The sequence below is a fragment of the Bacteroidota bacterium genome (assembly GCA_018698135.1).
Classification (GTDB): domain Bacteria; phylum Bacteroidota; class Bacteroidia; order CAILMK01; family JAAYUY01; genus JABINZ01.
In genome coordinates this window covers 1-43,034 of record JABINZ010000114.1, presented here as the reverse complement: position 1 = coordinate 43,034, position 43,034 = coordinate 1, and the positions used below count along the sequence as shown (strand labels likewise).

General features: G+C 33.9%; 42 protein-coding genes and 2 pseudogenes. 18 read left to right on the top strand and 26 right to left on the bottom strand.

Going from position 1 to position 43,034, the window contains the following annotated elements; all coding sequences use genetic code 11:
- Positions 1-215 precede the first annotated feature (215 nt).
- Genes HOG71_07375 through HOG71_07365 form a run of 3 tightly spaced genes read left to right on the top strand, consistent with a single transcriptional unit; the run spans position 216 to position 2,511 of the window.
- Complete coding sequence (locus HOG71_07375) at positions 216-977, top strand: dihydroorotate dehydrogenase electron transfer subunit (GenBank protein MBT5990658.1); 762 nt, start codon at positions 216-218, stop codon at positions 975-977.
- Complete coding sequence (locus HOG71_07370; protein ID MBT5990657.1) at positions 971-1,882, top strand: dihydroorotate dehydrogenase; 912 nt, start codon at positions 971-973, stop codon at positions 1,880-1,882. Before HOG71_07375 ends, HOG71_07370 begins: the two co-directional genes overlap by 7 nt.
- Before the next feature lie 17 nt (positions 1,883-1,899).
- Positions 1,900-2,511: a hypothetical protein gene (locus HOG71_07365; protein MBT5990656.1), complete on the top strand. Its 612-nt coding sequence runs from the start codon at positions 1,900-1,902 to the stop codon at positions 2,509-2,511.
- Here the strand turns inward: HOG71_07365 and HOG71_07360 are convergent.
- Positions 2,508-3,155, bottom strand: coding sequence for a hypothetical protein (locus HOG71_07360; GenBank protein MBT5990655.1), 648 nt, complete (start codon positions 3,153-3,155; stop codon positions 2,508-2,510). The genes HOG71_07365 and HOG71_07360 overlap by 4 nt on opposite strands.
- A 136-nt stretch (positions 3,156-3,291) precedes the next feature.
- Between HOG71_07360 and HOG71_07355 the strand changes: the two genes are divergently transcribed.
- Both HOG71_07355 and HOG71_07350 read left to right on the top strand, forming a co-directional pair.
- A complete protein-coding gene (locus HOG71_07355) occupies positions 3,292-4,095 on the top strand; it encodes a hypothetical protein (GenBank protein ID MBT5990654.1) in 804 nt (267 codons plus the stop codon).
- A gap of 559 nt (positions 4,096-4,654) precedes the next feature.
- On the top strand, positions 4,655-6,571 hold the full coding sequence (locus HOG71_07350; GenBank protein ID MBT5990653.1) for a tetratricopeptide repeat-containing sensor histidine kinase: 1,917 nt from the start codon (positions 4,655-4,657) through the stop codon (positions 6,569-6,571).
- Positions 6,572-6,682: 111 nt separating this feature from the next.
- On the opposite strand, the gene HOG71_07345 is transcribed toward HOG71_07350, so the two are convergent.
- Positions 6,683-7,300, bottom strand: a complete 618-nt coding sequence (locus HOG71_07345; protein MBT5990652.1) for an outer membrane beta-barrel protein — start codon at positions 7,298-7,300, stop codon at positions 6,683-6,685.
- Positions 7,301-7,478: 178 nt separating this feature from the next.
- Between HOG71_07345 and HOG71_07340 the strand changes: the two genes are divergently transcribed.
- Together HOG71_07340 and HOG71_07335 are read left to right on the top strand one after the other, a co-directional pair.
- Positions 7,479-8,135, top strand: coding sequence for a DUF4468 domain-containing protein (locus HOG71_07340; GenBank protein ID MBT5990651.1), 657 nt, complete (start codon positions 7,479-7,481; stop codon positions 8,133-8,135).
- 61 nt (positions 8,136-8,196) lie between these two features.
- A complete protein-coding gene (locus tag HOG71_07335) occupies positions 8,197-10,125 on the top strand; it encodes a tetratricopeptide repeat-containing sensor histidine kinase (GenBank protein ID MBT5990650.1) in 1,929 nt (642 codons plus the stop codon).
- 12 nt (positions 10,126-10,137) lie between these two features.
- On the opposite strand, the gene HOG71_07330 is transcribed toward HOG71_07335, so the two are convergent.
- Both HOG71_07330 and HOG71_07325 read right to left on the bottom strand, forming a co-directional pair.
- Positions 10,138-10,590 (bottom strand): T9SS type A sorting domain-containing protein, encoded by a 453-nt coding sequence (locus tag HOG71_07330; protein ID MBT5990649.1) that lies wholly within the window; start codon positions 10,588-10,590, stop codon positions 10,138-10,140.
- A gap of 180 nt (positions 10,591-10,770) precedes the next feature.
- Positions 10,771-11,910 (bottom strand): hypothetical protein, encoded by a 1,140-nt coding sequence (locus tag HOG71_07325; protein ID MBT5990648.1) that lies wholly within the window; start codon positions 11,908-11,910, stop codon positions 10,771-10,773.
- Between the two features lie 253 nt (positions 11,911-12,163).
- Between HOG71_07325 and HOG71_07320 the strand changes: the two genes are divergently transcribed.
- Positions 12,164-13,183, top strand: coding sequence for a helix-turn-helix transcriptional regulator (locus tag HOG71_07320; protein ID MBT5990647.1), 1,020 nt, complete (start codon positions 12,164-12,166; stop codon positions 13,181-13,183).
- A 1-nt stretch (position 13,184) separates the two neighbouring features.
- Here HOG71_07320 and HOG71_07315 read toward each other — a convergent pair whose 3' ends face one another.
- Together HOG71_07315 and HOG71_07310 are read right to left on the bottom strand one after the other, a co-directional pair.
- Positions 13,185-13,598: a hypothetical protein gene (locus HOG71_07315; GenBank protein ID MBT5990646.1), complete on the bottom strand. Its 414-nt coding sequence runs from the start codon at positions 13,596-13,598 to the stop codon at positions 13,185-13,187.
- A 10-nt stretch (positions 13,599-13,608) separates the two neighbouring features.
- Positions 13,609-14,244 carry a Zn-dependent protease gene (locus tag HOG71_07310; protein MBT5990645.1) on the bottom strand — a complete coding sequence of 212 codons (636 nt, stop codon included), beginning with the start codon at positions 14,242-14,244 and terminating at the stop codon, positions 13,609-13,611.
- Positions 14,245-14,343: 99 nt separating this feature from the next.
- Between HOG71_07310 and HOG71_07305 the strand changes: the two genes are divergently transcribed.
- From HOG71_07305 to HOG71_07295, 3 genes are all read left to right on the top strand, one after another.
- The gene (locus HOG71_07305; protein MBT5990644.1) at positions 14,344-15,534 is read left to right on the top strand and encodes an aspartate aminotransferase family protein; all 1,191 of its coding nucleotides are present in this window, start codon (positions 14,344-14,346) and stop codon (positions 15,532-15,534) included.
- A 128-nt stretch (positions 15,535-15,662) separates the two neighbouring features.
- A complete protein-coding gene (locus tag HOG71_07300) occupies positions 15,663-16,745 on the top strand; it encodes a hypothetical protein (GenBank protein MBT5990643.1) in 1,083 nt (360 codons plus the stop codon).
- A 77-nt stretch (positions 16,746-16,822) separates the two neighbouring features.
- On the top strand, positions 16,823-19,129 hold the full coding sequence (locus HOG71_07295) for a T9SS type A sorting domain-containing protein (protein MBT5990642.1): 2,307 nt from the start codon (positions 16,823-16,825) through the stop codon (positions 19,127-19,129).
- 182 nt (positions 19,130-19,311) lie between these two features.
- Here the strand turns inward: HOG71_07295 and HOG71_07290 are convergent.
- The 9 genes and pseudogenes from HOG71_07290 to HOG71_07250 form a co-directional block, all read right to left on the bottom strand.
- A pseudogene (locus tag HOG71_07290) lies at positions 19,312-19,712 on the bottom strand (DUF2200 domain-containing protein).
- A gap of 3 nt (positions 19,713-19,715) precedes the next feature.
- Positions 19,716-20,159 carry an ATPase gene (locus tag HOG71_07285; protein ID MBT5990641.1) on the bottom strand — a complete coding sequence of 148 codons (444 nt, stop codon included), beginning with the start codon at positions 20,157-20,159 and terminating at the stop codon, positions 19,716-19,718.
- Between the two features lie 208 nt (positions 20,160-20,367).
- A complete protein-coding gene (locus tag HOG71_07280; GenBank protein MBT5990640.1) occupies positions 20,368-20,691 on the bottom strand; it encodes a DUF86 domain-containing protein in 324 nt (107 codons plus the stop codon).
- 26 nt (positions 20,692-20,717) lie between these two features.
- Complete coding sequence (locus HOG71_07275; protein MBT5990639.1) at positions 20,718-21,008, bottom strand: nucleotidyltransferase family protein; 291 nt, start codon at positions 21,006-21,008, stop codon at positions 20,718-20,720.
- Between the two features lie 554 nt (positions 21,009-21,562).
- A complete protein-coding gene (locus tag HOG71_07270) occupies positions 21,563-21,877 on the bottom strand; it encodes a type II toxin-antitoxin system RelE/ParE family toxin (protein MBT5990638.1) in 315 nt (104 codons plus the stop codon).
- Complete coding sequence (locus HOG71_07265) at positions 21,874-22,092, bottom strand: hypothetical protein (protein MBT5990637.1); 219 nt, start codon at positions 22,090-22,092, stop codon at positions 21,874-21,876. The genes HOG71_07270 and HOG71_07265 overlap by 4 nt, the downstream gene beginning before the upstream one ends.
- A 295-nt stretch (positions 22,093-22,387) precedes the next feature.
- On the bottom strand, positions 22,388-22,831 hold the full coding sequence (locus HOG71_07260) for a hypothetical protein (protein ID MBT5990636.1): 444 nt from the start codon (positions 22,829-22,831) through the stop codon (positions 22,388-22,390).
- Positions 22,832-23,063: 232 nt separating this feature from the next.
- Positions 23,064-23,612 carry a hypothetical protein gene (locus tag HOG71_07255; GenBank protein MBT5990635.1) on the bottom strand — a complete coding sequence of 183 codons (549 nt, stop codon included), beginning with the start codon at positions 23,610-23,612 and terminating at the stop codon, positions 23,064-23,066.
- Positions 23,613-23,773: 161 nt separating this feature from the next.
- The gene (locus HOG71_07250; GenBank protein ID MBT5990634.1) at positions 23,774-24,466 is read right to left on the bottom strand and encodes a hypothetical protein; all 693 of its coding nucleotides are present in this window, start codon (positions 24,464-24,466) and stop codon (positions 23,774-23,776) included.
- Positions 24,467-24,612: 146 nt separating this feature from the next.
- Between HOG71_07250 and HOG71_07245 the strand changes: the two genes are divergently transcribed.
- Complete coding sequence (locus tag HOG71_07245; protein ID MBT5990633.1) at positions 24,613-26,070, top strand: sodium:solute symporter; 1,458 nt, start codon at positions 24,613-24,615, stop codon at positions 26,068-26,070.
- Positions 26,063-26,359, top strand: a complete 297-nt coding sequence (locus HOG71_07240; GenBank protein MBT5990632.1) for a hypothetical protein — start codon at positions 26,063-26,065, stop codon at positions 26,357-26,359. The genes HOG71_07245 and HOG71_07240 overlap by 8 nt, the downstream gene beginning before the upstream one ends.
- A 6-nt stretch (positions 26,360-26,365) precedes the next feature.
- Here the strand turns inward: HOG71_07240 and HOG71_07235 are convergent, their stop codons facing one another.
- The 11 genes from HOG71_07235 to HOG71_07185 all read right to left on the bottom strand — a co-directional run bounded on the left by HOG71_07235 (position 26,366) and on the right by HOG71_07185 (position 39,466).
- Positions 26,366-31,333 (bottom strand): PKD domain-containing protein, encoded by a 4,968-nt coding sequence (locus HOG71_07235; GenBank protein MBT5990631.1) that lies wholly within the window; start codon positions 31,331-31,333, stop codon positions 26,366-26,368.
- A gap of 115 nt (positions 31,334-31,448) precedes the next feature.
- Positions 31,449-32,528 carry an anhydro-N-acetylmuramic acid kinase gene (locus HOG71_07230; GenBank protein ID MBT5990630.1) on the bottom strand — a complete coding sequence of 360 codons (1,080 nt, stop codon included), beginning with the start codon at positions 32,526-32,528 and terminating at the stop codon, positions 31,449-31,451.
- Between the two features lie 2 nt (positions 32,529-32,530).
- On the bottom strand, positions 32,531-33,040 hold the full coding sequence (locus HOG71_07225) for a hypothetical protein (GenBank protein ID MBT5990629.1): 510 nt from the start codon (positions 33,038-33,040) through the stop codon (positions 32,531-32,533).
- Positions 33,041-33,060: 20 nt separating this feature from the next.
- Positions 33,061-34,248, bottom strand: coding sequence for an aminotransferase class V-fold PLP-dependent enzyme (locus HOG71_07220; GenBank protein MBT5990628.1), 1,188 nt, complete (start codon positions 34,246-34,248; stop codon positions 33,061-33,063).
- A 118-nt stretch (positions 34,249-34,366) separates the two neighbouring features.
- On the bottom strand, positions 34,367-35,326 hold the full coding sequence (locus tag HOG71_07215; protein MBT5990627.1) for a hypothetical protein: 960 nt from the start codon (positions 35,324-35,326) through the stop codon (positions 34,367-34,369).
- 10 nt (positions 35,327-35,336) lie between these two features.
- The gene (gene trpS / locus HOG71_07210; protein MBT5990626.1) at positions 35,337-36,341 is read right to left on the bottom strand and encodes a tryptophan--tRNA ligase; all 1,005 of its coding nucleotides are present in this window, start codon (positions 36,339-36,341) and stop codon (positions 35,337-35,339) included.
- A gap of 18 nt (positions 36,342-36,359) precedes the next feature.
- Entirely contained in the window at positions 36,360-36,815 is a 456-nt protein-coding gene (locus HOG71_07205; GenBank protein ID MBT5990625.1) for a hypothetical protein, read from the bottom strand.
- Between the two features lie 49 nt (positions 36,816-36,864).
- Positions 36,865-37,644: a hypothetical protein gene (locus tag HOG71_07200; protein MBT5990624.1), complete on the bottom strand. Its 780-nt coding sequence runs from the start codon at positions 37,642-37,644 to the stop codon at positions 36,865-36,867.
- Between the two features lie 83 nt (positions 37,645-37,727).
- Complete coding sequence (locus tag HOG71_07195; GenBank protein MBT5990623.1) at positions 37,728-38,204, bottom strand: methylated-DNA--[protein]-cysteine S-methyltransferase; 477 nt, start codon at positions 38,202-38,204, stop codon at positions 37,728-37,730.
- Between the two features lie 56 nt (positions 38,205-38,260).
- On the bottom strand, positions 38,261-38,923 hold the full coding sequence (locus tag HOG71_07190) for a hypothetical protein (protein MBT5990622.1): 663 nt from the start codon (positions 38,921-38,923) through the stop codon (positions 38,261-38,263).
- 6 nt (positions 38,924-38,929) lie between these two features.
- Positions 38,930-39,466, bottom strand: a complete 537-nt coding sequence (locus tag HOG71_07185) for a flavodoxin family protein (GenBank protein ID MBT5990621.1) — start codon at positions 39,464-39,466, stop codon at positions 38,930-38,932.
- 345 nt (positions 39,467-39,811) lie between these two features.
- Between HOG71_07185 and HOG71_07180 the strand changes: the two genes are divergently transcribed.
- From HOG71_07180 to HOG71_07160, 5 genes and pseudogenes are all read left to right on the top strand, one after another.
- A complete protein-coding gene (locus HOG71_07180; GenBank protein MBT5990620.1) occupies positions 39,812-40,408 on the top strand; it encodes a hypothetical protein in 597 nt (198 codons plus the stop codon).
- A 320-nt stretch (positions 40,409-40,728) separates the two neighbouring features.
- Positions 40,729-40,884, top strand: coding sequence for a hypothetical protein (locus HOG71_07175; protein MBT5990619.1), 156 nt, complete (start codon positions 40,729-40,731; stop codon positions 40,882-40,884).
- Positions 40,885-41,073: 189 nt separating this feature from the next.
- Positions 41,074-41,921 (top strand): annotated as a pseudogene (locus tag HOG71_07170) (hypothetical protein).
- Positions 41,922-41,968: 47 nt separating this feature from the next.
- Entirely contained in the window at positions 41,969-42,361 is a 393-nt protein-coding gene (locus HOG71_07165; GenBank protein MBT5990618.1) for a hypothetical protein, read from the top strand.
- A 240-nt stretch (positions 42,362-42,601) separates the two neighbouring features.
- Positions 42,602-43,034, top strand: a 433-nt coding sequence (locus HOG71_07160) for a hypothetical protein (protein MBT5990617.1), incomplete at its 3' end; no start/stop codon positions are given.

Here is a 43,034-nt window from a genome sequence, read left to right as displayed (position 1 = left end):
GAAATATCATAAAAACACCCACCTATTCTGTGAAAAAAAGAAAAAATTGGATGGAATCAAGAAAAAAACACAAAAAAAACGGATAAAATTTTAAACATTAAAGAATAATTGGTTTTGCAACGGTCTTAAATTTACAAAAATCAGACCTTATCATCATTAAATAATCTTCTCTCATTCATCAATTTATTTAACTTCGCATGAGAAAATAATAGTTCATGAAAAAAAGGGTTGAGGAATTAACAATCATTGACAAAAAGGCTTTACACAGCGATTATATATTTTGGGAAATTCAATCAAATACTGAATTTGCATACATCGTTCCAGGTCAGTTCATCAATGTACATGTAAAGGATAGTCCAACTACTTTTGTACGCAGACCTTTCTCCATTCACACAGTTGATTATGAAAAAAACTCCATACAATTTATGATGAAAGTTGTTGGAGATGGCACCAAAGCATTGTCGAACATGAAAGTTGGCGACAAAATGGATGTTTTATTTCCTCTTGGAAATGGCTTTACAATTTCAGATGAAGATAATGCATTGCTTGTTGGCGGAGGATATGGAATAGCACCACTCTACCACATTGCACAAGAGCTTATTTCAAAAGATAAAAAACCACATTTCCTGTTTGGAGCACGCACAGAACATGATTTTATTCTGCTTGATAAATTTAAGGATTTAGCGGAACTCTCTATTACCACGGAAGACGGAAGCCTTGGTTACAAAGGAAGAGTTACTGATCATCCTATTTGGAAAGAAAGATTTGGCAAAATATATACATGCGGGCCAGAACCCATGATGGAAGCTGTAGCCCATATTGCCGAAGAAAAAGACATTAATTGCGAAGCTTCACTTGATCAGACTATGGGATGTGGAATTGGTGTTTGTTTGACTTGTGTAAAGAAAACCACAAAAGGAAATGAAGCCACATGTTTGCATGGCCCTGTATTTAATACAAAAGATATCGTATGGTAAATTTATCAGTTGACATAGGAGGATTGATCATCAAAAACCCAGTGATGACTGCAAGTGGAACTTGTGGAAATGGAGAAGAATTGGTCGATTTCATGAATATTTCAGATTTGGGTGCACTTGTAGTGAAAGGAACTACACTGGAAGCAAGGCAAGGAAATGAGTATCCACGTATGGCTGAAACAGCCAGTGGCATGCTGAATACAATTGGCCTTCAAAATAAAGGCGCCCGCTATTTTCATGACGAACTCTACCCAAGAATTGAACATTTGAATGATAATATCATTGTAAATGTTTCAGGTTCAAAAATCGAAGATTATGTAACAGTAGCCGAAATGTTATCTGACCTCCCAAACTGCACAGCTATTGAAGTCAATATTTCTTGCCCAAATGTTAAAGAAGGAGGTCTGGCTTTTGGGACTTCCTGCCCTGCAGCTGCCACAGTAACTCAAGAAGTTCGCAAAGTATGGAAACGTCATATGATGGTTAAATTATCGCCCAATGTAACTAGCATTGCAGATATTGCCAAAGCTGTTGAAGATGAAGGTGCTGATTCTGTTTCCTTGGTAAATACTTTTTTAGCCATGGCCATTGATGCAAAAACCAGAAAGCCTGTTTTGTCAACAATTACAGGAGGGCTTTCTGGGCCAGCCATTAAACCCATTGCACTCCGTATGGTTTGGCAAGTTTATAATGCGATTAAAATTCCGGTGATTGGAATGGGGGGTATTATGAATGCAACCGATGCTGTTGAGTTTATGCTCGCAGGTTCAACAGCCATACAGGTAGGAACGGCTACTTTTATTGATCCGGCTACTTGCACAAAAGTGATAGCCGGAATTGAAGAATATTGTATTGAGCAAGGGGTAAAAGATGTGAAGGAACTGATTGGCGGGATGATATCATAAGTTAAAGCTAATGTAAATTGAAAACTATATTATTTATTCTCCTTTTGAACTTTTCGCTGGCATCATTGTCATTTGGCCAAATCGGATTTAAAACAAATGCAGATAGCAATGATGCAAAATATTTATTCATAGCAGAAAATTACTTCGAAAAAGATTCATTTGCTTTAGCCTTATTCGGAAATAAAATTGAAAACTCAGGTCATCGTCAATTTGATGGATTTTTAGAAATCATTGAAAAGTATCCCACCAGTAATTCCGCAAACATTTCTCAATTTTACGCAGGTATCTGTTTTTTAAATTTACAAAAGTTCAATAAAGCTATTACCCACTTGAGACAATTTAATGCAAAAGACTCATTGTCTACAGCTCTTAAACTTGGATTAATTGGAGATTCCTATTCCGAACTCGGTCAATATTCAGATGCTCTAATAAACTACTTGAAGGCACTTGATAACCTGAACGGATCCAAACTCACGCCTATTTATTTATTGAAAGCAGCATTGATTTACAATAAAATTGATGATACTAAAAATGCTCTTAAACTACTAAAGTCAATCAAAATGAATCATCCTTATTCAAATGAGGCTCAAAATGTAGATTTATTTATTGAACAAATTAGTTCGTATTAGTAAAACTTGTCTCTATTGTCTTCAATAACAGAACTTCCTTTACATATTTCAACAATATATTGATATACAAAATATTTAAGGGCTTGCTTTTCCTTATATTGGACTATTTTCTTAGCACTTTCATCTAATTGAGTTGAATAAAGGCTTTGTAATAATAATGATTGCAACTTATCGCTTTCGGCTTCTCTTGCTATTTCATTTTCAAAATCTAACCAAATTGGCTTTATTCCAGGATAATCGTTAATATTACTTAAAAAGTCAAGAAGCATATTTTGATCAAATTCATTCGTTTCCGGCCTAGTAAAAAAAGAAATAACTGCAGGATGTATATTTTGTCCAGTTATTTGATCCATCAGGTCTTCATTTGAGACATACAAGCCAAATACCTTTGTTTGCTTTGCGGTAAAATACTGATGAACAATACGGTTCCAAAACTCATTATTCAGTTGTTTTAGAGTCTTTTCATCAATACTTTTAAGGCCCATGTTATGCATATACGTTTCTGCCTGTGCATTTAATCTTGTGTTATAATCCTGATAGGTTATTTGCATTGTATCAATAATCCCTACAATTTCAGTATCAACTTGAGCAAAGGCTGACAGCTTACTTAAAAATATGATTGAAAAAAATAAGAGATATTTCATCCTATTATTATCTTTAGATTAATTTGGAGCATACACAATTATCCTTAAATTTAAGAAATATGTATTTTCTAAATACATTATAATACGAATATACTTTTTTATTTATTCTTACGTTTTTATATCAAATATCGTGACCATGAAAAATATTTACTATTTCATATTTTCTTCCTTATTTCTTTTATTCTCATGTCAAGTTTCAACAGATAAAAACCTGGAAACCCTAAAACAAAAGGTCGAAGAAAATACGGATTCAACAATCACTCTGAAAGACAAAATTCTGATTGAAAATTTCAATTTGCGATTTGGACATGTTACACAAAGTAAAACATCAGATTATTGGATTATACCCATGATACTTGAAGAAAAGTATTTTGAAAAAGGGATGGATCGGTATGATTACGCAAACTACGTTTTCTATAATCCAAAAACAAAAAAGAAACATTTACTGCTAAAGGATAGTATCGACTTAATTAGTAATTTCAGACTCATTGATTTCGAAGATTTATTTAGTCATGACCGAGAACATGAAATGACAAGAAAAGGGGAAATCATTTTATTTGAATTAGTAGAATGGAAAACCAATGCACAAATTGAAGAAATAATGGGTATTAGTAAAGAGGAAGCAAAAAAAAGACGTTTTGACCTGAGAGACAGATATTATAAATATTGTCCAAAAGTGCTTTTTATGTGTGATGTAGATGGGCAAAATATCATTCAATTAACTGCCAGTCAATCCAGACTTGAATCCTATAGTAGGATGGACAATAGCTATATTTTATTAGTTAATATTAGGGAAGATGATGATAAATCAGGTTTAATCACATCTAAAGAAAATAACAAACATTTAATTGTTGATATGGCCAATCCCAAACTGGCAATTCCCTTATTTGACAAATCATTTGAAGATTCAATTAAAACACTTGTTCTTCAGACAAAATAAACCACTATGGATTGAAAATTTATAGGTTCGGATTATGAATGAAATTCATTTGCAAAACACCAAAAAACAATCAAAAAATATCAAAAATAACCAAACAGTGTTGAAATCTAGGGAGATTTTGAAGTTTGGTTTGCGTATATCCTTTATTATCCCACAAACATATTTACTGTAATACCATTTAAATTTAGGTCACAGAATTCGTAGAATTTTCACTTGCCTCCTACAAACAAATCTGTAAATCTGTGGCAATTTTTACATCATAGGTACAATAGCGGATATTCAATTTGAGCTAATAAATTTTGTTATTATTTGTGATTTGATGATTGGAATTTATGATTTCTATCATAGATATTTATAGAAACCAATTAGCTGCAATGAATTGCAGGGTTTTAACCAGTAACCAGAGAACAGAATCAGTATCCATCCTATATCTCACTTCAATATTGGTCATTAATTCATGATATGTAACATGATCTTGTCATCAGCTAAATTTTAAAACAATGACTAACTTTGTTAACTAATAATAAACACCCCAATAGTGTCAATTCCAAATCGGAGCATGCGAATAATTTTTTCAGTTATCATCTTGATGACTTCAAGTATATTCTCTTTTTCTCAAAATACAAACCGAGAGATCGACAGTTTAAGTAAAGTTCTTACTGATAAATCACTGAGTAGAAAAGATGAAGCAAAGACTCTTAAACGACTAAGCACCCGCTATTGGTCAACTGATATCGAGAAATCGATTGAATTGGCTTTAGAAAGCATGAAAATAGCAGAAGAACTCAACGATGATACTTTAATCGCTTTTGTTTCTTTGTCCTATGCAAACACTTTGCTTGTGAAAGGAGATATTCATGCATCCTTGCCTATTTTTTTTAAAACCCTGACCTTATTGAAGAAAACCAGTCATGATAAAATTGTTGTGAGATGCTATCATTCAATTGGAGAAGCTTATCGGGCAATAGCGGATTATGAAAATTCAATTAAATATTTACAAGAAGGATATTACTTGGCCCGCAAGATTCAGTATTTATCGGAAGTAAAAACGATTTTGCATAGATTTAGCGCTGTTTACTACGAACTGGAAAATCATAAAAAAGCTATAGCTTATGCTGATTCCTCTTTGAATATGTTGCCAAAAAATAATTCGGATAAGTTTATTTCGAATATTTATAATTTGAAAGGCGCCTGTTACAAACAATTAGGAGAATATGATTCTGCTATAACTTATCTGCGAAAATCACTTAAAATAGGGCTTAAAATAAACGACTACATGGATCTTCCTATGGTCTATAATAATATGTCAATGATTTTTCAGGAAAGTCAAGATTATGATAGTGCCATATACTATGCTCACAAAAGTTTAAAACTATCAAAAAAAATTGGCCTATTAGCTTATCAGGAAATTGCCTACTTACATATTTTTGAGTCATATGCAGCCTTGAAAAAATTTGATTCTGCATATGTAAATCACACGCATTATACTGGTATCAGGTGGCAAATTCATAAGGAGGAGAACACAAAAGATCTTGCTGAAATGAAATCAAAGTATGAGCTTGACAAAAAAGAGCAGGAAAACGCCAAACTTCTTGTTAAAAACACTTTACAACAACAAAAAATTGTCAAGCAACGATTCCTTATTGCTCTAATCATTTTGATCATTTTCATTGTGATGGTAATTCCAATATTAATCAATAAAAGCAGAATCCGGCTAAGAAAAGCAAATGAGTTGCTAACTACTCAAAATCAAGAAATTGAACAGAAAAGCAAACAGTTATCGGAAGTAAATAAAACAAAGGATAAAATTCTTTCAATCATTGCCCATGATATGAAGAATCCCTTTCAATCGATTATTGGATTCTCACGGCTTCTATCAGATGATATCAAAGAATCCAACTATACAAATATTCAAGAATTTGCTAGTTTTATTTCTGATGGAACTCAAAAATTAGATGTCCTATTAAGCAATTTGCTTAACTGGTCTCAGGTGCAAGTTGGTAGCCTTAAAGTGAGAAACGAAAAAGTATCATTGAGTCATTTATCAGAGGAAATTAGAAATCTATTTCAAACAGCTATTAAAGAAAAGAATATTGATTTCTCCAGTAATATCAAGGACGATCATTTTGCTTTTTGCGATCTGAACTCGATCTCAGCAGTCATTAGAAATCTGATTTCAAATGCCATTAAATTCACGCCAATGCAAGGGATTATTCAGATTAGAACTCAGCAAACTAATCAAGAATTAGAAATTGTAGTGACTGATAATGGTGTTGGTATGGATAAAGCCAACCTGGATGCATTATTCAGCATGGATAAAACTATTTCGGCCGGAACCAATAATGAGAAAGGCAGTGGATTTGGCCTTATATTATGTAAAGAATTAGTGGAATTGAATGGCGGTCGAATAGTAGCAGAAAGTGAACTTGGAAAAGGCTCAACTTTTAGGATTTATTTACCAGCTTATTCAAGCTAGATAAAAACTGAACAGTGAAATTTCTCTAGCAGTTGTATCCAAAAGTTCTACGAGACAAATATAGCGCTCATATTGGCCAAATCAAGACAAAGAATTTGACAGCAAATTTTGTTAGAACTTAAAGGTAGCTCCAAAAGTTGCTAATGCCGATCCAATTCCTATTTCAGCAGCTATGCCTGCTTTTTCAGTAATAAAATACCTGGCACCAATTGCCAATCGAATAGAAACAGGTAGTATAGCCGTTGCATTTTGCCCATTATAATACGGATCATCTATGTCAAAAACATATTGTGTATGTTTATAGCCAGCACCTGCAACAGCATAAAAATCAAAATCATCATAAGTTGAAAAATGATAATTCAATCGAGGTGTAATTCTCATTCGTGTTACCGATAGTTTATAATTTAAATAACCACCTGGGGTGAAAAAATCTTCTTCACTCCATGCTATTGAATTTGATGCATAGATAAGATCAAGACCTAAACCTATTTGGTCAGTTAGCATATATTCACCCCTTGCACCTATTGGCCCAATTACATGCAATCCGATGTCAATCGTATTAAAATTTGTATAAAAAGATGTCAGGATACCTGACCAAAGATTGGGCCCACCATAAAAAACATCTACCACAAAATCTCCTTTATGCAAGGCTTGGGCTTTGACTTTATATGATGACATTGAAATTGTAAAGATGATGATAAGAAATGATAGAGATAAAGTATTTTTCATAATTCAATGTATTTTGTTTTAATACGAATTTAAGCTATAATCACTAATTCATTATTAAAAATAATAGTGAGCACCAAGCACGTATTTTAAACTAAACGCAATTCAATTCTATTAGGATTAATAATAATATCCGTAATTTTATTGTGTAATAAATTTTTCACTTACAAAACACAATGTCATGAAAAAATTAATTATACTTATGCTGGTTATTTTACCTGTCTTAACAATTGCTCAGGACACTATATACAAACATAAAGGAAAGCCTATTATTTGTAAAATCAATACAGTAAAGGAGGGCACTGTTTATTACATTAAAGCCGGAAAAGAAAAGGAAAAGAGCATTGCAGAATCAAAGATTAAGAGACACACTTATTCAAACAGGGAATATGAAGTTGCTGAAAAGCATGATGTTGTGTATCGGGATGAAAGAATTGTATTCACACATAATTTCAAACTAAATGGATTAAGCCAAGATGATATTTATGAGCGCTTTACAAAATATATGTCCGATCCTCATGCTGAACTTAAAAAAACGTATAAGAGTAAAAAGCCTGAAGAAAATCGTATAGTTGCACATGTTAATATGCCATCACATTATGAAACTTTTTTTGGTGAGGAGAAAAGCAAGGTACAGTATTCATTGATTTTTCAGGCTAATAACAACAACGTATCATTGGAAATTACGGATGTATATATTAGCTCCGAAGATGCTAATAATTCCATCGAAACCTGGCATGCTCATCCCGGGCATTTTTTCAGAAGCCAGATCGATGTTCTTATAATTGAATTTGATACCATCCTAAAAGAGATTGACAAAAGGCTGAAAAGCTATTAAGAACCGTTTTATTAGTATTGGATTTTAGTAATTTAGCATCTCAACCAAAAACACGATTTCATTGAATACTCCATCAATCACTAAACTAACCTGCCTACTTATTTTTGTCTTGTTCCTGCCGAATATTTCATCGGCATCAAACAATGAAATTGATAGTCTCAGTGTTCTTCTTGAAAACAATAAGCTGGCCGATCAAGAACGCATACTGGTTTTAAATGCTCTTTATTCAAAAAACTTGGATACTGATATCAATCTGGCATTCAACTATATTTCTGAGAGTATTATGCTAGCTAAGCAATTTGAGCAGGAAGAAATTTTTGCACAAACTGCAAGTTTATATAGCAATATTCTGTCTTTACAAGGTGAATACAAAGAAAGTATTTCTTATTTATTTAAAGCACTGAAATATTATGAAGAAAGCAACAATTTCGAAAATATAGCAATTTGTTTTCATGCAATTGGGGAAAATTATAGAGCACAAGCAGAACATGATAAAGCATTAACCTATCTTTTCAAAGGACTTGATATTTCGAAAAAACATCAGATTGACATTGAGATAAAAAATATTTATAATCGAATATCTGCCGTTTTGTTTGAGAAAAAAGAGTATCAAAAGGCCCTTCATTATGCTGATTCTTCATTGAAACACAAACCTGCTCTCAATTCAGCAGCATTTTTGTCAAATACTTTTAACATCATGGGCGCTTTGTATAAAGAACTCGACAAATTTGATTCAGCTCTATATTATTTGCATAAATCATTGCATCTGGGTATTTCTTCTAAAGATTGGATTTATGTTCCCGGATCCTATATCAATATTGCTGCCTTGCATTTGGATAAATATTTATACGATAGTTGTATTTATTATGCACAAGAAAGTTTGAAAATATCCTATAAAACAAAGATTTTAACTTATCAGGAAACAGCTTTACTACAAATATACAGAGCTTTTAAAGCCACTCATGCTTATGATTCAGCTTTAAAATATCATGAAGATTATACAGGGGTTAGGTGGCAAATATTTAATGCAAACCGAAGCGAAATGATTGCTGAAATTCAAACTAAATATGATACTGAAAAACGAATACAACAAACTGAAAAACTACAAATAGAAAATGAATTGCAAAAAAGTAAAATTTTCAGGCAACAAATACTGCTGCTTTTAATTATTATCATCGTTTTAGTAGCATTAACAATTCCATATAGTTTATACCGGCAAAGGCAAAAACTGGCTAAAACAAACACCACACTAATTAAGCAAAACGAAGAAATTGAAAAACAGAGTAACCAGTTAGCTGAATTAAATAATACAAAAGATAAAATACTTTCTATTATTGCCCATGACATGATTAATCCTTTTCAATCTATCATTGGGTTTTCAAACCTATTGTCTAACGAACTTAAAGATTCACCTAATAATGATATTCGGCAATATGCTGAATATATTTCCAAAGGAACACTTAATTTAAACACCTTATTAAGCAACTTACTAAAGTGGTCGCAGTTGCAAGTTGGCAGTCTAAAATTAAATAAGGAAATTGTTTCCATTAAAGCATTATCTGATGAAACTCTTGGCTTATTTGAAACAGCCATAAAGGAGAAAAGAATCAATTGTAGAATCGATATTCATGCAGATCATCAAGCTTATTGTGACACTCATTCTGTTTCAACTGTTATTCGGAATCTTGTTTCGAACGCCATCAAATTCACTCGCTTTGATGGAACAATTAGCATTTCAACAGTAGCCAAAGATCAAGAACTGGAATTCACCATAATCGATAATGGAGTTGGGATGGACGAAGAAAACCTGATAAAATTATTTTCTCTGGACAAGGCCATCTCTTTTGGAACAAATAATGAAAAGGGAACCGGTTTTGGACTCATTCTTTGCAAAGAATTCGTGGAAAAAAATGGCGGAAAAATATGGGCTGAAAGCGAGACCAATAAAGGCACTACAATTCATTTTACCTTGCCAATAAATAAGGATTAATAAGCTGAGTTGTTAGCGTGCAATTGAAATTCTGATAAGATCATTTATTTCTTTCCTACTCATGAATATGAAATAAATGCCCGGATCGTAGGTACTTAAATCTACTGGAATTACTTTTTCCCAGCCATCTAAATCCATTTCAAATACAATAGCTCCTGAAGCAGAACAAATACTAAGTTTTTCAACTCCCTTGGAAACTTCTACATTAAACATTCCATTGGATGGATTAGGATATGCTTTAATGCTTTTCTCTTCCTGATTTTCTTTGATAGCTGTTGTTGGCTTGTCTTTTATGCATTTCCACCAATTGGATGTATTTATCGGTTTAATATCATTTTCAAAATTCTCATCCGACAGGCAAACCTTTTCGTTCCAGATATAGTCGGATTGCATTTGCTGAGCTGATAGCAAGCTTGAGCTAGTCAAGAATAAGAACAAGAGGACACATTTACTAACTGTTTTCATATCTATTGTTTTTAAACTAATGAATACAACGGAAATGCCAACAAACTAACTTGCTGTTTATGTGTCTGTTGTAAAATCTACTGTGAAATTAATCTGTAAAAATACTTGACAATTCTGTTCATGTATTCAACAAAAAAAGCCGACATAAGCCGGCTTTCTGAGTGTATTTATGTTTCAATCCTATTTCGTTGTTTTCTGTCCATTTTTATTGACATTAAATCCTATTGATGCTCCTACATAAGTTCCTGATTTTTTAGGAGAGGCATAAAGATTTACAGGTATGTTTAAATAGCCTGAACGGAAAGTTTTTCCTACTGAGAAAACAAAACCGGAAGAAAATTTTGCACTCCCTCTTTTATCGATATTTGTTTCTCTTTCATAAAATTCAGTATAATGCATATAATTACCAGTAACAGGATCTCTATAATCCCACTCACTTTCAATATGCCATTTCCCAGTTTCTCCAATTAAGCCCTGAGTATCATAAAAGCCACGTGCTTCCCTTCTGAATCCCATTGAAGGACCAAAACCAATTTCCCATCCTGTGCTATTACTTCTGAATCCATTCATAAAAATAAAGCTTGGGTTAAACATTTGCTGCTCCAATCCACTAATCATAAATAAATATTCAAATAAACCCTGAAAATTACCAGCACTCATGTATTGTGTTTCAAATTGATATCCAAATTGAGTCATTAATGGAAAAGCATCCCATCCTCCACTATTGATTGGATCTTGTAGTCTCTGACCTAATTTACCCGTAATATAGGCAGCTCCCATACGTGGACCATTAAGTTTTAAGCGAGTTTGAGGTGTATTCATGGGGTCATCATAATTCACCAGCATGTTAACAACATTTGGATCATTTTCTTTACCAAATACATTTTTTACAGAGATTTCGATCATTTTCTGAATATGTTCAGGCATAATAAGGTATTCCATCACATTCGCTGTTTTGACTGCTTCATTCTTTACATCGATCAATCTTAAGCTGAAAATGATTTTGTTTCCCAATTGTTCGAGATTACCTGTTAACATAAAGTCAACTTCCATTTTTTTACCAATCTCAATTAAACATTTCTTCCCATAACAAATTTCAATATTGTTAATTTTTACGAAATCCGACATATCATATTTGTCCATCACTTCGTAAATATTCAGCTTCTCAACTTCAATTCTTACCAAGTCAGCCACTGACTCCTGATCATATTCGAAGTTTTTAGTATCAATGCTTAAAATAGCAATACTCTGTTTGCTTTGAGAAAATGAATTTGACCATAATAATAAGGTTACAAATAATAGTGTTACTAGTTTTTTCATCACTTTTTCATTTATGTCAACACTATGATTGACGTTAATTTATAATATGATTCAAAACTAATATTAGCTGGTAGGTGGTGGAAATTGGTTTTCGCGTCCTGTTATATATTATACAAACGTTTTAATAATTTAGAGAGAATAAACAATGGTTTCTATTGATTCAAGCAAATTTATAGAACACGAAACACTTTAATTTGCAAAAATTGCAAAAACCAAATCGGAAATTATTGATATTTACTAAAAAAAAGTATCTTTGGCAAAAGACTTTAACGAAATGGAAACACAAGCCCTTTTATTTCAACAAATTAAAAACTCAATCCCTCAGAATCTTTCGCTTGTAGATGAAGTATCTGATTTATTGAATATAAGTTCAGATAGTGCTTACAGAAGAATCCGGTCAGGAAAAAGTTTATCCATTGACGAACTACAGAAACTCTGTTCTCATTTCAACATATCACTTGACAAGCTTTTTAATATCAAAACAAATCATATTCTATTTAGTGCATCCGACATTAATCATATTCATTTTTCTTTTGAAGATTATATGGCTTTTGTACAGGCAAGTCTTTCGCAATTTGCTAGATCAGAAAACCTAGAAATGATTTATTCTGCTCAGGATATTCCTCTTTTTCATCATTTCCGACATCCTGAGTTGGCTGCTTTTAAAGTGTTCTTTTATTTGAAAGCTGTATTGCTTTTCCCTGAATATGTTAACAAAAAATTCTCATTTGAAGATACGCTGGAAACAACCATGAAAATTGGTAAAAAAATTATTCAGACTTATGAGCGAATACCAGCAAAAGAAATTTGGAACCAAGAAACTATTAATAGTTTTTTAAGACAAATAGAATTCTCGTTTGACATTGGCGTTTTTGAAAACCCAGAAGATGCATTTATATTGTGTGACCGTTTGGATGAAGAAATAAATCATATAAAACTACAGGCTGAAAGAGGTTATAAATATACGGAACAGGATTCCAGCAATAATTCTAACGATAACTATCAGCTTTATTCAAGTGAAGTAATTGTAGGAGATAATACCATTTTGGTAAATATGGACAAATCTCAAATAACCTACCTGACCTATAACGTACTTAGTCTATTATCTACTTCAGACGTTCACTTTTGTCAAAGTACCGAAAAACATTTACGAAACGTAATTTCAAAATCGGCTTTGATCAGTTCAGTTTCAGAACGAGAACGTATCATATTTTTCAATAATATGCATCAGAAAATAGACAAGCTAAGAAGTCGATTAAAAAATTCTGATTGAGTTAACCTTTCAAAATCATTTCAATTTTCTCAATTTGCTGGTGTCGTTCAAAAGAGTATATTGGATCTTTATCTAGCAAATACCTATAAAATTGTTGGGCTTGCTGCATGAATTTTCTTGCTTTCTGCGTGTCTTTCTCCACGCTTCCAATATGAAATAATATTTTAGCTAAATGATCCAGATAGATGAAACTGGCTGTTGAATCCGATTTCAATAAGGCAATCGTTTCTTCAGCAGATAATTGAATCAAATTATCCAGAGAAAGATCTAGGTTTTCTTTCAAGCTATTTTCAACCATAGCAACAGCCTCAATTTGCTCTCCTCCTTTTTTCATTTTTAAGAAGTCAGCAACCAACTGTGCTAAAAAACGACCTATTTCATCGATTTGGTTTTTCAGGTAATCATATTGAGGCATAGCAAACTATTTATTGAAGGCTAAATTTATGAATTCGTGACCTACATTTAGCACATAAATTTACATCAACAAAGTCGATTGTTTTAATTGTTTCATTCGCATCACGCATAAAACAATCGATATCCGGACAATGTGGGATGCCCAGATTATGACCCAATTCATGAAGACTAACCTTTTGCAAGCGATTAATGTTTTTAACTTTATCTGCAGAGAAAATCCTGTATGTGGAAACAACACAACTTGATCCTGGCCGATAACCTAATCCAAAAACGCCCCAATCAGCATATTTGCTTTCTGGTTGTTTAATTTTCCTGAATTTATCTCTTTTTGTTGTAGATATATCTTTTGTTGTTAGACCAATAATATGGTCTACACCTTTTGGTCGGTTTTCCTTTAAGAATCGAATAATAGAATCAGCCCGATAGCGTGGTGACTTAATCTGAACAAAGTAATTTTCAGGAATATCAATAGGCTCTAATCGTATAGTTTGAAATCCGTAAAAGCGTTGAATAGCAAACTCAACACTATCAATAAGTTCAGTAGGAAAACCTGTGAATGGCTGAATTGCCACCTTCGTGTTTTCGCGCTTTGTGCATCCCAAAACAATTAGAAAAAATAATGCACTCCATATCCAAATTCGATTCATAGAAATAAAACGTGTATTAATTATAAATAGTATTCGTCACTTTATCTTATACTTTCCAAACTTAATGAATTAAATTTGTTTAGCTAATACGCAATTACAATGGAAAATCTTTTTCAAAGCTATAAAACACATCTTGCTCAAACCACCAATTTTGCTCCTGTACAGCTGGAAATTGAAAAAGCAGAAGGAATATATTTACACGATAAAGAGGGCAAAAAATACATCGATTTAATTTCAGGAGTTGCCGTAAATAACTTGGGCCACAGGCATCCAAAAATAATGGATGCTATACAAAAACAACTCGACAAATACCTCCACATTATGGTTTATGGTGAGTTCGTACAGGAAGAAACCGTTAAACTGGCTGAAAAATTAGCAAGCCTTTTACCTACAAGCTTAAGCAGTTCATTTTTTGTCAACTCCGGAAGCGAAGCCATTGAAGGAGCTATTAAACTTGCCAAACTGCATAGCAATCGTTATGAGATTATTTCATTTAAAGGTTCCTATCATGGAAGCACACAAGCAACATTGAGTTTATTGGGAGATGAGAAATTCAAAAATCCTTTTCGGCCTTTAGCTCCATTACAAAAGCAATTGGAATTCAACAATTTTGAACAAATAAAGGAAATAACATCCCAAACAGCTTGTGTAATAATTGAACCTATTCAAACGGCTTCAGGAATGATTATGCCTAAAGATAATTTCCTACAATCAGTAAGAGAACAATGTAACAAAACTGGGGTACTCCTTATTTTTGATGAAATTCAAACTGCCTTGGGACGAACAGGAAAATTATTTGCCCTTGATTATTTCCACGTTGTTCCCGACATTTTATGTCTGGCAAAAAGTTTAGGCGGTGGCTTGCCAATTGGCGCCTTTATTTCATCTCCCGAAATAATGAATTCTCTAAATAATGGACATCCTTTAATGGGTCATGCCACCACTTTTGGTGGGCACCCAATGGTATGTGCTACTGCTTTGGCAACATTAGAAGTTCTTAGCAGCGAAAACTATCTTAAGGAAATAGAATCCAAAAGCTTGTTATTCCGAAAACTTCTTGTTCATTCCAAAATCAAGGAAATTCGTGGAACAGGATTTCTGTTGGCAGTGGATTTGGGAAATGCTGAAATCACCCAAAAATTTGTTGAAAACGTTATACCAAATGGCCTTATCACCTATTGGTTTTTATTTGATAATACCTCCTTTAGTATTATCCCTCCCCTCACCATTACTGAAGAAGAAATTGAAGAGAGTTGTGCCATTATACTGAAAACGCTGGATGAGATTTGATTGGTCTGGCCTAAATCAAAGAGGCATGGTGATGAACATATTTTGAAATTTGATTTGCTGTGAATAACTCCTTTTTGAAACTCCTCGCATAATCCCGAACATTGTTCAACAAATCCAGTCTTAACTACATGTCAGCAGGTCCAGCCAAAAGGAAGAAAATAAGGGATAAGAAACTCATTGAATTTGATGTGAACAAAGCAGGGCCACGTGCAGATGGCATCTTTGCTTTACCTTTTGATCTGGATGAATCAGATGCGGTTATCATCCCTATTCCATGGGATATAAGTTCCCCAAATGATGGAGCAGCAAACGCGCCCGAAGCAATTTTAGAAGCATCCAAAAGCTTAAGCCTGTTTCAAGAAAAATTAGAAGATGCATGGAAAAATGGAATCTTCATGCATAACATCCCTCTAAAGTGGAAGGAAAGCAGCTATAAACTTCGAAAGATCAGAAACCGGATTGAACGCCAGTTCCGCAAGAAACTTTCAGAAGCTAAACGAGCTGAATTAATTACAGATTGTAAAAACATAAACCTTACGAGCAAACTTCTTAATGATTGGGTGGAACATATTTCAGGCGAATACCTGAAATCGCATAAACTGGTAGGTTTGTTAGGTGGCGATCAGGCAATATCGTCAGGTTTTATTACCGCATTATCACGTAACTACGATAATATTGGCATATTGCATTTGGATGCCTATCCTAATTTATATAGAAGCTACGAAGGTTTAGATTACTCTGATTTTTCTAGTATGTATCATGCGTTGAAACTAAATCAGGTTAAAAAATTAGTTTTAGCTGGTTGTCGTGAGGTTACTTATGAAGAAAAAGAAGTCATCGATAAAAACTACCAAATTATTAAGTACTATTCCGACAAATATATCAAGGAAAAACAATTTAAAGGCACCACCTTTAAGATGCTGATAAGTGAAATAATTAGTCCCTTGCCTAAAAATGTTTACATCAGTTTTGATGCAAGCGTGCTTCAACCGCATTTAATGCCACAGGTTGGATTTCCGCAACCATCTGGATTTTCTTATGAAGAAATCTCCTTCCTGATTTCCGAACTCATGCAAAGTGGCAAAAGAATAATTGGTTTTGACTTATGCGGTATACGTCCAAAAAAGGAAAATGAAAATTGGGATGCTCAACTTGGTGCCCAACTATTATTGGAACTGACAAGCTTAATGATTAATACACATAAGAAGTAGAAACTCTTCGATCATAAAATCACCTACATCAAAAAGCAAAAATTGTAGTAAATTTGGGCTAATCAAAGCAATTTGTTATGCCCACAAGAATTTTATGTTTTCTGCTAATTTCAGCCTTAATTTCCACTTGTTCATTCGCTCAAATCAGTATTCAAAAAAGTGTTCCTGAGCAAGGAATTGTATACCTGAAACAAGATATTAATGCAGGTGTGTTAATGGATAAAAACACAACTCCCTTTATTGATTACCAATCAGTAAAAATAAATCATAACGCGCTAAAATCGAATGATGTAATTAGCAGCACATCTGGAAAGGAAATACTTTTTCCGAATGAAAAAGCAGTTTTTCAGATTGATATCGATGCGCAAAGTATCGAATTTATTACGCCCGAATATACATTAAACCCTTTGTGTCAGTCGGCATTAAACAAAGTTCCAAATTGGTTAAAAGATGATTTACATCGTCAATTCAGAAAACTTGCTGTATTTAAAATAGATGGAATTTTTGCCAATCAAATAATTAATGCACCCAATGCTATTGTAGATGAAGTTGCTTTTCAAATTGCAAACTTATCCACTGAAACACTTAAAGATTCAAGATTCCGAAGCACTATTGATTTAGTAAAAGAAAACGCACAACATATTTATAACGTGGTTGATTCCTTAAAATATGTGAGGCTGGTGGAACACGGCAGTTATGCATCAGGAGATTATTACACCACTACTGAATATAAAATAAAAGAAGGATCTAACTTTATCTGGTCTGAAATTCCAAAGGAAATTTACTATTGGTATGTAGTTATGCCTAAAATTGATCGCGAAGGAGTTTATAAAGAAGACCGATCATCCAGCACACAGTTTCGGACTTATGGCTATTTCTGGCGTGAATATTTGTGGTCAAATCCGCACTCAGTTTTCGATTATACTCAAGTAAATATAACTACATCAAAAGGAACAATTGATACTATACAACGCTTCGGTGCCATTATGCAGCAACCCGAATATTTATGGGATAGGGTTGAGAAATACTTTCCATTCAATCGATCATTTGATCCAGAAGATCATGCACTGGATGTATTAGGCAATTGGGCTTCCCGCTCCTTGCCAATAGATGCTGCAGGCAACCGACCTTTTGAGCCTAATCAGATTATTAATGAGCACAATGGAAATTGTCACGAGGATGCATTGCTCGTTGCTGCTGCCTGTAGAACAGCCTTAATTCCGATTGTTCATATTGGTGTTCATGGCGAAGATCATGCTTATGGGATGATTTGGGATGAAGATTGGTATCATTATGAGTTTTTCAGAGGCGGATTCAGCCAAGTAATCAGCCCCTCCTTTGCTGGTATTACCAATATGATGAAAGGTGGTAGCTATAGTTGGACTACTTCCATTGCACATACAACCCGTGCAGATGGTTATCCTGATATTTTATCTTCATACTACAACGATAAAATGTGCACACTCAAAATTCAGGTAACTGATCAAAATGGCAAAGCAGTTGATGGAGCAAAGGTAGAATTCTGGTGTAGCCCCGGTGCTTATAGCACAGGTTGGGTCGACAATGTGGGATTTGCCTGGACAGATCATACAGGTATTGCCAGCGTGAATGTTGGAGCAGGGAAAAAATACGGTTACCAAATTTTCCATAAAGACTTTGGCTATATTCCTAACAGCACGCAAGCCAACATCATTAACACAACTATTGCATTAGATAAAGAGACCTATCCGGTGACAGCTCAATTTTTAGCAGGAAGCATGCCTGAGTTGAATTATGGAAATAGAATAGATTTGCCCAAAACAGCTTCATTTGGTTTGCACATTAATTTCACAGCACAAGGAGTTATTGCAGGACAAAACACTGAAGATGTTCAGAATAGCACGTTTGCCCTCAAAACACCTGATAATGGTTCACTTACTTTTTTTGTTTGTGATCAGGCAAATTATGACCAATATAAAGCAGGACAAGCATTTGATTATTATTTCCCAGTAAAATACTTCAACAGTGGAAATCTATACCTCCCCGTACCTACAGTCGGAAAATGGTATGTCGTTTTTTCTAATGAAGAAGCAACAACGAATTATCAGCAACTCGAAGCAAATGTGGAACTAATTAGTAATGCAATTTGGGCTGGATTGGATGAATTTGAAGAAGACAATTCTATTACAGTATATCCAAATCCATTTAATCAGAATTGCACAATAAAAGCCCCAATACATACAAACCACATTGAAATTTTCAATTTGTGTGGAGAGCTTGTTGAAACAATGCAACATTCACCTTTTGTGTGGAAACCTGACGATGGCATTTCTGATGGTATTTATATTATTAAAGCTTATCAGGAAAATTCAATGATAACTTCTAAAGTGATATATAGAAAGTAGAAGGATTCTCCATTTCCGCCTTTGTTGGTGTTATCACCAACAAATATGTTTCTACCGGCAGATTGCTATTTTCACAGTCAAACACAGTTTCCCTTGCAGGAGACACTTTGTGGATATAACTCAGGTTTGTCCAATCAGTGTCTCACATAGTGGACACTGATAATTTTCAAGTACTAACTGCATCATACACTATTTCTTTGATTGCACCAGTTTCTTTTTTTTTCTTCACGTAAAATTTTCTCTATTTTTCGACCTTTTGCAATTCATCAACCAATTTGTCTAAAAACCTAACTTGTTGAGTTAATGGGTTCACTATTTCCTCAATTCTATAACCACATATGACTCCTTTAATCAGGTGGGCATTTGGATTTAATTCGGCTTTTTGAAAAAATTCTTTGAAGGTTGTTTTATCATCAATAAATTCTTGCACTTTTATTTCGTCATAACCAGTCAACCACTCAATGACCTGAAAAAGTTCATCCTTTGTCCTTCCTTTTTTCTCAACTTTTGACAAATAATGAGGATATACCGAAGAATAAGTCATTTTTGCTATACCTTCATTATGTTCCGGTGAAACTTTCATATCTTATTTTTCCTTTCTCATAAACTCAAATGCTCCTTTACGAAGTTGGATACCATACTCCAAATAGGCTTTCATACAAGCAAGGAAATTTGCCCATCCTTCCGTATTTTCCAAAACCCATTTAAGGTTATCTGCAGTAAGTTCCTTTCCGTTTTCGTTTACTCTTACTATTGTACTATTGTCTGCTAACTTTTTTAATGTAATGGTTACAACAGTTTCTGGATCCCATATAAATGAAATTGAACGATTGGTTTCAATTTCAATATTCTTGATAGGAAACTTATCAGGAAATTCCGGAAATTTCCAAATCACGTCTTTTCCAGTTTCCAATCTTCCACTACTTTCCGAAATGAAATATTTGGTCATTTTCTCTGGATTTACAATCCCTTCAAAAACTTCGTTTATTGGTTTTTGAATTTGTAGTGATGCATTAGATTCAAGTCTCATATCAATTTCCTTTTCTCTTGAATATCATATATTTACTCAACTTCAAATTGGTTCTATCGTTTGAGCTTTTTGCTGTGAAAATAACACTTCTCTTCACCATCCCGAAAGCTTTCAGCACATAAAATCTTATACCCTCGTCAGCCGAAATTTCAACCTAGGCTGACTTTATTGACATAACTTAAAATCATTGTTAGGCCAAGCCAAGTGCTTATTCTTCTATTTTCAGAATACTTTCAATTTGAATTTTATTTGCAGGAAGGTAGTTTGACGCAATATCCCAAATTATTTCATAATCAATTCCAAAGTATTCATGACTTACTTTATTTCTTAGCAAGTACATTTCACTCCATGGGACTTCAGAATATTTGTTTTTAATTTCCTCGGGGACATTTTTGGCTGCTTCACCAATAATCTCAAAATTTCTAATTACAGCGTCAACAGTTTTATAGTCTTGTTTGAAGTTCATGAAAGTCAAATTCTCTATATATTCTTCAATACGACTCATTGCGACTTGGATGTCTTCAAGATACATACGAAAGACACGATATTCTTTTTTCATTAGACGTAATTGACTTGATTAAGAATATTATCTTTAATCTGTGCTTTCAAAGCATTTTTTGTGACTAGGTCTATTTTTCTATTGAATATTTTCTCTAAATATAATTCAAGTGAAAAGATTTTCCAGCCAATTGGTCTTTCCAATTCAACTAAAATGTCAATATCACTAAGTTCAGTTGATTCATCTTCTGAAAATGATCCAAACAAGCCTATTTCTTTAACTGCGTACTCTTTTGAAAGTGTAGGCTTTAGTTCTTTTAATTTTGATAATATGAAAAGCTTTGTAAGCATAATTCAAATTTACAGATTTTTTATTTGTAACGCTCAGTTTGTTTATTTCGCAATAACAACCATTTAGGATGATAAAGCTAATGTTTTATGCCTTTAAAAAATATGTTCAAATACAGACATTTGTCCAATCAGTGTCTCACATAGTGGACAGTGATGATTTACCTCCTTTTCCGCCTTTGTTGGTGCTATCACCAACAAATATGTTTCTACCGGCAAATTGCTATTTTCACAGTCAAACACAGTGTCCCTTGCAGGAGACACTGTGTGGATATTACGCAGGTTTGTCCAATTTTGTCCAATCAGTGTCTCACACAGTGGACACTGATAATTTTCAAGTACTATTCGCCTTTGTTGGTATTATCACCAACAAATATGTTTCTATCGGCAGATTGCTAATTTAAAATAAAAATAAGCTGTTGGTGAAAAACATCAACAGGAGCACAAAATTGATAACTTCATGGAATCTAGCTTTACTCTCCGAAATAATTATGGAGGAGAGGATGTAGTTCAGCCGGTAGTTTATTCTGGGTAGTGTGTACCAAATGAACTCCTAATTATAAGCCAAAATGTTTCTTAATCTCATTTTCAATCTCACTTGAATTTTGTCTTGAATCAAAAATTGTTATTATGTAAATAACTTCTTGCTCAACTTTGTATAGAGCTATTGACTGCTTTGTAATTACTAATTTTCTTAAATCTGGCCTGGTTTGACTTATGGGGAATATTTCTGGAGTGGATTTTAGTATTTCAAACTTATCGTTCATTTTTTCAATAAACTTAAGTTTTGTTTTTGTCGACCACTCTTCTTCTAGGTAGTTAAGTAGTTTAACAAGCTTAAATGAGGCAAGAGAAGTTAACTTAATTTTCATGTATTATTCTTTACAAATTCTTCCCATTCGATAGTTTCACCATTTTCAATCTGTTTAAGTCCTAATTCTATTTCAGCTTTTTGGGATTCTGAGAGATCTAACCAAAAATCTTTATTTGATTTTTTTAATGTTTGAAATAGTTTTGTTAAAACTTCCTTACTATCTAAATCCAGAATTTGTCTAACCAATTCTAATTTTAATGCTTGAATATCCATTCCATTTTTGGTTTATACAAAGTTAATCATTTTCCTGAAACCTGATCCATTCTAGCATTTTGGCTAACGTTTTGAGCTGTTGTTTTTATCGGCAGATTGCTGTTTTAAAATAAAAATAAGCTGTTGGTGAAAACACAAACAGGGGCACAAACACAAACAGGAGCACAAAATTGATAAATTCATGGAATCTAGCTTTACTCTCAGAAATAATTATGGAGGAGAGGAGGTCGTTCAACCACTAGTTCATTCTGGGTACTGCGTACCAAATGAACGCCTAATTATTGGCTGTAGTTTATTATTTTTTCGGATTTGCTAATATTATTTTCATAAAAGCTGTTTCGTACCTTAAGAAAGTTAGTTCTACTTTCATATCTGTAATCTCTGTGATACTAATACTTGTGAAGTCCAATTTAAATGGAAGTAGAAATTGCGTAAATGATAAAGGATTCGAAAGGTAAACCAATCTTACGTACTCGTTAGTTATTGGGAAATAAATGGATATTGAATCTATAAAATTTAAGTATATATTCTGTACATATCGATTGTCCTCCAATTCAACGGTATAAACAATAAGTGTATCATTCTTACTTCCGTTAAGAACCTCCTTATGGTTAAAATACGTGGGTTCCACTTTCAATTTTTGAGGTCCTGAAATATGATTAATTAATCTAATTTCTATTGGACTATAGTAAATATAATCAACGTGTTGCGCTTTTGCTGAAATGGAAAACAATATCATGAATCCTAGTATTGTTATTTTTTTCATATTTCCTAATGCTTACTATCGTCCAATTTTATTGTATTTGTACTGAGTCCTTTAATCATAAACGATTCAGTATATTCAAAGTCAAAATATTTTGAAAAATCTTATGTTTCTTCCTGCAGATTGCTGTTTTAAAATAAATACAAGCTGTTGGTGATAACACCAACAGGGGCGCAACCATTTTGTAAAACTATTGTTAGAAAACGTTTCAATTTATTCCTAGGTCATTAGTAAATGTTGCATCAGGAACAATTTCCTTTCTATCAACTCCAGAAATATCCTTTATAATTGAGATAACAATTGAATTAACATTGTTTCTACTTAGCCCAAACTCAGACCTCAGCTTATCCAAATTTTGAACTACAATTTTTTCAGACAGCTCTTGAATAGTATCATTTGCAAATACCTGATCTCTATTTGCCAAAAACCAGCCTGTAAACTTTGGAATTTTTAATTCTAATTCTTTGCTAATATCTTCCCAAACTTCTTGTCTTCTTTTTTTATCCCAAATCTTAGATATTTTAAGAGTTGGACTGAATTTCATCGGAGAAATTGTGCTATTTGAAGTAACAAATTTTCTCAATCTGAAATAAATGAGTTGATTAAAACATACTTTTTCTGATTTGGTTTCAACTAAACTCCATACATGATCACTCAATTCCCCAACGGTTCGAATTCTTTCTGCCTCATTATCTTCAATTGTAATATCGAAACACTCTTCAATATCTACTAAAATTTGAATACTATCCAATCCCATACAAATGTTTTCTAACTAGGTTTCTAACGAATGCTTAATACGCAATAACAACCATACAGGATTATAAAGTGAAAGTTTTTTGCTTTTAAAAATCATGTTCAAATACAGACATTTGTCCATTCAGTGTCTCACATAGTGGACACTGATGATTATAACTCAGGTTATAATATTTCTACGGTTTTATTTGTTGGTCTATACTTTGAGAATATAGTTCCACCAGCAGAAGTTGCTTCCTGTAAATCGATTTCATGCTTCTTGTCAAAAAACAAAGTTGCCTGACCCTCAGGAAGTTTTTCTAACTTCGTTTTTTCAAGGATAATACTGGTTGAACCCGTTTTCGTTTCTCCAAATAGCTGACTAGCATTGCCCACAGCATCAATTAACAAAGCAACATTTTCACCATCAGCCAAAGCATCTCCATCCCAGAAAAATTCAAAAGCAGCATCGTTTGGAATTTCGTCAATAGTATCAACATAAGCGATTTCTGTCATGTAAACTTTGTTTGCGAATTCTTTGGCATCGGTATCGATCCATTTAAAACTAGCACTGTCTTTTTTACCTGCAAATTCAACCTCATAAATAGTAAATACATCTAGAATTTTGCTCATTAGTTGTCCATCACAACTCACTTCACTTCCTGTTGCCAGATAGAGTGGCGTGCCTATAACATTACCAAAACGAAAAGTAGCTCTAGCTTTTGTGATATCGGTATTCTGATTATAGAATAACTCATATATCACATAAATTCTGTCCTGATCAACAGATGCAGAAGATTCTGGTTCCTGACAAGCATTAAATACCAGTCCCGAAAACATGAAAACACCCAGTACGATCCATAAATTTTTAGCCTTCATATTGTTCAATTTTAATAATAAAAAAGATTATCATCTCAAAGTTACAAAATATTACATATCATCATTCTGCATATTATTGCAGTATTGTGAATTACTTGGGTTTTTCAGGATTTACAATAATTCTATTTTTGAAGTAAAAATAAGCTGTGTCCCCAATATCTGTTATAATAATCATCAGCACCTATTTCCTGATTTTACTTGGTATCTCCTGGCTAACAGGCAGAAAATCAGACAATGCATCTTTCTTTCTTGGCAATAAGCGCTCACCATGGTTTGTAGTTGCTTTTGGAATGATTGGCGCTTCTTTATCAGGAGTAACCTTTATATCTGTTCCGGGTTGGGTTGGATTAAGCCAGCTATCCTATATGCAAGTTGTGCTAGGTTATCTGATAGGATATTTGGTTATTGCAACCATACTCATGCCCCTCTATTATAAATTAAACCTGACCTCTATTTATACATATTTAGAACAAAGGTTTGGTAAATGGGCTTATAAAACCGGTGTGCTTTTCTTTTTGGCATCGCGCACATTTGGAGCTGCTGCCAGACTATTTATTGTAGCAAGTGTTATTCAACTTACTGTTTTGGATGCATGGAATGTTCCCTTTCTGGTAACAGTAATCATTACCATCCTTTTAATTTATTTATACACCAACAGAGCGGGAATAAAAACCATTATATGGACGGATACCTTGCAAACCTTTTTTATGTTGGCTGCTGTTATTATATCCGTAGTTCTAATTTCAAAAAATCTTGATCTCAATTTTAAGGAGATGTACCATACCTTGGCCGATTCATCCTATTCAAGAATTTTCTTTTTCGATAATTGGCAGGAGAAACATTTCTTCTGGAAACACTTTCTGGGAGGAGCATTTCTGGCTATAGCTATGACAGGACTGGATCAGGACATGATGCAAAAAAACCTGAGTTGCAAAAACATCGAAGATGCCAAAAAGAATATGTTTTGGTTCAGTATTATTTTAGTGCCTGTAAATTTACTTTTCCTTTCTCTGGGTATATTACTTATTTTATTTGCCAATAAAAATGGAATAAATCTGCCAATTGATACCGACCAAATATTCCCATTAATTGCCACAGGAGGCTATTTAGGGTCAACACTGGGTTTGTTTTTTATTGTTGGAATTGTTGCAGCCGCTTACTCCAGTGCTGATTCTGCATTAACAGCTTTAACAACCTCTTTTAGTGTAGATATTCTTAATGTGCAAAAACTGAATGATGAGGCAAAAATTAAACGCATTAGAAAAAGGGTTCATGTGGGTTATTCCCTCGTTTTACTATTTGTCATTCTTGGATTTAAAGCGCTTAATAATTCTGCAGTAATTGATACAATTTTTAAAGTAGCCAGTTATACGTATGGGCCATTGCTTGGACTCTTTTCATTCGGGATAATCTCGAAACGAAGCCTTCCTAACAATATTTTAGTTACAATAATAACGATAGTTTCTCCCCTATTCTGTTATTTGATTACGCTAAAATCTGCGCAATGGTTTGGTGGTTATACTTTCGGTTACGAGCTCCTTATACTCAATGGCTTACTCACTTTTCTTGGGCTATTAATAATCAGTAAAAAATCAAATGAGTAAAGAAGAACATATTACTCAGCTATCTCTTTTTTTATTAAGAGTTGAGGAATTATTGGCCACCAGTGTTGAGGATTGTAGAGGTCATAATGTCGACTGGAAATTATTCAATGATTTTAAAAAAGAAATGATTGATTTTTTGAATACTGAAATTGGCAAATCACATGAGCTTACAAAAGAGTTTTTGGAGGTGGTTACTGAAAACAAAAAATACAAAGTGATTTATGCCCGTGTGATACTGAAAGATCTGTTGCAAGAATTGAAAACCGGAGAAAAGTCTCAGAGGGCCTAAGAATATTTATCTCAACAAACTTAAAGTGCCAGCATATCTTTCCAGCTCATCATCCAGCTTTACTTGCAAATTATAATAATAAACACCTAAAGGAGATATTTTGTTTTTAAAATAACCATCCCAACTTGCGTTATTTTCAGCTGATTCGAAGATTAACTCACCCCAACGATTGAAAATTTGCATTCCAACTATTTCAGCACCATAGCATTTTGCACTAAAATAATCATTGAGTCCATCGCCATTTGGCGTAAAAGAATTTGGAACAAATATGCTGGGTTCTATACTTTCAACAACAATGTTAGAATTTGAAATTATATCGGGTTTCAAATTCCGAATGGCTCTCACTTTATAGGCATGTTTTATCAACATGGGATCAATCTGGTGAATATATACAGTATCTTCATACCCCACGGAATTAATATTCGTAAATACCGGACTTTGCATTGTGGAATAATGAATCTCATACTGATTGACTCCTTCTTCCCAATGTTGGTAATGCGACCAGGTCAATACAATATCCTCATCTAAATTGCTCTTGTTTATTTTTAGCAATATCGATTTCCCGACATTGCTTTTTTTGCTTATAAAATAACAGTTTTTATGCATCACATAAATCCTGTAATAATATGATTTTTCACTTGTATTAACAGCATCATCTGTATAGGATAAAACATTTTGATCCAAAGACTTTACATATTGATAGTCGATATTATCGGTTGATCTGAATACGAGATATTCATGATCGAAATCGATGTCTGCCTTTTCCCATTCAATCAAAATCATTTCATTTTCTACGGAAACTCTCAGCAATTCTATTGCATTGATAAAAACATGTTTAGCTGCTACTACATCATCCACATTGCTAAATGAGAATTGAGAATGCCCATCTTCCTCATAGGCTTTAACCTGATAGAAATAGGTATCAGAACAATTGATATTGGTGTCCAAATAATACAAAATGCTTCCATCAACTGAGGCCATAAGGTTAAAAGAGCCTGAAGATTTCATATCCTTTCGAAACAATTCGTACTTGCTTACTTTATTCCAACCCACATAGGGTGTCCAGTTCAGATGATTTCCTAAACTATCGGCTGTAACTTTTAAATTTATCAGACAATGTAGCTTGCTGGCATCGCTCTGGTTGTTGCAATAATCCAAACTTTGAATGTAATAGCATTGTGGAATAAGACCGTTTATTAGTGTATCAATAACAAGTGTATCTTCAGCATGCTGAATATATCGACTATTTTTAACCACCCCCCAATAATCCGCTCTATTCATCTTGAAATTCTTAAAATCATAATCGGCATTAGCTGAAAACAAAACCTCGTCTAATAAAGGATCAATAATATGAGTTGTTTTATACAAGAATGGTTTAGTGGGATTTATTGTATCGTAATAAATATGAACTATATTTTCCTTTCTAACAGAATCATAACATCCCTGATCATCCACCACCACAAGGCTTACACTGTATTTCCCTGTATCGATATAGGTAAATGACGGTTCAAAAGCAGTAACTATTTGTCCATTTCCCAAATACCATGTCCACGACAAAATTTCCTGTTCGTGCCACGTCAGATTAATGAATTCGCTTTCATGACCAACACAGGTCATTTTTCCTTTCACCTGAAAATTTGCTATGGGACTTTTATAAACATAAATGGTGTCTTTTGTTTCAATACTCGTTTTACAGCCCAACGAATCTTCCATAATTAATACAGGATAAAACTTTCCTGGATAGGTATATTGATGAATAACCACACTATCATGAGAAATACTTCCATCGCCAAAACTCCAGCTATACTCTTTTACTTTGGAAGTAATAGGAGTAAATTCACAAACAAGACTGTCGCATCCAGATAATGGTTCAATATGAAAATACCCAGTTGCCCCATTGACTCGAATAATATCAGACAAAATCAGTGTGTCTTCACATCCATCTACATCTTTTACTATTAAACTAACTGAATACAAACCGGGCTCTCTATATGTATTTGAAGGGTTTTTATGAGTGGAAGTAGACGCATTTCCAAAATCCCAAAAATAAGAGCTAATTGCTTTGCTACCAGGAATTGATTTGTCTTGAAAATGAACAATAACAGGCGGACAATTATTTGCGGTAGATTGTATAGTATAAGCAAAATCAGCCTTAGGTGGTCGGCTAATAATCGTTAAAATTTGTTCAGCAGAGTCCTGACAACCATAAACATCAGTTACTACAACCTTAGCCGTAATAATAGTGTCGGAACTAAAATAATGGAATAACTCCTGGCCAGAACCGGCATAATTTCCATTGAAATACCATAGAGCTGAACTAAGTGAATTAATTAAGGTATCGTGATCATAAACCCCAAGTTTTATTGCAGCTTCCTTGCATTGATCGGCAACATGATAGTAAATAATAGCTTTGGGATTAGTAGGATACACTCTTTTTGTTGAATAAGCATAACATCCTAAACTATCCTGAAGCTTTAAAACAACATCGTAACCCGTACTTTGATCCATACCTGAGGGTATAGAGAAATAAGTATAAGAGGTGTCCTTATCGAATGTATAAAAACTACCGCCATCGCCCATATTCCATTTTCTTTCAATAATGGGAAAGGCAGATCGCGCATTGTCAATAAAAGACATTGTAACCGGAACACAACCTTGTCCAGGATTTGCCAATAAATTTGGTTTGATATCTGATATTTTGATCATGGCCTTTTTCACAATAAAAGTATCACAACCTGCCGCATTAGTTATCTTCAAACTAACATCATAAGCTCCTCCATAAACATAATAATGTTTAGGAGATTTTATTCGCGCAGTTCCTCCATCACCAAATTCCCAAAAATAATCAACCGCTTGGGTAGAAGTATCTGAAAAAGCTACTTCAATACTGCTGCAATTTTCCAACGGAAATGCAGTGAAATCATCCTTTGGCGTATCCAATACGTACACATTCCCAAGCACTGAATCAACACAGCCGGTAATTGTATCCCATACAACCAACTTGACTTGATAAGTGCCTTTACTGTAAATATGATCTGGATTCTCCTTTGTTGAATAAGAATTATCGCCAAAATCCCAATACCATTTATTGCCTCCTATTGAGTTGTTTAAGCCCCTAACTACTGCTGATGCACAAAATACCCTTGGGTCTGTTAGTCTCGCAATGGGCGCCAGAATGTAGAGCATGCTATCATATTTTATGGTAGATGAACATCCATATAAAGAAGCGGTTAAAATAATACTGATAAAGCCGGTATCCTGAAATTTATGTATTGGGTGTTCATCATTAGATTTCGTTCCATCTCCAAAATCCCACGAAAACCCATCTGCTTTAGGATTATGTGTATTGGTTAAGTTATTAAACTGAAAAGCCTTGTTGCATCCAGAATAAGAAAAATATTCAAAATCGGCTACTGGAGGAATGCCCACTTTGATTGTTTCTGTATAACTTATCGAGCATCCTCTGTTATTTCGACCACTAAGTGTCATGGTATATACTCCCGTATCCTGATAAGTAAAACTACCTGATGTTGTGGTTTTAGTTTGACCATCACCTGAGCTAATTTTCCAAATAGTAAGCGGAATCATGCTGGAATCATAAATTACATAATGAATGGTCAACGGAACACATCCACTTTTAGGATTCACCGACTTATAAAACAGCGGAGGCTGACTTATTATATAAGCTGGTTTTTTGTATTTCTTGGAACAGCCATTACTACTGCTCACTGTTAAGTTGATATCGTATGATCCAAATTTAGTATACCAGGTGCTTAGTGAAGCAATTGTTGAGGTGTTTCCGTTTCCTAAATCCCAGTCTAATGTGCTACCCGTTGTAGAATTCGATGAAAATTTAACCTGAAACGGAATTTTACAATGCTTTTGTGTATCGGCAGAGAAAGTGGCCGAGGGTGTTTGTAAGATTGTAACTTGCCGTGAAATAGTATCCTGACAGCTGCCATAATTTGCTGTGAGCAAAATGGTGTAGGTTCCATGATTTTGATAAATGTGCGAGGGATTTTTACTAGCAGAAGTACTCCCATCACCAAAATCCCACAGAAAGCTCATACCACTTGAAGGCGTGGATGCATTTGAAAACATAGCATTGGCCGGATGACAATAGTCAGTAACTTTATAAAAGAAGTCTGCGATAATAGGTTCAACTACAATATAATCTGCTTTTGTTAATTCATCAATACAACCATACGCATCTGTAATTTTTAGCTTAACCGTGAATTTTCCTGAATTCGTATACGAATGTGTTGGACTTTTCGAAGTTGAAGTTGCCGCATCACCAAAATCCCATTGATAAGTGAAAGTAGAGCTGTTAGGAGAGGAAATATTTAAAAAATTAACCTGTGCAGGGCTGTTGCAAAAATAAACCTGATTGGAAGCAAAATCAGCATCAACTTTTCGAATTTCTATATAATTGGTTTTGGTATAAGTTCCAGTACAATTGTTTGCATCAGTAACAATTAAAGTAACACTAAATACACCCGAATTGCTATAAGCATGTGAAGGATTTTTCAAGCTTGAACTGCCTCCGTCTCCAAAATCCCAATACCATTGATTTATGGTCGCATCTCCTGCAATACTTATATCGCTAAAACTAATTTGCTGACCGATACATGCTATTTGTTTAGTTGAACTTAAGGAAGCAATTGGATTTTTAAAAACGGTAATATACTGTGTTTTTGTTTCGGTTGATGAACCATTTGAGCTTGTTACTTTTAGGCTAACGGTATACTTTCCTGCTGATGTATAACTAATCGTTGGGTTTTGTAATACCGATGTCTGTCCATTACCAAAATTCCAGCTGAATGAAGTAGGGTTTCCACTTGATAAGTCGGTGAATTTAACGGTAAGCGGATTACAATCGGAGGTGATATTTGCAGAAAACTCAGCAATCGGCTGTGCAACTAACAAAAAGCTAATTATACTTAAAATAACGGCAATGAAAGTAGTCTTTATCATTCCTTAATATAATACACGAAAATTGCTAAACAGTCATTAGTCTGAGACAAAACGGAAAAGTAACTATTATTTGAATTGATTTTGCCTCTAACAAGATGATGACGAAATATAGCTACTATAAGTTGTCTGACGTGCCAAATTGATGCAAATATATGAGGCCTCCGCTGCTATCTGCTTTTGCACCTGTAACCGATGCAAGCGTATTTATTTCATTTCGCAACCTTAGAACACCTAAAAAAGCAAAAATCAAGGCTTCTTTAAACTCTATTATCTCCAGTTCTGGAATACTTATTTGTCCCTGAAACTTTTCTGCTATAAGTTCAACTAAAAAGGCATTATGTGTTCCACCACCTGTAATGAGCATAGAACCTTCCATATTATTAGAAACAGCCATTTTCACTTTCATAGCAATGTGTTCGTACAGCGTGCGAAGTTTGTCTTCAGTTGGAATATCGTATGCATGAAAAATGGGGAAGAATTTCCCTTCAAACCATTCTCTTCCAAGAGATTTTGGATAGGGCATAGAATAGTAAGAAAGGCTATTTAGCTCATACAAAAGTTTTTTGTTTAATATACCTGAACGACCAGCCAATCCATCTGCATCAAAGGGAGGATATAGTTTATTAATGGCAATATTTACAGGGCAAATGTCGTATGCCAACCTTTTGCCTTTTTCATTAAAGGATATATTGGAGAAGCCTCCCAAGTTTAAACAATAATCAAATTCGGAAAATAGTTTTTGGTCGCCAATGGGTACCAAGGGAGCTCCTTGTCCTCCCAATGCAACATCCAGCGAACGGAAATCTGAAATCGTTTGAATACCACAGTTTGCAGCAATTAATTCGCCACTACCAATTTGCATGGTAATTCCCTTTTCAGGTTGATGAAAAACCGTGTGGCCATGTGAGGCGATCAAATCTGGTTTGTACTTTGTATTTTTCAAAAAAGCATTGACTTTCTTCCCAATATAAAATCCAAAATTCTTGTCGAGTTGCAATAAGTCAAATGAGCTTAATAAGGAGCATTGTCCCAACTTCTCTCTCCATACGGAGTCGTATTCATAGGTTTGTGCTTTGATAATTTTGAAACTCCAGCTTTCATCTTCTTTCTGAAATGAGCACAAGGCCAAATCTAGTCCGTCAAGAGATGTACCCGACATGATTCCTAATACAGTATATGTATTTACTTCTGTCAAAATTATTTAAGTTTTTTTAATATTTTCTTCCCAACATTTTTAACACCAGAGCTTCCAAATTCTAAATTCCCTTCAATAGAAATCCTCAGTTCATCTTTAATAAGGGGTTCAATTTTATACATTTCATGCAAAATATGCATGCTGTAAACGATATGCGACACCTCTGATGCTGGATTTGTTAAAATGAGAAAACAATGATTCATGACAATCCCAAATTGAGCTTCATTCAAATCATTCACATGATTAACTAAAATTCGCAGAAAAGCTCGTAATACACTGGTGTTATTGATCGATAGATTATTAATTATCGTTTCCAGATATGTTAAAAACATTTGAGGATTTTGATCATTCAACAGATCCAATACACGGGCTGCCCGGGCAGAATATTGCGGATGGTTTTCCAGAACAAATTGAAATAAAGCATCAACCTTATCGGCATCTGTGCCAATAACAGAAACTACATGATCAGCTATTAATCTTGAACTATCGAAGAATACACTTTTGAAATCCATTATAATTCCTGAATGTGTGTTTAAAAAATCAATTCGTCAAAAAAGTAAGCTCTGCGTGTATTCAAAACACTCAAATCATATTGTCCATCATGATATAGAGCAAATCCAAAACGAAGTCGATCGCCCCGATAATCTGTAATAATATCATGCTCATTCAGGAGTTGAGCCATTTTGCTTACCTGCTCGGCATTCTCCAATTTAAATGTCAAAAAATGTCCATGTTTGTTCAAATCATCTAGCAATAAATTGTTTTTATTGATTAATGGATGATCATATTTTGCAACTTCTTCTAAGAAAGCGGTCTGCATTTTTTGAATATGTGTCCTTATGCTATTTTGATCTATTCCTTCTTTTTCAAACAATGCAAATACACTTAATAAGCGATAGAGAGAACTGAAATCCATAGTCGATCCGGCAAAGCGATTTCCATCATCCGCATACTGAACCTGCTTATTTTTTTCCTGCCCCAAAGTGGCTAAATCGGCAAACCAACCCGTGTTTATGGGGCGCATTATATTTCCTTTAGGTACGTGCATAAAGCAGCATCCTTCACCCCCCTGTGCATATTTATAAGAGCCGGCCATATAAAAAGCTTTGTCCTGTATGTTTTTCAAATCAGTAAGAACAGAACGAAATCCATGATAGCCATCAATAACAATAATCGACTCTGAACTTGCTAGCGCGTTAACAATTGCATCTAAACTTCTGATAGGAATTCCGGAATTAAAAAACACCTGACTAAAAAATATCAGGTCATACTTCTTTTTTTGAGCCGCTTGTATAAATCTTTCTTCAAAAGTATCGAATGAGTCGAATTCAATTCGATCGATTTGGAAATTATCAAGTTCCGATAAGCGATCTATCTGACGGCTAAAACTATAAAACTCGCTGTTGGTGGTTAATATGTTTACTTGTTTGCTATTATCGAAACAAGAAAGTATGCGCAAGATAAATTCATGCGTATTCGGGGCAAATACTATTTGTTCAGGATGATCGAGATTTAAGATTTGGGCAATATAGCTTTGTACTTTAGGAATTTTATGCTGATAAAAATAAGCCCACTTTGCATCTACATATTTTGCACTATCGTCCCAATAATCAAGCATGGCTTGTCGGGTAACATCGGGCCAATAATAATGACTATGACAGGCAAAATGCTGCTTGCCTTTATTGGCTTCTAAAAATGATTTGTAGTATTTTTTGTACATCGTATTTTCCTAATAATATAAATCAGACATGTATTCCTTTTTACTACAGCTAATAAATAATAAACCAAAAATAATTAAAGTGAATAAAAATTTCAGCTTTATTGTCATATTAAATAGGCTAAATATCCGGAAAATAACTTATCTGCTGTTCTGTAGGTGGTAAATACTTTTTCCAGTTTGTTCCTCCCGTACCATGTTTCGCATCTGGCATATGCTTTTTGATGATATCAAAATGATTTTGCTTCCAGTCCACATTAACAACTTTGTCGTATTTCTTCAACAGTTGCTGAACATTCTTGTTCATTCGAACAGCTGCCAATTTTTGCTTTTCCTCCTCAGTGTCAGCCTGATAGTCAAAGAATATGTAAGCCAGATTTCTGTGTTGAAATTGCGTAGCAAAGTCCAATAATTCTTTATCGTATTTTTTTTCGAAAGCCAGTAGTGTTTTTGTTTTCATAGTGCTACCATCTTCTAATAGCAAACGGCTCCCTGTTTTCCAAAACAGCTGATCATATTGTTTTTCAAGCTCACTTCCTTGAATGGCTGTGTGCTGTTCTTTATTAACAAGATTCTGCAAACTGGTCGACATCATTTCTATTTTACGCATAGAAACCGTTTGAAATCCACTGGCAGGCATGAGGTTAAGTCGAAATTGCAAGAACTCCTGTGTTGAAAAAAACTGCTTATCTGAGTCTTCTTTTCCCGGGCTCATGATATCAAAACTATGTGTGAGCTTATTGAAATAATTAATCACTCGCCCTACCCGCTTCATCCAATTGTTTTGAATTAAAAATTCCTTTCGATTGAGATCGGTAAGCAAATACAATTCATGCCTGATTAGTTTAAAATACAGTTCACAAATCTGATGATAGGTAATGAATATCATTTCATCATCAACTTCGGTTTTGGTGTGCTGAATTCCCAACAAGGCATCTAAATGAATATATTCCCAGTAATGAACACCTTTGTCGTTAAATAGCGCCTGTATTTGATTTTGAAATTCGGTCTCATTCGAGGCATATTTCTCCTTCAAGCGCTTCAATAACTGAAGCTCTTCTGTTGTAAACATATTTTGCATAAAACTGTTTTTAAATTGGTAAGCCAGCGCGTTTTTTCACCTTGGTGATGGTTTTATTAGCTACATATCTGGCTTTTTCAGCACCTTCCTTTAGTATTTGCTTTACCTTTTCAGGATTTTCTTCAAATACTTTCCTACGAATAATCAGCTCCGAAGTTAGCTCAACCAAGGCATCGCCAACTGTATCTTTTAAGTTTTTGTAACTCAAAGTTCCCGCTTCAAAATCCTTTTGTAGCTGATCTATTTCATCTTGTTTTTCGCAAGCTTTCAGTATTTCAAATAAATTTCGAATACCCGGACTCATTTCAGCTGATGGTACTCCACCTATATCTGTAACAGCACTTCCTACTTTTTTTCGAACGACCTTTTCTTCATCAAACAATCCAATAAAATGTTTTGGCCCCAGGCTTTTGCTCATTTTCTTTTCAGGATCGGCTAAAGACATTAGTTTGGGTATTTTGGTATATAGAGGCTGTGGGGCTTCAAAATACTCGCCAAATTGGTTATTAAACCGGATGGCAATATTGCGTGAAAGTTCCAAATGCTGCTCCTGATCTTTTCCAACAGGAACAAAATCGGCTTTATAAAGTAATATATCAGCGGCTTGAAGAATGGGATAATTAAACAAGGCAGCAGAAACAAAATTCTCTTTTGATTTTTCTTGCAATAGGGTGGTTTTGTCTTTAAACTGAGTCATGCGGCTTAACTCACCATAGGACGTAACACAATTCAATATCCAATTCAATTCACTATGCTCAGGCACCATCGATTGCACAAAAAGAACCGATTTTTCCGGATCAATACCACAAGCCAAAAGCGAGGTAAACATCTCAATCGTATTTCTTTTCAGGTCTTGAGGTTTATATGGCATCGACATGGCATGCAGGTCAACCACAGTATAAAAGCATTCATATTGATCCTGCAATTTCACCCAATTGGCTACCGCTCCAAAATAATTGCCAATATGTATTTCGCTGGTTGGCTGAATACCGGATAGTACTCTTTTTATCGACATCTGCTTACTCTTTAACTGCTATTTTTTCTCTTGCGAGCTGTATTCTGGAATTTTGCCATCACGAATTAATCGCTCACATTTGAGTTTATGAGCTTCAAAATTCCCGAAACAAAGTGCATCTAAAATTTCTTCTCTTTGCATTTCCGCTTTTCCTAATTTCTCGCGGATTTCTTCCATATTTCGATCAATAAACAATTCGAAGCGTTCAGGTGCCCATATGTAATCAAGCATCTGGCCATCATTGTCTGGTTTTCTAACTTTGAACTCTTTGGGAAGTTTCCCATGTATTGTTCGCTTAATACGAAGTCCTTCAAACTTATCAGGAATAAGTCGGGAGTCAAATATAAGTGGTTTGCTTATGCAAATTACAGTGGTCCGCTTCTCAGAATTAATTTCTTGTAACCCATGAAATTTTAGTCCAAAAACTTCAAGATGAGAATATTTTTTTTTGAATCGCTCAAGTACTTCCAGCACAATAAATCTATTTTATAGCTATTTACGTAAATATTTCTAAGCTGTAAAACTAAGCATTTTGACCAAAATTGAAATGTGTTGGTCCATCTTCTGTTTTATTATGTCGTGCACCAAGGTTATAAAATACGATTACAAGTACCATGATTGTTATAAACAACGCAGCCATGGCCATAATCAACGGATAATTATCTTTTTGAATATTCCATGCTAGAAGGCCAGTTGTTTTTGTTGGATAGACAATGTCGACAATTCCGTTTCGAGTTGCAATTTTAGTAATATCGCCATGGTAAGCGCTATAGTCATCTAAATCCTCTTCAGTCCAGGCAAATATGGTGGTCTCATCACCAACCATCATGTCACCAACCGGAATCCGTTTATTAAAATCTGCAAATTTGCTTTCAAGACCCGTCATACTGATAAGATACTTCCCTCTATGAGGGAGCACTACAAAAATGTCGGAAACCACATCGCCACCTGAATTGCTCAACTCAAATATCCAAAGGGTTTTGTAGTTTTTTAAATAATCGGAATATGATTTCGAAAAAGAATTGAAAGTATAGTCAAATATCTGTTCTGCAGTTTCTCCATCTTTATCATTGATCATGTTCTCGAGGGTATCTTGCTGAAAAATCATATCCTTTTTGCTCATACAATAATCGAGATAAGGAAGAACTGTGAAGTTATGATACTCTCCTGTTGCAACAAGCTTAGGCCCTCTAGAGCTTTCGAGATAGCGGTATCCCACAAAGGATAACCAAATCAATAAGGTAAAGGCTGCAATCATCCCAAACCAGTGCCAGAAGGTATATCGAGTGTTTTCATTTGCCATGACATGTATTATTAGACTATAAAAGTAGTAAAATGGCTTGCTAATAAGCAATTCTAATAATCCAGATATCCACAGAAAGAATGCTAAAACATGCTTAGTTGCCTGGATTCTGATTCAAAATCAAGTAACCATTGTTTTCTTTCTAAGCCTCCTCCATAACCAACCAACTTTCCATTTTTACCAATTACCCTATGGCACGGGAGTATTATGCTGATTGGATTAGCACCATTGGCTAAGCCAACAGCTCGTGTATGTTTTGCTGTTGCAACAAGATTTGCTAAATCCAGATAGGAAGCGGTTTTGCCAAAAGGAATATTGAGAAGTGTGTTCCAAACTTTCAATTGGAATTCTGTTCCAATCAAATCAAAGGGCAAATCAAATTCTTTACGCATTGCTGTAAAATATTCATGCAGTTGCTTTTGGGATTCTGCTAAAAATTCATGGGTATCGTTTTCACCCTTTTTAGATGAAAAATAAAGAGAACGTAAACCCTTATTGCTTGCAATGAGTTCTATAAAACCAATTGGAGACTTATAATACGCTTTGAAAAGTTGTTCCATATTGATCAGCAAAGTAAATGAAAACATCAAAAAAGGCCAATAATCACAAAAACAAATTAAACATACGGCCTGTCGAATCTCCTTTCAAAAGCCTTGTTATCTTTTAATTTTTTGTTCCAATAAAAGTTTGCCAGCCCCAGTTTTTGCATCAGATTAAAAACAAATAATCGACTCGAACTCAATTTTTCATTCTTAGCAAGTTTGGCAATAATATCAGGATGAAATTCTTTTGTTTTCCCAAAATGTTCACCCAGTTCAAAAAAGGATTGAAAGAGTTTTTTGGTCCAGCTTTCTGGCATTATCTGGATGCCTTCAACTCCACCTTTAATAACTGTTCCAAGATATTCGCAGTTCAATCTCTTACTGAGCTTAACTAAATATCTTTCAACAAATCTTGACTGGTAAGGTTCAGGAAATCCCGATTGTACAACAAATCCAATGGCAGGTTTAACATCAAGATTAGCAATTCCCTCCAGTTCTTCAATGAAATTCATAACAATGGCAGGCATGGCATCCGTATAAAGTGGAAATGCAAGAATTACATATTCTGAATTTTTGAAAAGTTGTACTTGTTGTTCAAGATCCTTTGCATGAATTAAGTATGAAACATTAAAATCTGTCATACAAATGCTCGTATAGCCCTTCAGAAAATGCTCCATCAAAATCTTTGTATTGCTCCCTTTTCCTCTTGGAGAACCATTAATAATCGTCAGTTTCATAATTCTCTATTTTTGAGTTAGTTGAGCAACTTCACTAGTCTCAAGCAGTTTAACAAATTTCAAATCACTTTTAAAATTCAGAGCCAAGCGTTTAAAAATATTGGTAATAATTTCAATATCTTCATCATCTGTATTCTTATCTGTTTCGAGCAATACTGCCAATTCAGGATATTTCTCATAGCGCTTTTGATGATGATTTTCACCATTCACTATTTCTATATATGGATGAACCAATGGAATCATTTTATCCATTGATTTTTTAAGGAGCGATGAAACAAATCCCATTTTTACTGGCGAAGCAAAAACGACTAAATCAGCATTAATCATGGCTTTGCAAACTAGAGCAGAATCATCTGTAAAAACACATTGTCCGGGCGTTTTCACCCAACACCCCCAGCAACCTGTGCAATACTTAACGTTTAAATCTCTGAGCTGAATGATTTCAACTTCATAATCATTTTCGGGATACTGTTTTGCCCAGATTAACAGCTTTTCATCGAAAGCAGCTGCTTCTTTATTTCCATTCAGAATTACAACCTTCATCATTTTAATTTTCGAGTGTTTCATATTGTAAACAAATGTGAGAGAATTTAATGCGCTAAGAAACACTATTCAGGTGAATGAAGGTTTTTTAGGTGTGAATGGTAAAATGAGTTGATGAAGAGAGTTGTGTTTAAATCATAAGCCATTTTCATGTCACATATAAACTGATTAAAACCGAATAACTGGCATTTGTGCTCAGCCTAAAACTATCATAAATTAACTTTCCCTAAATTTGGATGTAAATTTCTCTTAAAATAGGTTTTGGATTCAAACCGAAGAAAATTCAAAACAGCTGGTTACAATCACTTATGATGGGCATCTTATTTATTTACTTTTATTGAAAAAATGAAAATTCAACTATTTATCTTTTTACTACTATCATTAGTATCATGTAGGTTTAAACCACCAAATACAGGTGAAATCATTGATCGACATTATATTGATTCAACAGATGCACTGATTTTAAATAGGAATTATACAAATAATGATTTTTTCAGACCTCTAAGAGAATTGAAATCAAATAGGTATCTTGAAACCGTGCAAGGATATTTTATTGAAAAAAAAGGAGCAAAAGAAATAAAAAAGGATGGATTTATATTAATAGTTTCAGAACCTTGGGCATTTGATTGCGGTATGTCTTTTCAAATAAATGACAAACAATTTCATTACAACTTTGATCCCTACTATCAACATTGGTTTAAAAAACCTTGGAATCGAAATAAGGGACGTTGTCTTTATTTTATTTATGACAACTTTAATATTAATGGAAAACGTAATGTAGTCGAAAATGATACTTTGATAATTACGCTTTATCAATACATTTTTTCTGGAAGTAGATTTGTTGATCATTATGAGGAGAAAAAAATTCCAATATATTCCAGATCATATGTAGTGGATAGTATTGCCCAAACATGGAATTATATAGGTGACGAAATATATTGATAATGACTCAATTTACTTCAATTATAAGAGCTTTCCACATCATTGTCACCAAGGAGATTAAAAATTAACATCATCTACTAATTAGTTTATCGATCATCCTTTTGAAGCTTAAATTTCAGTATTCAAACAGGAAATCGACATTCTAATTTTTATATTCATATTAGTAAAATTGAAATTCTCTACATTTCTCCTGTAAAAACATGAATTTTGTTCAAAGTAAAATACAAAATTTATATTCTCAGTCGGAATCGACAACGTAGTGACTACTTATTATAAGTATAGGTCATTAAGATATTAATATTCATCTTTGAGAACAAAAAATGTTTACAAGAACAATTGAAATTACTATGAAAGGAAAATTCAATAGTGGGAAAGCTATAATCGTAATAGGCGCTAGACAAGTAGGTAAAATACGAGCTTTTAGCTATGTCAATAAAGTCAGCCTTAGTTCAAAGTCAGACCATTCCAATGCATAAAACATTACAAAATTCAAATTGGTTGTAACTTCGTTAAAATGATAAAGAAACATGCTTTACTAATTTTCACTTTCGGGGTAATATCAGTTTATGGCCAAAACCAGGAATCGCTTTCTATCCATTAAAAATGATGAAATTCAGGCTAAAAAAGAATGATTAATTTTGAAATTGACTTTTTGAAAAGGAAATATGACAAAAGAGAATGCAATAAAACTATTCCAAGACCAACGGGTTCGGGTTCAGTGGAATGATGAACAGGAAAAATGGCTCTTTTCTATTATTGATGTTATTGAAGTTCTAACTGATAGTCCACGGCCAAGAAAATATTGGAATGCTTTAAAAACCAAGTTGAAAAAAGAAGGAAGTGAACTGTCCCATAAATTGGGACAGTTGAAAATGCAGGCTGCAGACGGAAAACAAAGATTAACAGATGTTGCAGATACAGAACAACTTCTACGCTTAATTCAATCAATTCCCTCACCGCAAGCAGAACCTTTTAAAGTTTGGCTGGCAAAAGTTGGATATGAACGAATTGAAGAGACCGAGGACCCCGAACTTACATTTGAGCGAGCAATGGAAACATATCTGAAGAAAGGATATTCAAAAAACTGGATTAACCAACGCCTAAAAAGTATTGAAGTCAGAAAAGAACTTACGATGAATGGGATTTGCGTGGGGTAAAAAAAGGATTGGAGTATGCAATTTTAACTAATGAAATAACTAAAGCATGGACTGGGTTGACAACAAAACAATACAAAAATCTCAAAGACTTGAAAAAAGAAAATCTTCGAGATAATATGACAAATTTGGAATTAGTTTTAAATATGTTGGCAGAAACAACAACAACAGAATTCTCAAAGAAGCAAAAACCAAAGACTTTAAAAGAAAATAAGAAAGTAGCAAAAACAGGTGGCACCGTGGCTGGAAATGCAAGAAAAGACATTGAAAAGAAATTAGGAGAAAGTGTAATAAGTCCGCTGAATGCAAAAGAACTGGGAAAACGAGATAGCGATAAAATTAAACGCATTGAAGAATAAATAACAAAATCCAATAAATATAGGAATGCTAAGAAATCAAATAGTAAATGAAAATTAATACCCCACCATCATATTTATTGGATTTTGTTGTTTCAAGTGATAGAAGAACACGAAAAAAAGTTCAAAAAGAATATGGAAAAGGCACTTCAGTATTCATACTAAATTTTGAAATTTCTAGAATTGAAATGACCTGGAATAACGAATATCAATGTCAAGGGAGTGTAATTAGTTGTATTGATTTAAATGATAATAACCTCATTTTGTTTGATGCATCAAAATATGGATACGAAGGACAAAATGAGATATTTGAATCAAGCCACAATGAAGAATTCAGAAATATTACACTTAAATCATGTACTAAAAATAGTGAAATCATTCTAGATTTCAATATAGCGGAGATGAGGCTGAATATGTTGAAGGTGGAAACTCTAATAAATTAGAGGATTATTTTGGTTGGATTGTAATTTTTCATAAATGTGATAAAGAGCTAAACATAATATTTGAATTTGAATGTGCTTAAAATAAAGCCACCTTTGTTAAAACTTTGGCTGACAAAGATTTCAAGATATTAGTCTCAAGAACTAGGGATGGGAAAGAGAAGCCTTATTGCCTTAGTTCAAAGCAACACCATTCCTATGGATAAAACATTACAAAACTCAAATTGGATGTAACTTTGTAAAATGATAAAAAAATTAACTTTACTAATTTTCGCTTTGGGGACATTAGCAGTTTATGGCCAAAATCAGGAATCGGTTTCTATCCATAATAATGATAAAATTCAAGTTGGTGTTTATTTCTCTTCTGATATCTGCTATAGGACGCTTAAAGAAAATGAGGCAAATGATACATCAGCCGCCTCATTCATCACCTATCGAAATTTAACTGAAGAACCGAAAACCGGTTTTACAACAGCAATAAGCTTTAACTATAAACTTAGCAAAAAAGTCTATTTTGAAACAGGACTTCAGTACTCCAATAAAGGATATCAAGTATATAACCGCTATTTGCAGGTAATTCAAAATGATTCAATAGAATTGCACAGTATTTTTAAAGACAACTTTCAATACATTAGCATCCCAATTAAATTTTATGCATACCTATCTAAGAAAAAAG

What these genes read in the sequence shown, in the direction of transcription:
- HOG71_07225 (MBT5990629.1), bottom strand. Translation starts at nt 33,040, where the DNA reads ATGGATTTCAAAAGTGTATTCTTCGATAGTTCAAGATTAATAGCTGAT.
- HOG71_07235 (MBT5990631.1), bottom strand. Translation starts at nt 31,333, where the DNA reads ATGATAAAGACTACTTTCATTGCCGTTATTTTAAGTATAATTAGCTTT.
- HOG71_07250 (MBT5990634.1), bottom strand. Translation starts at nt 24,466, where the DNA reads ATGAAGGCTAAAAATTTATGGATCGTACTGGGTGTTTTCATGTTTTCG.
- HOG71_07255 (MBT5990635.1), bottom strand. Translation starts at nt 23,612, where the DNA reads ATGGGATTGGATAGTATTCAAATTTTAGTAGATATTGAAGAGTGTTTC.
- HOG71_07180 (MBT5990620.1), top strand. Translation starts at nt 39,812, where the DNA reads ATGAAAATTCAACTATTTATCTTTTTACTACTATCATTAGTATCATGT.
- HOG71_07295 (MBT5990642.1), top strand. Translation starts at nt 16,823, where the DNA reads ATGCCCACAAGAATTTTATGTTTTCTGCTAATTTCAGCCTTAATTTCC.
- HOG71_07220 (MBT5990628.1), bottom strand. Translation starts at nt 34,248, where the DNA reads ATGTACAAAAAATACTACAAATCATTTTTAGAAGCCAATAAAGGCAAG.
- HOG71_07215 (MBT5990627.1), bottom strand. Translation starts at nt 35,326, where the DNA reads ATGCAAAATATGTTTACAACAGAAGAGCTTCAGTTATTGAAGCGCTTG.
- HOG71_07350 (MBT5990653.1), top strand. Translation starts at nt 4,655, where the DNA reads ATGCGAATAATTTTTTCAGTTATCATCTTGATGACTTCAAGTATATTC.
- HOG71_07200 (MBT5990624.1), bottom strand. Translation starts at nt 37,644, where the DNA reads ATGGCAAATGAAAACACTCGATATACCTTCTGGCACTGGTTTGGGATG.
- HOG71_07195 (MBT5990623.1), bottom strand. Translation starts at nt 38,204, where the DNA reads ATGGAACAACTTTTCAAAGCGTATTATAAGTCTCCAATTGGTTTTATA.
- HOG71_07340 (MBT5990651.1), top strand. Translation starts at nt 7,479, where the DNA reads ATGAAAAAATTAATTATACTTATGCTGGTTATTTTACCTGTCTTAACA.
- HOG71_07315 (MBT5990646.1), bottom strand. Translation starts at nt 13,598, where the DNA reads ATGCCTCAATATGATTACCTGAAAAACCAAATCGATGAAATAGGTCGT.
- HOG71_07280 (MBT5990640.1), bottom strand. Translation starts at nt 20,691, where the DNA reads ATGTATCTTGAAGACATCCAAGTCGCAATGAGTCGTATTGAAGAATAT.
- HOG71_07265 (MBT5990637.1), bottom strand. Translation starts at nt 22,092, where the DNA reads ATGGATATTCAAGCATTAAAATTAGAATTGGTTAGACAAATTCTGGAT.
- HOG71_07325 (MBT5990648.1), bottom strand. Translation starts at nt 11,910, where the DNA reads ATGAAAAAACTAGTAACACTATTATTTGTAACCTTATTATTATGGTCA.
- HOG71_07370 (MBT5990657.1), top strand. Translation starts at nt 971, where the DNA reads ATGGTAAATTTATCAGTTGACATAGGAGGATTGATCATCAAAAACCCA.
- HOG71_07270 (MBT5990638.1), bottom strand. Translation starts at nt 21,877, where the DNA reads ATGAAAATTAAGTTAACTTCTCTTGCCTCATTTAAGCTTGTTAAACTA.
- HOG71_07190 (MBT5990622.1), bottom strand. Translation starts at nt 38,923, where the DNA reads ATGAAACTGACGATTATTAATGGTTCTCCAAGAGGAAAAGGGAGCAAT.
- HOG71_07375 (MBT5990658.1), top strand. Translation starts at nt 216, where the DNA reads ATGAAAAAAAGGGTTGAGGAATTAACAATCATTGACAAAAAGGCTTTA.
- HOG71_07285 (MBT5990641.1), bottom strand. Translation starts at nt 20,159, where the DNA reads ATGAGACTTGAATCTAATGCATCACTACAAATTCAAAAACCAATAAAC.
- HOG71_07305 (MBT5990644.1), top strand. Translation starts at nt 14,344, where the DNA reads ATGGAAAATCTTTTTCAAAGCTATAAAACACATCTTGCTCAAACCACC.
- HOG71_07260 (MBT5990636.1), bottom strand. Translation starts at nt 22,831, where the DNA reads ATGATATTGTTTTCCATTTCAGCAAAAGCGCAACACGTTGATTATATT.
- HOG71_07185 (MBT5990621.1), bottom strand. Translation starts at nt 39,466, where the DNA reads ATGAAGGTTGTAATTCTGAATGGAAATAAAGAAGCAGCTGCTTTCGAT.
- HOG71_07345 (MBT5990652.1), bottom strand. Translation starts at nt 7,300, where the DNA reads ATGAAAAATACTTTATCTCTATCATTTCTTATCATCATCTTTACAATT.
- HOG71_07355 (MBT5990654.1), top strand. Translation starts at nt 3,292, where the DNA reads ATGAAAAATATTTACTATTTCATATTTTCTTCCTTATTTCTTTTATTC.
- HOG71_07360 (MBT5990655.1), bottom strand. Translation starts at nt 3,155, where the DNA reads ATGAAATATCTCTTATTTTTTTCAATCATATTTTTAAGTAAGCTGTCA.
- HOG71_07310 (MBT5990645.1), bottom strand. Translation starts at nt 14,244, where the DNA reads ATGAATCGAATTTGGATATGGAGTGCATTATTTTTTCTAATTGTTTTG.
- HOG71_07175 (MBT5990619.1), top strand. Translation starts at nt 40,729, where the DNA reads ATGTTTACAAGAACAATTGAAATTACTATGAAAGGAAAATTCAATAGT.
- HOG71_07165 (MBT5990618.1), top strand. Translation starts at nt 41,969, where the DNA reads ATGAAAATTAATACCCCACCATCATATTTATTGGATTTTGTTGTTTCA.
- trpS (MBT5990626.1), bottom strand. Translation starts at nt 36,341, where the DNA reads ATGTCGATAAAAAGAGTACTATCCGGTATTCAGCCAACCAGCGAAATA.
- HOG71_07300 (MBT5990643.1), top strand. Translation starts at nt 15,663, where the DNA reads ATGTCAGCAGGTCCAGCCAAAAGGAAGAAAATAAGGGATAAGAAACTC.
- HOG71_07275 (MBT5990639.1), bottom strand. Translation starts at nt 21,008, where the DNA reads ATGCTTACAAAGCTTTTCATATTATCAAAATTAAAAGAACTAAAGCCT.
- HOG71_07330 (MBT5990649.1), bottom strand. Translation starts at nt 10,590, where the DNA reads ATGAAAACAGTTAGTAAATGTGTCCTCTTGTTCTTATTCTTGACTAGC.
- HOG71_07240 (MBT5990632.1), top strand. Translation starts at nt 26,063, where the DNA reads ATGAGTAAAGAAGAACATATTACTCAGCTATCTCTTTTTTTATTAAGA.